Source organism: Microbacterium sp. GbtcB4, assembly GCF_019091465.1.
In the GTDB taxonomy this organism is placed as follows: domain Bacteria; phylum Actinomycetota; class Actinomycetes; order Actinomycetales; family Microbacteriaceae; genus Microbacterium; species Microbacterium paraoxydans.
Genome location: NZ_JAGXJJ010000008.1, coordinates 106,892 through 162,049 on the forward strand (window position 1 = coordinate 106,892; position 55,158 = coordinate 162,049).

Sequence of the window (55,158 nt, forward strand, 5' to 3'; positions counted from 1 at the left end):
AACTGTGCGGCGTACAGGTGCGTCCCCACCCGGTAGGCCTGCACGGGGCAGGCCGCTTTGGTGGCGAGCAGAACGGCCCCCGGCGGAGTCGTCGCGGCGCTCTCCTTATGCGCGGTGAAGACGGTGAGTGCCGGACCGGACGGGCCGAACACGGGATCGACGGCGCCCTCCGGTGTCGTCTCGATGACCGTCGCGCTCGCCGCCTCCGGCATGGTCGTCACGACCTCGCCGCCGAGGAGCCGGGTGAGCACCCCGATGCTGAAGCACGTGAAGAAGGCGGCGATCCGCTGTTCCCGTGCGGCGTGGGCGAGCGTCTCCAGATCGGCCTCCACCCGCCGCTGCACCGCAGTCTTCTCGACGTCGGTGACGTTGAAGGGAGAACCGCCGACGACGACGCCGCGGTAGCGGTCGAGGTGGGCTTCGGTCAGCGGCTCGTGCAGCAGATCGAGACGATCGACCACGTCGACTCCGAGCGCCCGCCGGAACGAGGCGTGCTCGGCATCCGCCGCCCCGGTCTCGGGTCGCACGCAGACGTAGAGAAGCGAGGCCATCAGGCGATTCTAACGAGGGGGAGGGTCCGGTCCTGACGGCTCAGCGGGACGAGTTCGCGGTGCGTCCTCGGACGATGCCGACGAACGTCTCGACGTCGGGCGTGGTCCGGTCGCGCGGCCAGGCGAGGGCCACGGTCGAGACCGGGCCGTCGGCGAGGACGCGGTAGTCGGCGTCCTTCCGGTGGTGCAGTCGGGCCAGTGACATCGGCACGAGGACGATGCCGACACCCGTCGCCGCCGTGGCGATCGCGTCGGCGGTCGGCAGGGGTCCGACGCGTGCGGGGATGGTGCCCGGCACCTGCACCGGCCCGAGCACGTCGTCGGACAGGGAGTGCAGCACCTCGCCGTCGAGGTCGGCGGTCGTCAGCTCGTCCGCCGCGAGCAGGTGCGAATCGGTCGAGGCCACGACGACCGGGACCTCGTCGTACAGCGGGATGACGTGCAGGGCGTCGTCGTCCAGCGGGAGGCGCACGAGGGCGGCGTCGAGATCGTCGAGCGCCTCTCGCTGCCCGGCTACCTCGATCGGGACGAGTTCGAGGGCCACGTGGGGCAGTCGCCGCTTCCACGTGTCGATCCACTTGCCCGGCGTCGCTCCGGGCACGGCACCGAGGCGGAACGTCCGCGGCTCCTCGGGTGCGGCGGTCGGAGCGTCGAACACGACCTTCTCGGCGCGGGGTGAGCGGCGCGGAGCCGGCTTCCCCTGCCGTGAGCCGCCGCCCGCGGCACGGCCCCGGTGGGCGGGTGAGCCCTTGCCGGAGCCCTTCGCGGGTCGTCGTCCCTGGTGCGCCATGGGATCCAGGCTACTCGGCGTGCTCCGGGTCCTCGGCGGGGGAGTACCGCTGGGTCCGCCGGACCAGTCCGGCGACACCGCCGACGAGGAACAAGGCCCCCGCCGTGAGGAGCACGATCGTGAGCAGGGTGGCGGGGGTCATCGTCCCCACGCCGTCGGCCAGCGCGGCGCGGCGCTCCGCATCCGTGAGGAACCACAGCGCCCCCGCGGCGATCGCGGCGAAGGTCGTGCCCCAGATGATGGATGCCCAGCGCACCCGGGGTGCGGTGATGGTCTCGGTGCTCATTCCTGGCCCTCCTCGGGCTCTTGCAGGGTCACGACGATGACGCCGCTCGCCTGGTCGATGGTCACGGGCTGGATCGTGGAGGGACTGCCCTCCTCGGCGGAGATGTTCGCGGCGAGGACGTTCTCGTCACCCCGCGGCGTGGCGGCGATGACGCCGGTGTCCATGACCATCGGGTCTTCCGGATCGACGCGGAGCCAGCTCACCTCCACCCCGTCGCCCACAGTGCCGCGGAGCTGCAGCTGCACGCCGGCATCGACGAAGATCTCGGTCCGCCCCGACCCCTTCTCGATCTCGATGGGGCGGGGGCCGCCGTCGTGCCGGTGGAGCTGCAGGTACAGGTCGCCGAACGGCTGTCGGACGTGCGCCTCCTGGTTGTTCGTGAGCGAGGCGTACCCGAGGGTGAGACCGGGCATCGTGGACAGGAAGCCCGTGAGGAGACCCGCGGCCAGCGTCAGCACGGTGAGGAAGGCCAGGGCGCCACTGCGGCGACGGAGGGCTCCTGCCGTGATCATCGCCAGGGCCAGGACCAGCGCGCCGGACAACAGCCCCAGCGCGCCGCCGAGGGCTTCACCGACGGCGAGTCCCACGCCGGCGCCGACGACGATCGCGAGTCCGAGGGCGGTCATGACGAAGGGGAAGCCGGCGCGCGGATTCGACGCGCGGCGGACGCGTCGGCGCTCCGCGGCTGCGGCGGCGAACACGGCCGCCTCGGCCTGACGCTCCCGGCGGAGCTGGTCGCGTGCGGCGCGCTCCGCATCCTGCTGCTGCCGGCGCCAGGCCTGATCCTGCTCCTTCCAGGCGGCGTGCTGGGCGCGCCAGGTCTCCAGCGCGGCGGGGTCCTGGGTGCCCGGAGGCAGGGGTGCCGGAGGTGCGGGGATGGCGAGGACGTCGGGCCCGATGGTGTCGGCGAGCGGTACCGAGACCGCAGCGTCCGTCGCCGTGGAGGGAATGGCGTCCGCCCCCGTGGCGGGACCCGAACCCGCGTCGGGGGCGGACGCAGCCGGGGCCGCCGGATCGGCGGAAGCCCCCGCCGGATCCGGCGCGGAAGCGCCCGGAGTGCGGCGCGCGGCACGCACGATGAGGAAGAGCAAGGCGGCGGCGAGCACGAGCCCGACCACCCAGGTGAGGGTCGACAGTGCCGACCAGCCGTCGTAGCCGAGGCCGAACAGGCGCCCGGCGACCGGTGCCGTCGGGAAGAGCCCGATTACGGCGAGGGCGAGGATGCCGAGTTGCACGGGGTCGTACCGGCGCTGCAGCAGATCACGCAGATGCACGCGGCCGTCGACGTCCGGCAGCACCGCCCAGGCGAGGGCGTACAGGAACAGGGCCGGAAGACCGAAGAGGGCCGCCACGACGAGGACCCCGCGCACGATCAGCGGATCGATGCGGAGGCGGATCGCGATGCCCGCCGCGACACCGCCGAGCCAGCCGTCGGTGCGCACCACGCCGAGGCCGGCGACCCACAGCAGGAACCGGTCGGCACCGCGCGGCCGGCGGGGGGCTTCCGGTGCCGATGCCTCGTGGTCGGCGGGCGGTGGCGGAGCGGTCGGAATCGTCATGAGTCGATCCTCGCGGTCCGCAGCGCCGCGGGGCCATGGGGGGATCCCCTGAGCGCACCCTGATTCCGCGCCGGGGAGGTCCCGGAGAGGGGAGGCGGATGATTGGATGACGGTATGCCCTCCGCCGTCTCCACGCTCCCCGGCTCCGCGCCGGCGACCGTGCGTCCGGCGCTGACCCGCGACCGCGACGCCCTCGTGACCGGGGTGAGCGCCGGACTCGCACGCCACCTCGGTGTGCGCGTCGGGCTGGTGCGGGCGCTGTTCGTCGCTCTGACGCTCTGCGGCGGTGCGGGCGTGCTCCTGTACGCCTGGTGCTGGACCTTCATGCCGTGGACGGACGGGACGACCGCGCCGACGCGTCGCCTCCCGGTCGCCTGGCTCCTGCTGGTCCCCGCGGCCGTCGGCGCCCTCGTCGTCGTGGTGTGGCGCGGGGGCAGCGACTGGCTGAACGGGTCGATCCCTCCGGGCACGGCGGCCGTGGTCGTCGGCGGCACCACGCTGTGCGCGACCGCCTCCGGGCTGTGGGCGACGCTCATCGATCGCACCGACACGGCCCGCGGCCCTCGGCACACCACCACCGTCCGCATCCTCGCGGTGCTCGTCCTCGGCCTCGTGGTCCTCCTGCTCCTCTCGTGGCCGATCGCGCGCTCGGGTGTCGTGCTCGTGCTGCTCCCGCTGGCCGGGCTGGTGACGGTGGTGGCCTCGGCCCTCATCCCGCGCTGGCGGGAGCTGGCGGGGGAGCGGGTGCGCCGCATCCGGGAGGAGCAGCGCAGCGTCATGGCCGCCCACCTGCACGACTCGGTGCTGCAGACGCTCGCCCTCATCCAGAACCGGGCCGGGGCATCGAGCGAGGCGGCACGGCTGGCCCGCGCGCAGGAGCGGGAGCTGCGTGCCTGGCTGTACGACGGCGATGCTCCGGCGGACAGCGACCTGCCGACCGACCTGCGCGACTACGCCGGAGCGCTCGAGATCGACCACCCGGTCCGGATCGAGGTGGTCTCCGCCGGGCTGTCGGCGGAGCGGGCGAGCGGGGAACTGGCAGCTGCGGCCCGGGAGGCGATGCTGAACGCCGCCCGGCACGCGGGCGGCGAGATCTCCGTCTACATCGAGGGTCGTGTCGACGGGGTCGACGTGTTCGTGCGCGACCGCGGTCCCGGATTCCGGCTCGACGAGGTGCCCGGCGATCGGCTCGGCGTGCGGGAGTCGATCATCGGGCGGTTGCGTCGCGCGGGCGGCACGGGGTCGGTGCGCAGTGACGACGCCGGTACCGAGGTGCATCTGCGCCTGCCCACCATCTCGTCCCCGGAGCGGGGACCGATCCGACAGGAGCCCCGTGGCTGATCCGCTTCGCGTCGTGATCGTCGACGACCACTCCATCTTCCGCTCGGGCCTGCGGGCCGATCTCGATGCGAGCGTGCAGGTCGTGGGCGAGGCGGCGGACGTGCCCTCGGCGATCGCCGTGATCGTGGAGACGGACCCGGACGTGGTGCTCCTCGATGTGCACCTCCCCGGCGGTGAGGGCGACGACGCGACGGGTGGGGAAGCCGTGATCCGAGGGACGCGGCCGACCACGACGCGGTTCCTCGCGCTGAGCGTCTCCGATGCGGCGGCCGACGTCGTCCGGGTCATCCGGGCCGGGGCGCGCGGCTACATCACGAAGGGGTCATCGGGCCGCGAGGTGAGCGAGGCTGTGCGCGCCGTCGCCGAGGGGGACGCGGTGTTCTCGCCGCGGCTCGCGGGATTCGTGCTCGACGCGTTCGGCGCCGTCGCCGGCGAGACCGCCACCGCGACGGACGAGCTCGACCGCCTCTCCTCGCGCGAGCAGGAGGTGATGCGACTGATCGCCCGCGGCTACGCCTACAAGGAAGTCGCCGCCGCGCTGTTCATCTCGATCAAGACCGTCGAGACGCACGTGTCGTCGGTGCTGCGCAAGCTGCAGCTCTCCTCCCGCCACGAGCTCACCGCCTGGGCGTCGGAGCGGCGCCTGCTCTGAGAGCGGTCAGGCCGCCAGCCAGAGACCCTTCTGATCGGTGGCGACGGTGAGCCCCGCCGCGACCGTCTCGTCGTCGCCGATGCGGGCGCCTCGCACGATGCGCGCGCCGGCGCCGATGTCGGTGCGGACTCCCACGTGCGCGTGATCTCCGACCGCCGCGCCCTGGCCGACGTGCGCGTGGGCGTCGATGTACGCGCCCTCGCCGATCACGGCGTCCTCGTCCACCCACGCACCGCGGGCGACGATGGCCCCCGCTCCGACGCGTGCTCCCGGTTCGATGTAGGCTCCCGCCTCGATGTGCGCCTTCGGATGCACCTTGGCGCCATGCGCGACGAGACCGCGACCGTTGGCGTGCTTGCGGTACCGCAGCGTCGCTCCGTGGTCGTTCTCGATGTCGACGTAGTTCTTGCCCACGATTCCTCCCGTGCTCCGGAGTTCTCCGGATATATCAACAACCACGGGAGGGGGAGATTCATTCCCGCGGATGGATACGGCTCAGCGCTGGCACCGGGGGCACCAGAACGTGATCCGCTCTCGGGTCGGATCGGCCCCCAGCTCCCCGCGACGGATGAGCGTTCCGCAGCGTCGGCAGGGGCGTCCGGCGCGTCCGTAGACCCACGTGGCCTGGCCCGGACGATCGATGCCGGTGAAGGTGCGGTTGCGGCGGTCGCGGTTCGCGCGGATGGTCCGCACACCCAGGTCGAGGAGGGCGGCGACGTCGACCTCCGGGGTCGGGGTGGTCGGCAGGATTCCGCGGAGGAACAGGAGTTCTGCCGCGTACTCGTTGCCGAACCCCGCGACGTTGCGCTGATCGAGCAGGGCGACGTGGATGGCCCGGGTGTCGGCGCCGAGCCGGCGCGCGGCCTCGATCGCGTCCCAGTCGGCGGCGAGCGGATCGGGGCCGAGGTAGCCGACGAGGTCGTCTTCATCGCGGGTGGGGACGACTTCGACTTCGGCGATGTCCACGCCCACCGCCTCGCGCTCCGCCGTGCCGACGATCGCCCGCACCTTGAACGCGGGATGCCGCCACTTCTCGCCGGGCCGGTACACGAACCAGGCGCCGTCCATGCGCAGATGCGAATGCAGCGTGCTCTCGCCGATCCGCAGCAAGAGGTGCTTGCCGCGGGGGATGGCGCCGTGCACCCGCTGTCCGGTCAGATCGAGGGTCGCGAAGCGCGGCACGCGGAGGTCGAAGCGCGTGACCTCCCCGCCCGCGAGGGCCTCGTCCAGGCGGCGGGCCGTGCGGAAGACGGTATCTCCCTCGGGCATCAGGCGATCCCCGGAGTGCGGTCGTGCCGTCCCGGGGCCGGTGCAGGGGTGGCGACGGCGAGCGGGGTGCGGGCCTGCATGTCGCGCGCCAGCATCGTGCTTCCCGCGACCGCGGCCGGCATCACGGCGACGGCGCCGCCCGGGATGAGGAAGCAGAGCTGGGTGGCGACGCCGAAGCCGAGCACGCGGGCGCGACTGCCCGAGAACAGCGCGGCGCGGGCGGCGGGGCTGAGATCGCGCGCATCGAAGGCGCGACCGGTCAGCTCCCGCGCGAGCAGGCGGCCCGTGAGGACCACGCCGGACACCGCGCCGAGGACGCCGCCGACACCGGGTACGAGGCCGATGAGGAGCACGAGGACGGCGATCAGGAGGCCGAGCACGACCAGTCGGAGACCTTCACCGACGGTGGTCCAGAAACTGCCGCCGTCGGCGGGAGGCGGGTCGCCCAGGTCCTTCTCCACGGCATGCCAGATGCGCTGATAGAACGGGTCGCCGATCGTGAGGGTGAGGGCGCTGAACACCGAACTGGCCAGCGCGAGCGCGGCGGCGACCACCACGAGGCTGACCGCGGTCCGCAGGAACCCGCGCCAGGGCTCGACCCAGCCGTCGGCGAAGGGGGTGAGCCACGCGGACAGCGACGGCATCGACAGGATCAGGGGCACGAGGACGGCCGCGAGGAGCACGAGCGCGATGACCGCGGGGACGAGCCCGAGCGCCATCAGGCCCGGACGGGTGCGCCACACGCCGAAGCCGCGGAACAGGGTGCGGACGCCGGCGGCGAACTCTCGGATCATGGCTCCAGGGTAGGGGGGTCAGTAGTGATAGCGGGCCTGCAGGATGGTCACGTGGCGATCGGTCGCCGTGTAGACGAGGCGATGAGCCTCATCGATGCGCCGAGACCAGGCGCCGGCGAGCGCGTGCTTGAGGGGCTCGGGCTTGCCGATCCCCTGGAAGGGGTCGTCGCGGAGGGTGTCGGCGATCAGGAGGTTGATTCGCTTGAGAGCACGACGGTCCTCCGTCTGCCAGTACACGTAGTCCTCCCACCCTTCGGGTGTCCAGACGAGGTGCCGGGTCGTCATGCCTCGTCGAGGTCGTGCTCCGAGACGTCGCCGTCGCGGGCAGCGGCCAGGGCGCTGAGGAGTCGCTGAGCGTTCGCGGGCGAGCGCAGCAGGTAGCTCGTCTCCACCAGGGAGTCGTACTCCGCCTTGGACATGAGGACGGCACTTCCTCGGCGCGAGGTGATCTCCACTTCGCTGTGATCGAGGTTCACGCGCTCGATCAGGCCGAACAGATCGCGCCGCGCTTCACTCGTCGTGATGGCCATGTCGTTCCCCTTCTGGTACGGAATATGGTACCACTCGTGAGGCCGAGTCAGACGGCCTTGCGAAGGGTGAAGCCGCGCGGCGTCTGGACGAAGCCCGCCTCCTGCAGGGCCCGCCCGAGGATCGTGCCGTACACGCCCTCTCCGTTCACCTTCTCGACCGTGAGGGTGTCGAGGCGGCGGTCCCTGGCCGTCGTCGCGAGGTCGGCGGCGGCGGCCTGCAGCACCTCCTCGTCGTCCGTGAAGCACAGCACGGTCCGTCCGCCGCGCTCGAGCGACAGGGCGAGGGCGCCGTCGACGAGCACCACGAGCCCGCCGGCCTTGCGCCCCGGGCGATGCGAGACGCCCTCGAGCTTCGGCCACCCGAGCGCCGCACCGTAGGGGTTCGCGGGGTCGGTGGCCGCCAGGGTGACGGCCTTCCGCGGCGGCGGATCGGCGAGGCCGGCGTACGTGCGGAGACGGTCGACCGTGGCGGAGGCGGCGAACTGCGCGGCGCCGAGCTTCTCGATCACGTAGCCGCGACGGCAGTGCCCCGCCTCCTCGAATCCGGCCAGCACGCGGTACGCCTGCGCGAAACCTCCGGGGACGCCCTCGGACTGCACGGCCCCGCGAGTGACCACCCCGTAGCGGTCGAGGAGCAGTCCGGCGGTGACGGTCGCGCGCCTCGCCGGATCGGTCTCGACCTCGGGGAGCAGCGACCAGCGACCGCCGATGGAGGTCGGGCGCGGAGCCGTGCGCGTGAGCGACATGCCGCGATAGGTGCGCGCACGCGGAGCGCGGCGCTTGACCTTGTGGGCCTGGGAGCCCCCCGTCAGCAGCGAGCGGATCGGCGCGAAGGTGTCGTTGGTCACGTGTCCGGACCAGGTCAGCGACCACAGGGCCTCCAGCACCGACTGCTCGTTCTCGGCGCCGGTCATCTCCTTGAGCTGCGCGGCGAAGTAGGCGCCGCCCGCCGCGAGGGCCGCGAGGAGGCGCGCCTCCAGCGACTCCGCGGCGATCTCCGCGTCCGGATCGGGCAGGGTGAACGGGGCGAGATCGGCCGGGTGCAGCGAGACCCACCCGTCGCGGCCGGGGAGCGTGCCGTGTCCCGACCAGATCACCTCGCCCGCGGCCGTGAGTTCGTCGAGCATCGCCGGGGTGTAGTCGCGCACCCGCGACGGCAGGACGAGCGACTCCCAGGCGCTGGCCGGGATGGGGACGCCGGCGAACTGCTCGATCACGGTGAGCACGCCGTCGATGCCCTCCAGGGGTCGACCGAGATGCTGCCAGTCCGGCAGGAACCGGGCGTAGGCCTCCGGGGAGACCGGCTCGACGGACCCGCGGATCGCCGCGAGCGACCGCATGCGCAGCCGCCGCAGCACCTCGGTGTCGCACCACTCGATGTCGTCGCCGCTGCCGGCCGCGGTGGGGAGGAAGTACCCGCTCGTGAGGCGGCCGTTCGTCTCCAGGCGTTGCAGGGTGTGCCGGGCGACCGCGGTGCCGAGACCGAAGCGCTCAGCGACGGACGCGGTGGTGAAGGGGCCGTGGGTGCGGGCGTGACGGGCCACGAGGTCGCCGAGGGGATCCGCCAGCGGCTCGAGGAAGGCCACGGGGATGCCGGTCGGCAGGGCTGCGCCGAGAGCGTCGCGCAGGCGTCCGGCGTCCTCGATCGCGGCGACCCTGGCCACCCCGGCGATCGTGACGGGGATGGCCCGCCGCGCGGTCACGAGGTCGTCGAGCAGCGTCGCCGCGGTCGCTCCGCCGGTGGACTCCGGATCGAGGCGTGCCGCCACCTCGTCGGCGTCGAGCGGGCCGAGCAGCCGGAGCAGGTCGGCGACGCCCTCCAGGCCGCGCGCCCGACGCTCCGGGTCGAGGCGCTGGGCCTCGCGCTCGAACTGCGCGATGACGTCGGGGTCGAGGAGCTCGCGCAGCTCGACCGTGCCCAGCAGCTCGCCCAGCAGTGCGGGATCGACGGACAGGGCGGCCGCTCGGCGCTCGGCCAGCGGCGAGTCGCCCTCGTACATGAACGCGCCGACGTAGCCGAAGAGGAGGTCGCGCGCGAACGGCGACGGCTGCCCCGGCTGGGTCTCGACGAGGCGGATGCGGCGGTCGGCGATGCTGGTCGCGAGCTTCCGGAGCGACGGCAGGTCGTAGACGTCCTGAAGCACCTCGCGCAGGGTCTCCAGGATCACGGGGAAGGTGGGATGCCGGCGGGCGACCTCGAGGAGCTGGGCCGAGCGCTGGCGCTGCTGCCAGAGCGGCGTGCGGCGGTTGGGGTTCGTGCGGGGCATGAGCAGCGCCCGCGCGGCGCACTCGCGGAACCGCGAGGCGAACAGCGCCGAGCCGCCGACCTCCTGCGTGACGAGCTGCTCCAGCTCGTCCGGATCGAACACGAAGAGCTCCGCACCGGGCGGCTCCGACTCGGCGTCGGGGATGCGCACGATGATGCCGTCGTCGCTCGCCACCGCGGAACCCTCGACGCCGAGACGCTCCCGCACGCGCGCATTGATCGCGAGCGCCCAGGGCGCATGCACCTTCATGCCGTACGGGGAATGCAGGATGACCCGCCAGTCGCCGACCTCGTCGTGTCCGCGCTCCACGGTGAGCGTACGGTCCGTCGGCAGGGTGCCCGTGGCCTCCCGCTGTTCGGAGAGATGTGCGAGGAGGTTGGCCCGCGCCTGCTCGTCGAGCCCGGCTGCGATGAGACGCTGCTCCGCCTTCTCCGGCTTCGCGGCGGACACCTCGCGGGAGAACGCCCCGAGCGCCTCGCCCAGCTCGAACGGGCGGCCGATGCCGTCGCCGTGCCAGAACGGCACCTTGCCTGGCTGGCCGTAGGCGGGGATGACGTTGACGCGGTCGTGGGTGATCTCGGCGATGCGCCAACTCGTGGTGCCCAGGGTGAACACGTCGCCGACGCGGGACTCGTAGACCATCTCCTCGTCGAGCTCGCCCACGCGGGCACCCGTGGACTCGCCCGCCACGAAGACGCCGAAGAGACCGCGGTCGGGGATGGTGCCGCCGCTCGTGACCGCGATCCGCTGTGCCCCCGGGCGGCCGGTGAGCGTGCCGGCATCGCGATCCCAGACGAGTCGCGGCCGCAGCTCGGCGAACTCGTCGGAGGGGAAGCGGCCGGCCAGCAGGTCGAGGGTGGCCTCGTACGCGGAGCGGGGGAGGGACTGGAACGGGGCGGACCGGCGGACGGTCTCGAACCACTCCTCGACGCTGATGGCGCCGAGGGCGCTGGCCGCGACGGTCTGCTGGGCGAGGATGTCGAGCGGGTTCCGCGGCACCTGGATGGCCTCGATCTTCCCCGCCAGCATCCGCTCCGTCACGATCGCGGTGTGCAGCACGTCGCCGCGGTGCTTCGGGAACAGGGCCGCGCGGCTGATCTCGCCGACCTGATGTCCGGCGCGACCCACGCGCTGGAGTCCGGAGGCGGCGGACGGCGGCGCCTCGACCTGGATCACGAGGTCGACGGCACCCATGTCGATGCCGAGCTCCAGGCTGCTCGTGGCGACGACGCACCGGAGCACCCCCGACTTCAGCTCCTCCTCGACCTGCGCGCGCTGTTCTTTCGACACCGAGCCGTGGTGGGCCTTGGCGAGCACGGGATCGGCGCCCGCGGTGGTTCCCGCCTGCGCCATCATCGCGGCGGGCACGGCCGGCTCCGGAAGCGCGACCCCGATCCGCTCCGCATAGATCTCGTTCAGCCGTCCGGTCAGCCGTTCGGCGAGGCGGCGGGAGTTCGCGAAGACGATGGTGGAGTTGTTCTGGAGGATGCGGTCGACGATCGCCTCCTCGACGTGCGGCCACACCGAGCCGGTGACCTCGGTGTACTCCGCATCGATCCCCGGGGCCTCCGGCGGCGCCCCGGGCGGGGGTGGCGGGTTGGTCATGTCGTCCATCGGCACGACGACGCCGAGCTCGAAGGTCTTCGATGCCGGGGGAGCGACGATCTCGACCGGGTCGGCGCCGCCGAGGAACCGCGCGACCTCGTCGATCGGGCGGACGGTGGCCGAGAGGCCGATGCGCTGCGCTGCGGTCTCCGCGCCGTGGGAGCGGCGGAGGGCGTCGAGGCGCTCCAGGCTCACCGCGAGGTGCGCGCCGCGCTTGGTGGCGGCGACCGCGTGCACCTCGTCGATGATGACCGTGTGCACGTCGCGCAGGGTGTCGCCGGCCCGGCTCGTGAGCATGAGGTACAGCGACTCGGGGGTCGTGATGAGGATGTCGGGCGGATCGGATACGAGTTTGCGGCGATCGCTCGACGTGGTGTCTCCCGAGCGGACGCCCACGGTGATGCCGGGGGCGGTGAGACCGAGTCGCCGCGCGGACTGCCCGATGCCGATGAGGGGCGAGCGCAGGTTGCGCTCCACGTCCACACCGAGGGCCTTGAGTGGGGAGATGTAGAGGATCCGCGTGCGGGACCCGTCCTTCTTCGGCTCCTCCGGGAGGTCGGCGCGCTCGCGGAACACGCTGTCGATGGCCCAGAGGAACGCCGACAGGGTCTTGCCGGAACCGGTCGGAGCGACGACGAGGGCGTGCTTGCCGGCGGAGATCGCCTCCCACGCGCCGGCCTGCGCCGGCGTGGGTGCGGTGAAGGCACCCCGGAACCAGTCCTGTGTGGCCGGGGTGAAGCGGTCGAGCACGTCGCTCATGCCTCCATCATTCCCGACCCCACCGACATCCGGCCCGGACCTTGACAGCCCCCTCTCCCGCCCGCACGACCCGGTCCCGCCCGCACGACCGAACCGTGGTTCCGGTCGTGCGGGCGGACAAGGGTCGTGCAGGCGGAATGGGTGACGAGGTCACACGACCTCCTGCAGCACGCCGTCCGCGTCGATCTCGAGCGTGAGGTCGAGGTCGAGTCGGGAGAGGAAGGCGTCGTCGTGACTCACCACGAGCACCGCCCCGCGGTAGGCCCGCAGCGCCTCGACGAGCTGGTCGACCGTGTCGAGATCGAGGTTGTTCGTCGGCTCGTCGAGGACGACGAGGTGCGGAGCCGGATCCGTGAGGAGCAGCCGGGCCAGAGCGACCCGGAACCTCTCCCCGCCGGACAGCGCGGACACCGGACGGTCGGCCGTCCCGCCCCGGATGAGGAACCGCGCGAGCCGGTTGCGGAGCTCCTTCTCCGGGACCTGCGGTGCCGCGACGGCCACGTTCGCGAAGACGGACAGGCTCTCGTCGAGACCGTCGACGCGCTGCGGGAGGTAGCCGATCCGGTCAGTGAGCGCCTCCGCCCGGAGCTCCGGCCGTTCACAACTCAGGAGATCGCGCCCGATCTCCGCCCCCGGCGTCGGATTCGGACGTTCCGGCGCCTCTTGTCCTGAGTTGTGCGCGGCCCCGTCGACCAGCCGCTCCAGCAGCGTCGTCTTGCCGGCGCCGTTGCGTCCGACGAGGGCCACGCGCTCCGGGCCCTGGATCACCCATGACCGCTCCGGTCCGCCGAGCTCGGCGATCCGGCGGCTCCGCGACACGTCGGGGTCCGGAAGCTCGATCTTCATCGAGGCGTCGGACCGCACCCGCCGTCCCGCCGCATCGTGTGCCGCGCGGGCCGCGTCCTCCTTCGCGCCCACCTCGGTGCGCAGCCTCCCCGCGGACACCTCGGCGGCCATCTTGCGACCGTGCGCGACGATCTTCGGAACGCGCTTCTCGACCTCGGCCTTCTTGGCGGTGCGGGCCCGGTGGGCGAGCTTGACCTCGGCCTCGATCCGCTGGCGCTTCTCCTTGCGGAGCACCTGGGCGGCGGCGACCTCGGCCTGCTTCGCCGCGTCCTGCTCCGCGTCCAGCCAGGCGCGCCACTCGGAGTAGGGACCGCCGAACACGGAGAGGTTCCGTCCGTACAGCTCGGCGGTGTCGTCCATGAGCTCGAGCAGAGCGAGGTCATGGCTCACGACGATGAGCGTGCCCTTCCACGACTGCACCATCGCGGCGAGGGCCGCCCTGGCGTCACGGTCGAGATTGTTCGTCGGCTCGTCGAGGAGGGTGAGGGGAGCCCGCCGCAGCCGGATGCCGGCGATCGCGACGAGCACGGCCTCCCCTCCGGACAGCTCGCCGACCGTGCGGTCGAGGAACGCGGGGGCGAGCCCGGCCTCCGCGAGGGAGGCCTCCGCCCGCGCCTCGATGTCCCAGTCGTCGCCGACCGCGTCGAAGTGCGCGGGGTCGACGTCACCGGCGGTGATGGCCCGCACAGCATCGAGGGCGGCCGTCACCCCGAGGAGGTCGGATACCCGGCGGTCCACGTCGAGCGTGAGCTGCTGGGGGAGGAAGGCGACCTCGCCCGAGGTGCTGAGGGTTCCGGAGGTGGGGGAGAGTTCCCCGGCGATCAGCCGGAGCAGCGTGGACTTGCCGGCGCCGTTGCGGCCGACCAGTCCCGTGCGCCCGGCGCCGAAGGCTCCGGACACGCCGTCGAGGGCGACCGTGCCGTCGGGCCAGGTGAGGGAGAGGCGGTCGAGGACGACGGCGGCGTGCGAGGAAGTGGGCTGTGACATGGGGTGTCTCCTGTCGAGTGCGAGGGTGCACTGACACCGAGCCCTTCGGACCGTGGAGTCACGGAAGCGGAGGAGGGCGTCTGCCGGGGAGTCGGCGATCGTCGGGTCAGCGCGCGAGAAGAGGGGCGCGGAGGCGACGATTCAGATCAAAGGACTTCCAGACACGGCGGACAGGACGCCACGACGATACCCGGGCGTGTCGCGCCGCGCAACTCCCGGGCGTGTCGCCGCTCCGTCGCGCGGGGGATGCGGGGCCGCGCGACGGCTCGTACCGTGGAGGCATGGCAGACGATCGGAACCCCAGTCCCGAGGAGATGCGCGCCAGGACCGGCCTCGGCATCGGTCTCGCGCTCGGCGTCGCCATCGGTGTCTCCATGGGCGTCGCGTTGCAGAACTGGGCGCTCGGCCTGGTCTTCGGCGTCTCGATCGGCATCGCGCTGTCCGTGGCCTTCCGTGGATCGGGAGGCAGCGCCGAGAAAGGGTCCGAGGACGACGACGACGCCGGATCGGACTCCGCCGACGGCGCTCAGGACGGCCGGGACCCCTCCGCCTGATCCGCGCCGATCCCCTCGACCCAGGTCGTGAGGAACCGGTGCACGTCGCCGAGCTCCTCCTCCGAGATGCTGTGGGTCAGTCCGCTGTAGACGCGACCGGACAGGGACGTGTGCGCGGGGAGCCATTGCGCCGTGTGGGCGATCAGCGGCGCGGGGATGACGTCGTCGTGGGAACCGCGTCCCCAGAACACCGGGGGGCTCACCTCCGCGAGGTGCGCATCGCCGGGAAGGGCGTCCGGGGCGGCGTAGCCGCTCAGCGCGACGACCGCGCCGAACCGTTCGGGGGCCAGCCGCAGGGCCTGCAGCGACACCGCGGCGCCCTGGGAGAACCCGAGCAGCGCCACCGACGGCGCGTCCGCCGCGGCATCGTCGAGCCAGCGCAGGAACGCCTCCGCCGCGAGGGTGACGGCGGCGGAGCTGCGTCCGTCGAGCCCCTCGATCGGGTACCAGGAGCGACCGGGGGCCGGCCACGGCGGAGTCAGCGGTGCGGCGACGGAGGCCACCGCGACGTCGGCGGGGAGATACGGGACGAGGCCGAAGAGGTCGTGCTCGTCGGCGCCGTACCCGTGCAGCAGCACGAGCAGCGGGAGCCCGGCGCGGTCGGTGCGCGACCAGCGCGTCGCCGCATCGTCGATCGTCAGGTTCTCGGTCACACCGTCATCCTGCCAGGGCTCGCGCCGGTGCTGCCATCGACGAGGACGGCTGGTAGAAAGGAGGCATGGCGGTGCGCACACCCGATCCGGAGCCGAAGCCCGAAGACGAGGGCCTCGGTTCGTTCCGCGATGCGAACCCGCCGGTGCCGGATGCGAACCCCGGCTGGCTGAGCGACGTCGAGCTGGAAGAGGCGCGGCGCCACCTTCCGATGCTCTACGTCGAGGCGATCCCCGTGCGCACGGACGGCTCCGGTCAGGTCACCGAGATCGGCGTGCTGCTGCGGTCCACGCCGCTCGGCGAGATCACACGCACCATCGTGTCGGGCCGCGTGCGCTTCGGCGAGACGATCCGCGACGCGCTGTTCCGCCACGTCGAGAACGACCTCGGGCCGATGGCCTTCCCGCTCCTGCCGCCGCAGCCGCTGCCGTTCACGGTGGCCGAGTACTTCCCCATCCCGGGGGTGAGCGCGTATCACGACGACCGTCAGCACGCCGTCTCCCTCGCCTTCGTGGTGCCCGTGACCGGGACGTGCGAGCCGCGCCAGGACGCCCTCGAGGTGACGTGGTTCTCGCCCGAGGCCGCCGCCTCCGACGCCGTCGCCGCCGAGATGGAGGGCGGCCGCGGCACCCTCATCCGCCACGCGCTCGCCAGCCTCGGCCTCCTTCGCTGAAGCCCGTTCTTCTCCCTCCTACTTCTCCCGAGACCCCGGGTTCGAGTCGAGACCCCGGCTACGGCGCGCGCATAGTGCGGGGTCTGGGCGAGAACCCGGGGTCTCGGCGCACGGTCAAGGCTTGTCTTCCGAGCCAGGGACCCTGTATTCATGACGAAGGTGATCTGCTCAGAACGCCCTGATCCTCGCGGTCGTCGACCGCGTCCGTCCCGAAGGATGCCCATGGCGTTCGCCGCTCCTCTCCGCACCCTCCGCGCACTGGCCGTCACGGTCGCCGTTGCGCTCCTCGCCTCCGGGCTCGTCTTCGTCGCGGCGCCCGCCACTGCGACGGCTGCGCCCGACCCCGCCTTCCCCGGGGTCGCTGAAGCGCTTCCCGCTGCGGTGGAAGCGGCCGCGGGGGTCGCTGCCGCCGATCCCGGTGAGTCGGATCCGGCGGGCACCGCCACCGTCACCGGACGGGTCACGTTCCCGGACGGCACCGATCTGAGTATGGGGCGGACTTTCGTCGCGGCCTATGCGCCGGGGGCGGACGTCGGTTCCCCGCTCGCGGCCGCCGCCGTGACCGACGGGTCTTACTCCCTGCGCGTCCCGCAGGGCGACGTCGTCCTCGGCGTGGTGTCGGAAGGGCGCGCCGTCTTCGATCAGGGTGGTCCGCAGAGCGGCGAGATCGTGTCCGTGGGACCCGACGGGGTCGTGCGTGACGTGGTGCTCGAGCGCTCCGCCCTCGTCTCCGGGCGCGTCACCGCGCCGACGGGCGTGGACATCACCGGGCAGCGGGTCGTCGTCGCCGTCTACCCGGTGGCCGGAGCCGGGGCCGCGGTCTCCGCTGCCAACGTCGTGACGGACGCCGGTACCTTCGCGGTCGGCGGGCTGCCGGCGGGCGAGTATCGCGTCTCCTTCGTTTCCTCGGTCGCGGGCGCGGTCTCGGAGTGGTGGCAGGACGCGCCTCGATTCGAGAAGGCTCGACCGGTCGTGCTGGCTGCAGGGGAGGCGCGGCCGGGGATCGATGCCGCACTCGAGGCGTTGCACCGCATGGAGACCTCGGTGCCCACGATCAGCGGTACGCCTGTCGTCGGGCAGACCCTTCGAGCGCTCCCGGGGGCCTGGACCGCGGGGGCCGCGCTCAGCTACCAGTGGTACGCGAACGGAAAGGCGATCGCCAAGGCGACAGCCTCCTCCCTCGCGCTGACGACAGCGCACGCGGGGACGCGCATCACCGTTCAGGTCACCGGGAAGAAGGCCACCTTCGCGTCGGCGACGGTCGCCTCAGCGGCGACGGCCGCCGTGCTCCGCCCGCTCGTCGCGCCGACGCCGTCGATCACCGGTACGCCGACCGTCGGGCAGACCCTCAAGGTCCGTACCGGAACCTGGACGGCGGGAACACGGCTGACGTATCAGTGGTACATCAACGGCGCCCCTGTCGCACGTGCCACCGCAGCCTCGTTCACGCTCCCGTCGTCGGCCGCCGTGAAGACGGTGACCGTCGTCGTCTCCGGGACCAAGGCCGGGTACGCCGCCGCATCGCGGCGCTCGAAGCCGACAGCCGCGGTGAAGGGGATCCTGTCCGCACCGACGCCTCGGATCACCGGATCAGCGATCGTTGGCTCTCGCCTCACCGCCGTGCCGTACACCTGGACCAGCGGCACCCGGCTGAGCTACCAGTGGTACCTCAATGGCCGGGCCATCTCCCGTGCGACCGGCTCGACGCTCGTCGTCACCCCGGCGATGGTGAAGGCGAGGATCACGGTTCGCGTCACCGGCACGAAGAGCGGCTACATCTCCGCCGCGCGCACATCGGCTCGGACGGCCGCCGTCGTCTATCCGGGGCGCACCAAGCCGATCTCGACCTGGAACTGCCCCGCGTGGGCTCCCATCAAGGGCAACGCGCAGTCGATGATCTATCACGTGCGGAGCGGGGCGTACTACGCGAAGACGAAGCCCGAGGCGTGCTTCTCCACCGAGAGCGCCGCCGTCAAGGCGGGCTACCGCAAGTCGAAGCGGTAGGCCTCTGTCAGCCGAGACCCCGGGTTCCCGCCCATACCCCGGCGTACACCCGCGAGCGCCCCGGGGTCTCGGCGCGCACCCGGGGTCTCGGCGCGTCAGGGGCGGGTGAGGCGGGCGAGCGCGTCGACGAAGGCGTCGACGTCGGACTCCTCGGTGTCGAAGCCGCACATCCAGCGCACCTCGCGGCGGGCGGCGTCCCAGTCGTAGAAGCGGAACACGTCGCGGAGCTGATCGGCGACGCCCTCGGGCAGGGTCGCGAACACGCCGTTCGCCTGCGTCGGCTGCGTGAACTCCACCCCGACGATCGATCCGTCGGCGAGACCGTCCTCGATCCGCGCGCGGAGCCGGGCCGCCATGGCGTTGGCGTGCCGGGCGTTGCGCAGCCAGAGGTCGCCGTCGAGCAGTGCGATGAGCTGCGCCGAGACGAAGCGCATCTTCGACGAGAGCTGCATGTTGAACTTGCGTGCGTAGTTGAGGCCCACGGCGGCGTCCGGGTTCAGCACGACGATGGCCTCGCCGAGCATGGCGCCGTTCTTCGTGCCGCCGAAGGTGAGTACGTCCACCCCGGCGTCGGTCGTGAATGCCCGCAGCGGCAGATCGAGGGCGGCGGCCGCGTTCGACAGGCGCGCGCCGTCGACGTGCAGCTTCATGCCGCGCGCGTGGACGTGATCCGCGATCGTGCGGATCTCCTCCGCCGTGTACAGCGTGCCGAGCTCGGTCGACTGCGTGATCGAGACCACGAGCGGCTGCGCGCGGTGCTCGTCGCCCCAGCCCCAGGCCTCGCGGTCGATGAGCTCGGGGGTGAGCTTGCCGTCGTCGGTGGGGACGGTGAGGAGCTTGAAGCCCCCGATCTTCTCCGGTGCTCCGCCCTCGTCGACGTTGATGTGCGCGGTCGAGGCCGCGATCACGGCACCCCAGCGCGGCAGCATCGACTGCAGGCCGGTGACGTTCGCCCCGGTGCCGTTGAACACGGGGTACGCGGCGGCGGTGTCGCCGAAGTGTGCCTGGAACACCTCCTGCAGGCGCGCGGTGTAGGCATCCTCGCCGTAGGCCACCTGATGGCCCCCGTTCGCGGCCGCGAGGGCCGCCAGGACCTCGGGGTGGATGCCGGAGTAGTTGTCACTGGCGAAGCCCCGGATGGCGGGGTCGTGCGGGATGCTCACCGGACAAGCCTAATCGCCTTCCCCTACCGGATGTCCGAGGCCCGCTCTACCCTCGAACCCATGGAACGCAGCGCGGCGAAGACCGCTTTCGCGAACGTCCTCGTCAACACGTTGATCGCCAACGTCACGACGAGCTTCCTGTGGTTCGCCCTCACCTTCTGGGTCTACATCGAGACCCGGTCGGTGCTGGCCACGGGCATCATCGGCGGTGCCTACATGCTGTTCGTGGCGTTCTTCGCGATGGTGTTCGGCACCATCGTCGACCGTCATCGCAAGCACCGCGTCATGCTCCTGTCGAGCGTCATCTCGGCGGCGGCGTTCCTCGTCGCGGGCGTCCTCTACCTGTGGCAGCCCGAGGCGTCCCTGCTCGACCTCGGCGGACCGTGGTTCTGGCTGTTCTCCGGCGTCATCCTGTTCGGCGGGGTGATCGAGCAGCTCCGCAACATCGCGCTGTCCACCACGGTGACGCTGCTGGTGCCGGAGGAGAAGCGCGCCAACGCCAACGGTCTCGTCGGCACGGTGCAGGGGCTCGCCTTCCTCGTCACGAGCGTCTTCTCCGGCCTCTCCATCGGCTTCCTCGGCATGGGGTGGACCCTGGGGATCGCGATCGTGGCGATGGCCCTCACCTTCGCGCACCTGCTGTTCCTCCGGATCCCGGAGTCCGAGCCCGAGGTCGACCCGGAGGCGAAGAGCGCCGTCGACTTCCGCGGCAGCGTCCAGGCCATCCGCCAGGCGCCCGGACTGTTCGCGCTCATCGTCTTCTCGACCTTCAACAACCTCATCGGCGGCGTCTACATGGCGCTCATGGATCCGTACGGGCTCACGCTCTTCGACGCGCAGATGTGGGGGTTCGCCCTGGCCTTCGCGTCGACCGGATTCCTGATCGGCGGGGGACTGGTGGCCAAGTTCGGCCTCGGCAGGAAGCCCGTGCGCACGATGCTGCTCATCGTGATCGCGATGGGACTCCTCGGGGCGATCTTCATGCTGCGCGAATGGTGGCCGCTGTACGTCCTCGGCATGTGGGTGTACATGGCGCTCGTGCCGCCCGTCGAGGCCGCGGAGCAGACCGTGATCCAGAAGGTCGTCCCGTTCGCGCGCCAGGGACGGGTGTTCGGCACCGCGGCCGCGATGGAGGCGGCGGCGGCCCCGATCACCGCGTTCCTCATCGCCCCGATCGCCGAGTTCCTCGTGATCCCGTACATGGACAGCGCGCAGGGGCAGCGGCAGTGGGAGTGGCTCCTCGGCGACGGTGAGGCGCGCGGTATCGCGCTGATCTGCCTCTTCGCGGGTCTCATCATGGTGGTCGCCGCGACGCTGGCCTTCTTCACCCGGTCGTATCGCACCCTCACCGAGCTCTATGCGACCGCCCCGGATTCGGCTCCGGAAGAGGCTCCCGAACCGGCAGTCGACGCCGTGGATGAAGCGGGCGACGGCCCGCACGCGATCCGTGACGCCCCACCGATCGTCCCCGGCATACCGCCCGAGCCCCGGTGACCGCCCGAGGAGCGGGATTCAGCCCAGGTCGAGCACCCGGTCGTTGAGGTCGGCGGCGTCGGTGTCCCAGAGTCCGACGAGACGCGCGGCGAGAGCATCGGGATCGAGCGCCTTGGCGCGGAACACGACGGCAGCGGCGCGCAGCGGTTCGTCGGCCTCGCGCGCCGCCTTGGCGTACCCCTGGGCGACGGCACGGGTCCAGGCCTCGCTCGCTGCCTTGACCGCCGCGTAGTTCGCTCCGCCGGCGAGGGGGCGTGCGACGGAGGTCGACGACACGATCGCGAATCGTCCGGCGGCGGAGGCGCGGAGGGGGCCATCGAACGCGCGGCTCGTCGCGCGCACCGCCTCCAGCGCCGGCAGCAGCGCCGCGAAGTCGTCGTCGGTCTGCCCGGCGAGTCCGCCGCCGCCCCGCCAGCCGCCCACGAGGGGCACGACCGCATCGACCGTCTCGAGCCGCCCGGCGAGCGCCGTCATGTCGGCGAGGGAGGTCGCGTCGGCGACCGCCGTCTCGGCGCCCGCCTCGGCCAGGGCGCGTAGTCGCTCGGACGTGCGTCCGGTGGCGATCACCCGGGCTCCGGCATCGCGCAAGGCCCGCGTCGCCGCGAGGCCCGCTGCACTCGTCGCGCCCGCCAGCACGACCACCCGGCCCTGCGCTTCCCGGCTCGTCGGCGTCGTCATGCGGTGTCCTCTCGGTCGGAGATGCCTCTGCGGCCGGACCCGGGATCCGGGTCTCCGGCCGCAGAGGGGGTGCGCCCCAGCGTCACAACGGAGCGATGCGGATCAGTCGTCCGTACCGCGGATGCCGACCGTCGACTCGATGACCGGCTTCATCTTCTTGTCGAGCGTCTCGAAGAACATCGACAGCGGGAACTCGTCGTCCAGGACCGCATCGGTGTAGCCCTTCGGTGCTCCGGCGAGGATCTCGTCCGACAGCCCGCGCGCCCACTGCGATGCGGGGTGCGGGGTCAGCGTGCCGCGGACCAGCTCGTACGCGGCGAGCCAGTGCGCGACCTTGGGGCGATCGATCGAGTGCCAGTACAGGTCGTCGATCGCGTCACCGAGGGCCACGACGGCGTCCGGCACGTTCTCCCAGTCGAACGCGAGCGCCGTGTCGGTCCAGTGCAGCACGCCGCGCTGGTGCAGCCACGCGAACAGGAGCTGGCCACCCACCGCGTCGTAGTTGCGCACGCGCGTGCCGGTGATGGCGAAGCGGAAGATGCGGTCGAAGATCACGGCGTACTGCACGAGGTGCGCGTACTCGTGCATCTCCCGCTCGGTCTCCGTGAGCTCCTCACCCGCGGCGACCCGGGCATCCAGCGCCCGCTCGATCTTCACCGACTCGCGGAACGCCGTCATGTCGCAGCGCATCTCCTCCAGCGAGTACAGGAAGAACGGCATCCGCTGCTTGATCATGAACGGGTCGAAGGGCAGGTCTCCGCGCATGTGGGTGCGGTCGTGGATGATGTCCCACATCACGAAGGTCTTCTCGGCGACCTCCTGATCCTCCAGCATCGCCGCCGCGCGCTCGGGAAGGTCGAGGTTGGTGATCTCCGAGGCTGCACGGACCACGCGGCGGTAACGGGCGGCCTCACGGTCCTGGAAGATCGCGCCCCACGTGAAGGTCGGGATCTCGCGCATGGCGACGGTCTCCGGGAAGAGCACCGCGGAGTTCGTGTCGTAGCCGGGCGTGAAGTCGACGAGTCGCAGCGAGACGAAGAGCTTGTTGCCGTAGTCGCCGGCCTCGAGCGCGGCGATGAACTCCGGCCAGATGGTCTCGACGATGAGCGCCTCGACCAGGCGGTCGCTGGAGCCGTTCTGCGTGTACATCGGGAAGACCACGAGGTGGCGGATCCCGTCGATGCGGTGCTGCTGCGGCTGGAACGCCACGAGCGAGTCGAGGAAGTCGGGCACGCCGAAGCCCTCGGACGCCCAGCGCTCGAAGTCGGCGACGGAGGCCGCGAGGTAGTCCGCGTCGTGCGGGAAGGCGGGGGCGAGTGCCCGGATCGCGGCGGTGATCTGCCCGACGAGCGCGGTCGCCTGGTCCTGGGTCACTGAACTCGTCGAAGCGCCAGGGATCGAGCCGTCCTTGATCTGGAGCTCACGGAGGGCGATCGCGGCCTGCTTGAGCTGCGCCCAGGCGGCGGAGTTCTCCGCGATCGACGCATCCTCGACGACCTCGGGTTCGCCGACGACGGCCTGAACAGCGGAACTGTTGGCGGAAACGAGGGACATCGGAACCTCCGATCGCAGTGAAAAACGGAAAGATTCCGGTGATAACGGAATCCTGACGATAATCTTACAGCCATGGATGATTCTGTCGACCGTGCGATCCTGGCGACCATCTCCCGCGACGGGCGGGCGACGCTGTCACAGCTCTCCGACGCCGTCGGGCTCTCGGTGTCGGCGGTGCAGTCCCGGCTGCGGCGGCTCGAGACCCGCGGCGTCATCACCGGCTACCGGGCGATCCTGGACCCGGAGCAGGCGGGCACTCCGTTGTCCGCCTTCATCGAGATCACCCCGCTCGATCCGGCCCAGCCGGACAACGCCCCCGAGCTCCTGGAGCACCTCGATGCGATCGAGGCCTGCCACTCCATCGCCGGCGACGCGAGCTACATGCTCTTCGTCCGCGTGCCGACGCCGCGCGACCTGGAGCAGCTCGTCCGCGACGTCCGGCTCGCGGCGAACGTGAGCACGCGCACGACCGTGGTCCTGCAGACCTATTACGAGCACCGGCCGATCATCCCGGTCTCGACCGCCGAGTAGGGCGGCGTCAGAGCAGCGCGCCGACGAGCGCCTCGCCCAAGGGCGTGCGCACGTGCTGCATGCGGGAGCCGTCCCGTTCGCTCACCACGAGCCCGGCGTCCCGCAGCACGGTGAGATGGTGTGATGCGGTCGACAACGCGAGCCCCGCATCAGCGGCCACCTCCGATGTCGTGCGCGGTGTCCCGGCGGTGAGGAGGATGCCGGCGCGCGCCGGTCCGAGCAGGGCGCCCAGGGCGGCCACGGTCTCGGTGGTGTCCCGTGCCCACCCCGCGGTCACGCCACGGGCGGGATAGAACAGCGTCGGCTGCGCGGGCGGCTCGGTGAGCACCAGGCAGCCCCAGGACGAGAGGACGGAGGGCACCAGCACGAGGCCGCTGCCACGACAATCCACCTCCTCGCTGTGCCGGCGGAGCGAGACCCGCACCGCGCCCGCACCCCACGAGACCTGGGGATGGAGGGCGCCGGCCATCCCGGCGATGCCGGTCGTCGCGATCACTCGGGCACGAACGGCGATGTCGGCCCGGAGGAGGCGCTCCAGCTGAGGCCAGGTCGGTGCCAACGCGGCCTCCCAGACCTCCTCCCAGGCATCCGCGATCATCGCACGGGCGCGCTGCGGCCGGGCGGACAGATCGCGCAGGGCCTGACGCTGTGCAGCCGTCGAGCGCTGGATCCGCTTGCCGAGGTCGACGCGCAGCGGGTCGAGCGCCGCCTCCCGCAGGGCGGCGAGTTCGTCCTCGGGGGTCAGATCGCCGCGCGGGGTGCTGGTGAGGAAGTCCGGGAGGTAGCCGTCGTCGCCGATCACCGTCGCCAGGAGCGCGAAGGCGTCGCGCGGCAGCCCCTCCCTCGCGGTGCGGAGCCACCCCCACTGCAGGGGGTGCGCCGCCGGGCGGAGGAGCACGCGCACCGCATGCGCCAGTTCGTGCCCGGGGGAGATGCCGAACCGCACCGCCTGGATGTCGCCGGGACTCAGGTGGAACTCGACCCGGTGATCCGGGTGGTCGACGCCCTCGACCGGCGCAGAGTTTCGATCCACATCGAAACTCTAGGAGGTGCGACGTGTGCTGTCGACACTGGGGTCATGACCGAGATCCACCTTCCCACCCTCGTCCCCAGTGGTGCGATCCGCATCGGCACAGGGAGCAGCCGCCGATTCGTCGGCGCCGACCACGGAGCCGCCGTCTCCTACTTCTTCGTCGAGAACAAGCCAGGAGAGGGGCCGGGGCTGCACTGGCACCCCTACCCTGAGACCTGGATCGTGCTCGAGGGCATGGTGCGGATCCGGATCGGCGACGACGTCCTCGTCGCGAGAGCCGGAGACACCGCCACCGCGCCCGCCTTCACGCCACACGGCTTCACCAACGCGGGGACCGGGCTCCTCCGGATCCTCTGCATCCACGCGTCCGACACGATCATCCAGACGTTCCTCGACGAGGACTGAGAGCGGAGACCACCATGTCCTTCCAGGCATACCTCGACAAGGTCGAGACCCAGACCGGCCTCACGCCACGGCAGTTCATCGCCCTCGCGCACGAGCAGGGGTTCGACGAGAGCACGAAGTCCACCGTCGTCCTGAACTGGCTCAAGCAGGAGTACGGCCTCGGCCACGGCCACGCGCAGGCGATGGTCCACGTCATCCTCAAGGGGCCGAAGATCAGCGACAAGCACGTCGGCACGACCGGGACGCACGCCGACAAGACCGACGAGCTCTGGCTCGACGGCAAGGACAGCAACCCGCACCGCTGAGTTCGCCGCCTCGCCGCGACGACTAGGATTCCGTGGGTGGCAGCATCCTCCCAGCGCAAGAAGAAATCCGGTCGGCGCACCCCGCCGCGCACCAGCGGCAACCCGGCCAAGCGGCCGGTCGTCGAGGCGGGTCCCGTGACGATCGGCGACTGGATCGGTGCGGCGCGTCTGCGCACGCTGCCCCTCGCGATCGCCCCCGTCATCATCGGTACGGGAGCCGCGCGCAGCACCGGGCCGGAGTTCCACTGGGTGATCGCGCTCGCGTGCCTCGCCGTCGCGGTCCTGCTGCAGATCGGCGTGAACTTCACCAACGACTACAGCGACGGGATCCGCGGCACCGACGCCCATCGGGTCGGCCCGGCGCGGCTCACGGCCTCCGGGCGGGTGAAGCCACGCACGGTGCTCGTCATCGGCCTGGTCTTCTTCGCGCTCGCCGCGGTGGTCGGTATCGCGATCGTCGTGCGGACCGGGCAGTGGTGGATGCTCGCCGTGGGTGCGGCCTGCATCGTCGCCGCGTGGTTCTACACCGGCGGGAAGCGGCCCTACGGGTACTACGGCCTCGGTGAGGTCTTCGTCTTCGTGTTCTTCGGGCTCGTCGCGACTCTCGGCACCACCTGGGTGCAGGTCTTCATGCTCCCGCAGCAGGCCTGGCTGGGGGCGATCGCCGCCGGACTGTTCGCGTGCGCGGTGCTGCTGGCCAACAACCTCCGCGACATCGATCAGGACCGCGAGGTCGGCAAGCGCACGCTGACGGTCCTCATCGGCCGCCGCGCCACGCAGGTCCTCTTCACGCTCTTCGTGCTCGTGCCGTTCGGCATCGCCGTGTTCCTCGCGTTGCTGTTCCCGATCGCCTGGATCTCGCTGCTCGCGCTCCTGGCCGGTCTTCCCGCGATCGCGATCGTCTGGACCTACCGGCAGCCGCGGGAGCTGGTCATCGCCCTCGCCCTGACGTCGCTGACCTCGCTGCTCTACGCGGGCGCCCTGTTCTGGGCCTTCGTCGGCTGAGCTGCTCCCCGTCTCCTGCGCCTCTCCGGGCACAGCTTCGGAGCTCGCGACCGACACGCCGTCATCTCGGACCTGTCCTCGGTGCGTCGTGCGGTCGCTCCGAAGTCGTGCCCGGCGACCCGGGCACAGGGACCGAGATGCCGGTCGAACCTATGGGTCAGCCGAGAGTTTTGAGACGCGGTCCAACAATCGGACCTGCCCCAGAGGTCCGAAGCTGTGTACGGCGGACCTGCGTCAGGGGCGGTCGTCGGGGGCGCCGTCGACGAGTTCGTCCTCGGCCGCGGCGTCGGCCTGCTGCCCGGAGACTCTTCCCTGCCGGCGCTCGTGCAGGCGCGCGGAGGCGTCGGAGAGCGGGGTGCGCAGGAACAGCATCGAGATGCTCGCGCCGATGAGGGCCGCGAAGATCGCCGCCAGCCACCAGAACTCGCGGAAGATCGGGAAGAAGAACCACAGGATGGCCAGCGGGACGAGGAACGCCAGCAGGCGCAGCACGGTGTAGACGAGGAGGGGGGCGGGCTTCTTCACCCGTTCAGTCTACGTTCGCCCCCCCGTGCTCCCGCTGTGACGCCGGAGTCCGAGGCTCGCGAACGGGATGCCCCGCACCACGCGCCGCCACGGATGTTCCCCCAGGGTCCACAGCAGCTCGTCATCCGGGTCCAGGGCCAGATCCTCGCAGCCGACCGGCAGGGCCACCGGGTGGCGGGTGAGGGCCTGGCGAGGGCCCGACCACAGCACCCCGGGGCGCAGGTGGTCGGACTGTGACACGAAGTAGCGGTCGCCCCACCGCACGGCTCCCTGCATGTGCCGGATGCCGGGGGTGAACCGCTCGTGTTCGACGAAGGCGTCGTCGGTGCCGTCGGGGATCGTGAACTCGCCGATCGCCCCGGTCTCCTGACCCCGGTACTCGCCGATGAGCACGCGGGGGAGTGGCGTCCCGTCCGCGTCGAACACGCGACCGAGGAAGGAACACCGCAGCGCCACCGGGTGGCGACGGGTCCGCACCGCGACGACCGTGGTCCGCCGGTCCCGGCGGCCGGTGCCTCCGCGGATCCGCTGCGCCTCCGTGCCGTGCACCCGTCGAAGCGCGCCCAGGTCGAACTCCCAGATGCCCTGACCTGTCGCCGCCGCGAACAGGCGATCGCCGAACCAGGCGAGACCGCCCGCATGGATGGGCGCGGGCTGCAGGACGCCGTCGTCGTCGGCGACCGCCAGCACGATGTCGAGGCGGCGGGCGCGCGCTCGATCCACGAGGACGACCCGCGAGGCGAGGTGGCGACCGGCGCGATCCTGGCGGAACCAGCTCACCGCGAGGGCGCGCCGTCCGCGGCGCTCGCCGACGTCGATGCCCTGGGGGTACCAGCGCTGCGTCCACGAGCGGGCGGTGAGCCAGCGCAGCTCGATGCCGCCCCGCCGGCGGCGCCGACGCACCGGGCGCCACATCGTGTTCCACGGCCACCGCATCCGTCCATCGTCGCCGATCCCGACACCGCATGCGAATATTCACGGATTGACCTAGGTCGATTCGCGCGATCGAACAGACGGTTGTATCGTGTTACGTGTTGAGTGCTGATCTTCATGGAGTCGCTCTCGACGACGCCTCGCGGTTCGCTGGTGGGGGCCAGTACCGCCGCGGGGTGGCCGTCGCCTCACGGTGGCGGTTCACCGGGTGTTCGCATCCGGCAGTGCAACGCACTGGGGGTGTGGCTCGTTCGGGTGCGGGCCACACCTCAGCGCGCATCTCGCGCCGACACCGGGCGTTCACCATGCGGTCGCCCTCCGGACACCGTCGCCTGTCAGGATGACGAGCCCATCGTCCATCCCGGGAGCTCCGTGCGCACGCCCCTCGTCACCGTCATCCTGCCTGCCAAGGACGCCGGGCCGTACATCGGCACCACGCTGGAGACGCTCACCCGGCAGTTCGATGATCCGGCCGCCCTCAAGCTCGTGGCGATAGACGACGGCTCGCGAGATGACACCGGCGCGCTTCTGGAGCACTACGCGGATCGGTTCGCGCGCGCTGAGGTGCTCCGCAATCCGGAACCGCGCGGGCTCGCCTCGGCACGCAACCAAGGGCTCGCGCATGTGGAAGGAGAGGCGTTCTGCTTCGTCGACGGCGACGACTGGATGCAGCCGCAGCGCCTCGCGGTCCTCGCCGCGCGCCTGCGAGAGCTCCGATGCGACTTCCTCCGGACGGATCATGTGACCGTCTCCGGGATGCGACGCGCGCTCGTCCGTGCTCCGTATCCGTGGCGGGAACGGGTCGTGCCGCCCCGGGAGGCGATCCTCCCCGTCGATGAGCCGAGCATGGTGGACTACCCGTTCGCCTGGGCGGGACTGCTGCACCGCCGCGTGCTCGACCGCGGGCTGGCCGCGTTCCCCTCCGGCCTCTTCACGGCCGAGGATCGTCCGTGGGTCTGGCGCCTGCACCTTGAGGCCGCCTCATTCGCCGTGGTGGACGCCCCGGCGCTGCTCTACCGTCGTGGCGTCGAGAGCTCGCTCACCCAGGTGCACGACCGCCGCCAGCTCGACTTCGCCCCGGCGCTGACCCAGGTGCTCGACCTCGTCCGGGCGGACCGCGAGGCCGACCGCTTCCTTCCGAAGGCCGTCTGGACCGCGCTCGCCCTCAGCGCGCATCACCTGGTGCGCTCACGGCGCATGACGCCGCCCGTGCGGAGGGAGATGCGCCGGCGGATCCGGCTGCTGTTGCAGGACCTCCCCGCCGCGGAGGTCGCCGGGGTGCTCGCCCGGCTCGATGGACCACGTCGGCGGGTGCTGGCGCGCAGCCTGCGCCGCGGAGGTCACGCCTGATGAGTCGCCTCTTCGCCCTGCACAGCGCCTACGGACTCGCCACCGCGGCCGCCGCGATCGACGCCGGGCTGCTCGACGAGGGCACCGACGGCGGCGGTCGGATGGCGGAGCGGGTGCTCGTGCCGTTCACCTCGTCGCGCGTCCCGGAGACGGTCGTGGGCATCGCCGAGGATCCTGCGCTGCGCTCCCTCCGCGGCCGTTTCCATCGGGTGGAGGCGCTGGCCGACGTGCTCGGTCCCCTGCATCCGAGTGCGTGGGAGCCGACGGATGCCGACCTCCCCGTCCTGGGTCGGCTTCTCGCGCGAGCGTGGCGGCTCGACCCGCGGGAGATCGAGCTCTTCGTGCAGAGCCCCCAGGTCGCACCCGCTCGCACGCTCCTCTCCCTGTTCCCGGAGGCCCGGGTGACCATCGTCGGCGACGGCCTCATGACCTACGCGCCGATGCGGGTCCGGCTGCCGCATGCGGTTGCGGCACGCATCGAGCGCGTCGTGTACGCCGACGTGGTGCCCGGCGTCCGTCCGCTGGTGGGGTCTCCGCACGCGGTGCCTGTCCCGGTGCCTCCCGAGTCCTTCGCCGCTGCTCTGCGCGAGACGGGCGAATCCTCAGAGGGGCCCCCTGCTGCAGGGCCGGCGACCGTGCTCGTACTGGGACAGTACGTCGCGGCCCTCGGCCTGATGACTACGGCCGAGGAGGTCGCGCTCCAACGGCGCCTGGTCGACCGGGCGGCGGAAGAGCGCCCGGAGCGGATCGTCTTCAAGCCCCATCCCGCGGCACCGCCGCAGCTCGCCCACGCCGTGCGCGCGCATGCGGAGAGTCGCGGTCTCACGTTCGTGGAGGAACGCGGTCGCCTTCCTGCCGAACTCCTGGCGGAGCGCCTCGACGCACGCGCCGTCGTGGCGACCTTCTCGACGGCTCTGCCCACGGTCCGTACCCTGTTCGGGCGGACGATCGGTGCCGCAGGGACGACGGAACTGCTCCGCACCCTCGCCCCGGTGGAGAACAGCAACCGCATCCCGCTGACGATCGTCGATGCGCTCACCCGGACGCCCTCGCCCTACGCCGACTCGGATCGGCTGCAGCTCCTCGTCGACGCGGTGGGCTACATGATGCAGCCGGAGATCGCAGGACACCTCCGCGTCCGGGCCGAGCAGTTGCTCGACGGCCTCGACGAGGAGGAACGCCGCCGCTACTTCGCCCCCGACCGGTTGGCTGCGCTCGCCCTTCCCGGGGGCTCGGCACCGCGCGGCGCGCGCGGCCTGCTGCGTCCACGCGGAGGCGTGGGTCGGGTCGAGGAATGGCGGCTCACGGCTGTCGGCGCCCGCCGCCGTGCGGGCCGAGCCTGGCGGGAGATCCGGGGACGATGAGGAGACACGACATGGACGAACGCGTGCGGCCGGCGGTGGCGATCATCCCCGCGCGGGGCGGGTCGAAGCAGATCCCGAGGAAGAACCTCGAGCGTGTGGGAGGGGTTCCGCTGGTGGCCAGAGCCGTGCACGCCGCGCGGGCGGCGGCGTGCTTCGATCTCGTGGTCGTCTCGACCGACGACGACGAGATCGCCGCGGTGGCCGAGGAGGCGGGCGCACGGGTGGTCCGGCGTCCGGCCGAGCTCTCCGGAGACACCGCGGCCTCGGAGGCGGCGATCCTGCATGCGCTCGATGAGCTGGAGCGCGACGGCGAGCGCTTCGAGATCGTCGCCTTCCTGCAGGCCACCTCGCCCTTCCTCCCGAGCGCGGCGCTGGCCGGTGCCGTCGGCGACGTGCGGCGGGGAGAGTCGGACAGCGCCTTCTCCGCCGTCGAGACCTACGGCTTCCTCTGGCACCGGGGGACCGACGGCACGGCGGAGGCGATCAACCACGAGGCCGGCCACCGCCCTCGCCGCCAGGACCGAGAGCCGCACTACCTGGAGACCGGAGCCTTCTACGTCTTCCGGGCCGACGGGTTCCGCGCCCATCGGCACCGTTTCTTCGGTCGTATCGGCATCGCCCCCGTGCCTGAGGAGACCGCAATCGAGATCGACGACGACGCACAGCTCCAGGCCGCTCGGGCCCTCGCCGTTCTGCACGAACGGCCCGGGCGCGTCCCCGCCCGCGCCGTGGTCACGGATTTCGACGGCGTGCATACGGACGACACCGCGATCATCGACGCCTCGGGCGGGGAGCGGGTGCGGGTCAGCCGGGAGGACGGGATGGGCGTCGCGCTCCTGCGGCGGGCGGGGGTGCCGATGCTGATCCTCTCCACCGAGGTGAACCCGGTGGTGCGCGCTCGCGCCGACAAGCTCCGTGTCCCCGTCCTGCACGGGATCGACGACAAGGAGGCTGCGCTCCGACAGTGGGCCCGGGAGCAGGATGTGGCGCTCGCCGACGTCGCCTACCTCGGCAATGACGTCAACGATCTCCCCGCGATGCGGATCGTGGGCTGGCCGGTCGCCGTCGCGGACGCGCACCCGCTCGTGCGGGCGGAGGCACGCGTCGTGCTGCGGCGGCGCGGCGGCGATGGAGCCGTGCGCGAGCTCGTCGAGCGGGTGTTGTCGAGCTGACGGCCCCCGGTAACCGTCCCGTCGGCCGGTGTTCACCCGTGGCCCGTACTCAGGAATGACGGGGTGAAAACCGCTCGACGACCGGAGGAATCATGACTGTCAGCATCGGATCGCACGTGATCGGCGGCGGCCGTCCCGCCTACGTCATCGCGGAGATCGGCCTCAACCACAACGGCGACGTCGACATCGCGAAGCGCCTCATCGACGTCGCGGCCCGAGCCGGCGCGGACGCGGTGAAGTTCCAGAAGCGCACGCCCGAGATCTCCACGCCGGAGCACATGCGCGACGTGCCGCGGGAGACGCCGTGGGGAACGATGACGTACCTCGACTATCGCCGTCGGGTGGAGTTCGGCCGTGACGAGTACGTCGAGATCGGCGACCACGCCACGATGCAGGGCCTGGACTGGTTCGCCTCGCCGTGGGACGTGCCGAGCGTCGCGTTCCTGGAAGACCTCCACGTCGTGGCGCACAAGGTCGCGTCGGCGAGCCTGACCGACACGGAACTGCTCGTCGCGCTGCGGGAGACCGGGAAGCCGGTCATCCTCTCGACGGGCATGTCCACGATGGAGCAGATCGATCGTGCGCTGGACACGCTCGGCACCGACCGCGTCGTCCTCATGCACGCGACCTCGACCTACCCCCTCGAGCCCGAGGAGGCGAACCTGCGGGTGATCGCGACCCTGCGAGACCGCTACCCCGGGATCCCCGTCGGGTACTCGGGACACGAGCGGGGCCTGCAGATCTCGCTCGCCGCGGTCGCGATGGGGGCGGTCGCCGTGGAGCGCCACATCACGCTGGACCGGACGATGTGGGGCTCCGACCATGCCGCATCCCTGGAGCCGGGAGGGCTGGAGCACCTGATCCGCGACATCCGGGTCATCGAGAGCGCGGTGGGCGACGGCGTCAAGCGCGTGTTCGACAGCGAGCGCGCGCCGATGGCGAAGCTCCGCCGCGTGCCCGCATGACCGCCGATGCCGGGATGCGTGTGGTCGCCATCGCGGACGCCGACTCGTTCGTGAAGTGGGCGGCATCGCTGCTGGGGGCCGTGCCTGGTCTGCGGTCGCAGCTCCTGCTGGTGCGCACGCCGCTGACGGTGAGTGGCGCGCAGCAGGATGCGGCACTGGCGGGCACCGGCTTCGGCGCCGCTGACGTCACTCGGCTCGACCTCGATCGCGTGGTCGGATGGCTCGAGGCCGAGCGCCCTGACGTCGTGCTGCTCGCCGGGCGTGGACCGTTCGTCCGGCTTCTCGGCGGAATCGTCGATGCGCTGCCGCATCGCCCCGTGACCGTCTCCGGGCTTCCCGGCATGGCGATCCCCGCACAGCGTGGGGCGCTCGACTATCGACGACACACCGACCTGCTGATCGTGCACTCGCACCGCGAGCGCCGGGCGTTCGCCGAGCTCGGCGAGCGCATCGGGGTGCAGATGCCGCTCGCGCTGGCGACCCTCCCCTTCGCGCGGGGACGCGAGCGGTGGGGCGGCAGCCGTCTCCGGGAATCCAGGGCGGCCGGATCCCTCTCCGCGGGTACGGGCGGAGTCGCTCTCGCGGAGCGTCGTGTCGCCGCGACGCCATCGGCGCTCCGCCGGCCCGGGGCGACGGACGTCGTCTTCGCCGGGCAGGCCCTCGTCCCTGCCCGCCCCGAGCAGCGAGCGGCGATCGCCGCCCTGCTCGTGCGCGCCGCGGAGGCCGAACCGTCGCGCCGAGTGGTCGTGAAGCTGCGGTCCCGTCCGGGGGAGGCTGAGACCCACCGCGATCGTGATCCGTACACACGGCTCTTCATCAATGGCCGCCCGGCGAACCTCGTCTTCTCGCACGCGCCGATGGCGACCGCTCTCGAGTCCGCCGCCGGCCTGGTCACGGTGAGCTCGACGGCGGCGGTCGAGGCGCTGGCCCACGGGGTTCCCGTGATCGCGCTCGACCGCTTCGGGGTGCACAAGAGCCTGCTCAACACGGTCTTCATCGGAAGCGGTCTGCTGGGCGGCGCCGGCGAGGTCGTCGCCGGCCGATTCCGCCACCCGCACCCGTCCTGGCTCCGCGACAACTACTTCCACCCGGAGGCGGAGTCGGACTGGTGGGACCGGGTACAGGAGCTCGTCGCGCTGCGGCGGGCCGGCGCCCTGCCGCATCGCCGGGTGCCCCCGGCCCGGGGTGGGGCCTGGCATGAAGCCTGGCGTCGCGCGAGCGTGCTCGGCCGCACGGACCGCTCCCTCACCGGACGCCTCGCGCTCGCCGCCGGCGTGCCCGCGACGCATGCGCTCTCGGTGCTGCGTTCGGGCCGCCGTCGGACCGGTCAGGACACCTGGGCCGACCCGACCACGGACTACACGCTCGAACCGAACCCGTTCCAGGACTCGATCCGCCGCTGAGTCACGGCCGGTCCGCGCTCAGACCGTGCGCCAGTCGTGGCTCTCGATCGCCGCGCCCGCCTGGGGTCCCATCTGCAGCATCCCGCCGTCGATCACGACGGAGGCGCCGGAGATGTAGGCGGCCTCGGGCGAGGCGAGGAACGCGATAAGGGCGGCGACCTCGCGGGCGTCGCCGGGGCGTCCGAGCGGGATGCCGGGGCGGTCCTCGGTGTGCGGGTCGGTGTCGGTCTGCCCGGTCATCGGGGTCGCGATCTCACCCGGAGCGACGCTCACGGCGCTGATCCCATACCGGCCGAGCTCCAGTGCGAGGTTCTTCATGAGTCCGCCGAGGCCATTCTTGGCGGTGTCATACGCGCTCGCCCCCACCATCGGCTGGTGCTCGTGCACGCTGGTCACGGAGATCAGCCGCCCACCGCGCCCCGCGGCGACCATCGACCGGGCCGCCCGCTGCAGGCAGACGAAGGCGCCGGTGAGATCGGTGTCGAGCACCCGGTTCCACTCGTCGAGCGTGACGTCGAGGAACGGGGTCTGGAGTCCGGCCCCCGCGTTGTTGACGAACACGTCGACGCCGCCGAGCTCTGCGATCAGCCCGTCGACCACGTCGCCGCAGGCGGGGATGTCGGAGACGTCGAGCTGCGTCACCACCGCGCGGGCGCCGTGGCTGCGCACCTCGTCCGCGGTCTCCTGGGCGCCGGCCTCGTCGCTGTGCCAGGTGATGCCGACGTCGATACCCGCTGCGGCGAGGGCGACGGCGGTGGCACGTCCGATCCCGGAGTCGGCACCGGTCACGATCGCGCGGCGGGCCTCGGCCTCCAGCCGCGCCTGCGGCTCTCCGGCCTCCGCCATCGGCGTCGGGGTCTTGTCGTTGTGCTGAGATTCGGACATGTCGGCCTCCTGCTCGGGCGTCATCGGTGCGAGCGACGGTACGGCGGCGGCGCGGCGCGGTCGAACCGGTTGACGGCGAGCGACGGCGACGCTAGCCGTCTCCGTCATCCGGCGACTCATGGTGTTATCCCAGGCAACGGTTCTGGCGGGGATGATCACGGCCGGGTAACGTCATCCCCATCGCGGCGATCCGGGCGGTCCCGGGCCCCGGCTCATATCCGGAGGCGTTGCGGGTTCGACTCCCGCCGTCGCGTCCACTCCGTCCTCTGCTCGTCCGTTCATCCCGGATGATGGAGGCATGCCTTCCGCCCCTCGCCCCGGACTCCGGGTGTCCGCGGGTCTGACGATCCCGGAGGCCGAACTGTCGTGGCGGTTCTCGCGATCGTCGGGGCCCGGCGGTCAGGGCGTGAACACCACGGACTCCCGGGTGGAGCTGGTCTGGGATGCGGCGAACTCCGCGGCCCTGTCGCCGACGCAGCGCGACCGGATCCTGGAGAGGCTCGGCGGACGGCTGGTCGACGGCGTGCTGACGATCGCCGCGTCCGAGCACCGCGCGCAGCTGCGCAATCGGGAAGCTGCGCGGGATCGGCTTTCCGCCCTCGTCGCGGAGGCGGTGCGTCCGCCGGCGCCCGCCCGACGGGCGACGAAGCCGAGTCGGGGGTCGAAGGAGCGGCGGCTGACGGCCAAGCACCGCCGCACCGACGTCAAGAGCCTGCGGCGGCGCCCCCGCGAGGACTGACGTCCGGACCCGTCTGTGCGCTCCGCGAGCCGGTGAGCCGCTCCTCGATCGGGGCCCAGCCGTTTTCGAGGAGAGCGGAGCCGGCGTCGAGCACCGCCTGCTGGTCGTCGCTCTCGGTGACGAGGATCTGCATCTGCAGGACGAACCGCGCGTACACCCGGACCTCGGGGGTGGGGGTCGGGATGCCGAGCTCCTCGGCGATGGCCGCGGCGAGCGCATCCTCATGGCGCAGCCACATCTTCGACGCGTAGTCGCGGAGCGCCGGCGTGTCGTTGAGGAAGCGCAGGAAGACGCGGGCCACGTCGTCACCGTGCTCGTCGAGGTTGGCGCCGACCTCGGCCGCATAGAAGTCGTGGATGGCCCGGTTGATCGTCACGCCGGTCGGCCGGTCGCGCACCGCCGAGACGAGGCGATCGCGCTGCTCGTCGTCCTCGTCGAAGACGAGCGCCTCCTTCTGCGGGAAGTGGGCGAACACGGTGGTGGGGGAGACATCGGCGGCGTCGGCGACCTCGCGGATGCTCACGTTGTCGAATCCGCGCTCCAGGAACATCCGGGTGGCCACGTCGGAGATGTTCTTGCGGGTCGCGGCCTTCTTGCGCTCGCGGCGGCCCGGGGGTGGGGGCGTCGTCATGCGGCCACCTTATCGCGCATCCGAACCAAAACTGTATTGACACCAAAACTGGTATCGCTACACTTTCGGTATGACTTCACCTCATCACCCCGTTCGCGGCGCCGGCCGCGCCTGGGTCATGCTCGTCGTCCTGACGATGCTCACGGTCATCGGCATGACCGTCGTCCTTCCTGTCCTGCCGTTCGTCGTGCTGCAGTACGTCGCGCACGAAGACGACCTCGCCCTCTGGGTCGGGGTGCTGGAAGCGGTCAACGGGCTGTGCGCCTTCCTCGCCGCACCGCTCCTCGGGCGGCTCTCTGACCGGTTCGGACGACGACCCGTCATCATCGTCGCGGCGTTCGGCGCGGCCTTCTCGATGGCCCTGTTCGGCCTGGGTGGGGCGATCTGGGTGCTCGTGCTCGCCCGTGTCATCCAGGGGCTGACGGCGGGAGACCTTCCCGCCCTGTTCGCCTACCTGGCCGACATCACGCCACCCGAGAAGCGCGCGCAGCGCTTCGGGCTCCTCGGCGCGCTGACCGGGATCGGCACCATGATCGGCCCCGCCATCGGCGGTCTGCTCGCCGCGATCGACCTGCGCCTGCCCGTGTTCCTCACCGCGGCGGTCGGTCTCACGATCGCGGTCCTCAGCATCTTCCTGCTGCCGGAGAGCCTGCGGCCGGAGAACCGCATCGCCCGGATCGCTCTCCGCGACGTCCAGCCGTTCGGCGTGTTCCGTACCGCGTTCGGTCGGCCCGAGCTCCGGGGGCTGATGATCGCGTTCGCACTGCTCGCGCTGCCGTTCGGATTCTTCGTGAACAACTTCAGCGTGCTGGCCCTCGACGCCATCCAGTGGGGGCCGACGCAGATCGGCCTGCTCACAGCAGGCGTGGGCATCATCGACATCCTCATCCAGGGCGTGCTGCTCGGCATCCTGCTGCCGCGGATGGGGGAGCGCGGCGTGATCGTCAGCGCCATCACCGCGCAGGCGGTCGGTCTCGCCGGTCTCGCGGTCGTGGCTTCCCTGCTCGCCCAGCCGTGGCTCTTCATCGTCGGGGCGCTCCTGCTCGCCGCCGGTCAGGGCGCGTCGCAGGCTGCGATGGACGGGGCGATGTCCAACGCCGTCGGCGACGACGAGCAGGGCTGGCTCGGAGGCGCCACGCAGTCCCTCAACGCCGCGATGGGCACGATCGCCCCGTTGATCGCGGCCGCCCTCTACACCGCGGTCAGCCATGCCGCGCCGTACTGGCTGGGCGTCGGGATCATGGTCGTCGCCGCATTCGTCGTCGCGCGAGCGCATATCGCGAACACCGCGAAGCGTCCCGTCTCGGAGACGCAGGACGCCGTCGGCGTCGCCGAAGCGCGGGTCTGAGCAGAAGGACCCGGCGCGGCGTCCAGGGTCCGCGGGGGTCAGCGCTCCCCGCGGACGAGCTCCACCCCCGCCCCGGCGAACTGCCGCAGCGTGGCATCGGGGAGGAAGGCCCGGGTGAGGGCGCCGCCGATGCGGGTGAGGTCGCTCTCGTCGCGGAAGAGCAGGTACATGGTCTCGTAGCGGGGGTGGAACTTCTCCTTGAACCGGTGCAGCGAGCGGAAGCCGTAGACGGGCTCGAGCGCGTCGGCGAGGCGCTCGCTCAACGCGGCGATCACCCCCGCGTCCGGCGGGTAGTCGTGTGCGAGCGGAGCGCCGGAGAGGGACATGATCTCGGCGCCCTCCTCCGAGAACTGCTGGGCGGAGGCGCCGATCAGGTACTCCATCACCGGTCCGAAGCCGCCCTCGCGGCGTCGCATGAGGTCGAGGGTCCAGCCGCGCACCACCCCGCCCTCCCCGTACACGGGCAGCCAGGACAGGAAGCCGTCGACGTCGCCGTTCGGAGCGATAGCGAGCGCGAGGCGGACCTCGGGGTCCTCCGCCTCCTCCAGGGTCCCGAGCGTGAACCGCATCTCCGGTAGGTCCTTGTCGCCGACCCATGCCTCGGAGATCGCGCGGAGCTGCTGCCGCAGTCCCCAGGTCTCCGCGGCGAGGTGGGTGAGCCGGAAGGTCATCTGCTCCCGCCCCGCCCGGTTGAGGGAGGAGCGCACCGGTTGCCAGCGCTTGCCGGTGAAGGTGAGGCCGGGGAGGTCGACGATCGTGTCGTCCGCCACCACGAGGCTGCGCCAGGTCTCCGGGACGGCCTCCCTCGTCGCCTCGTCCGCGCTGAAGAAGCACGGCACGAGGCCGGCGTCCTCGGCCGTGCGGATGAAGTCGCGCACTGCCGTCGGACGGGACTCCGCCGGTCCGATCGGGTCGGCGAGCGCCAGCGCGACGCCGTTGCGACGCTGATACGCGACGATCCCGCCGTCCACGCGGGCATAGCCGTTGCCCTCCCACGTCGTCATCCAGGAGAGCGTGCCGCCGCCATGTGCCCGCAGTTCGCGGCGGAGCTCGTCCGGCGTCGGGGCGGGCTGCCGGCCGACTCCGGTCGAGCGGCGAGCGCGGAACGCCCGCCGCACCGCGACGAGGTAGACCAGCACCAGTGCCCAGAGCACGCCCGTGGCGAGCGTGAGCTCGGTCTCCGCGTCGATCACCGTCTCGAGCTGCGCCTCGCTCGTGAGGATGATGAGGACCAGGACGAGGGTGGCGGCCAGCACGTTGAGAGGTCCGAGGATGATGGCGACGACCCACGCCCAGCGGCGACCGCGCCGCAGGCCGTTCGCGATGAAGAGGATCACAGCGACGTCGATCGCCGTGTCGATGAACCCGCCGGAGGCCGGGTCCGTGGGGCCGAACGGGCCATCGGTCGGCACGAGGACCGTGATGATCTCGATGGCCACGAGCGTGAGCACGGCCATCACGGCGATCAGCCGCTGCTCCCGGACGGTCGTGCGCCGCACGCGCAGGCTCCGGTCGACGAAGAGGATGAGCAGCACCGCGAACAGATGCTCGAGGTCGGCGAGCTTTCCCCAGAACATCATCGCGACGAAGACGAATCCGAGGAGCACCAGCCACGCGCGCACCCGCCACGGCGGACGGAACAGGCCGACGGCGGCGGCGATGCAGGCCATGGTCCCGCCGGACGCCCCGACGTCGAGGGCCTGCGCTTGGGTCTGCGCCCACGCCCACGGCAGCTGCGACACGAGCAGCAGGAACAGGGCGGTGGCGAAGACGGCGAAGAGCTGTCCGACCGCGAAGTAGGCGACGGCGACCCGCGTGCCGCGACGGTGCTCCAGGAAGCCCATGCCCCAGAACCCGGCGATGGTGAAGAGGTAGACCCAGGGTTCATTGACGAAGAACGTCCCCGTGACCGGCGTCCACCACTTGCCCTCGGCCAGGCTCGGCAGCCCGTAGGCGACGGCGGGGAAGAGGGCCGAGTCCTCGAACGGCCGCCACAGCCCCTGCCAGATCACGCCGGTGAGCAGCACGAGACCGATCATCGTCAGCGTCGCCGGCGTGGTCCGCAGGGCCCCGAACAGGAGGCGGGCCGACGAGGGGCGCTCCGAGGTCATGCGCTCAGCGTAGAGGTGGGGCCGCCGCACGGCGACCCCACCTACCGGATCACTCGGCGACGGCCTTCGCGATCGCCTCCTCCAGGTCGTTCCACTCGACGAGCTCGACCTTCTCGCCGTCGACGAAGAAGGTCGGCGTGCTGCTCACGCCCAGCCGCTCGCCGTCGCGCTTGTCCTGCTGCACACGGGCGAGGGTCGCCGGATCGGCGACCGCGGCATCGTACGCGGCCAGGTCGAGGCCGAGTTCCTCGGCGAACGCGCGGAACACCTCGGGTGTCTCCGCCGACTGCTCGCCCCACTGCGCCTGCGTCTCGAACAACATGTGGAACATCTCCTCGTAACGGCCCTGCTGCGCGGCGGCCTCGGCGGCGAGAGCGGCCTGCGTCGAGTTCACGTGCCCGGGCAGGGGGAAGTACCGGGTGACGTACCGGATGTCGCCGTCGTAGGTGGCGCGCAGCTCCTCCACGATCGGGTAGAAGGCGCCGCAGGCCTCGCACTCGAAGTCGAGGAACTCGACGACCGTGACGGCGTCGGGGCCGCCCTCGTCGAGCACGTGGGAGTCGGTGCGGACGGTGGGCAGCTTCTCGCCGGCCTCGGGGTCGGGCTGCGCGGGCTGCTGGCTGAGGGCATAGACGATGCCGACGACGAGCAGCACGACGGCGACGGCGACGGCGATCAGGGTCGCCTTGACGGGGGTCTTCATGGGGTCTCCAAACACGGGTGATACGACGAGAGGTGCCGCGGAGGCGGCTGGAACCGGCGTCGGATCAGGTGCGGGAGATGGAGAGCTGGATGAGCGAGACCGCGGGCACGAACGGGCGGGGGCCGGCGCGGAACCGTGTGGTCGCCCGGGGGAGGAGATCGCGGAACCGCAGGCCGCTTCTGGTGCGCAGGTGCCGGAAGAGAAGGACGAGGGCGACGCAGCAGAGAGCTGCCGCCGCGCACGCCGCCGCGGCGGCCGGATCCGCCGGTGCGACCTCGGTGACCGGTCCCGCAGCCGAGGTGTCGACCGGCTGCGAGACGCCCGGGGCGAGGCACAGGGTCGCGTGCGCATCCGCCGTCCCGTGCGAGGCCGACCACGCGCCGACGACGAGCAGGAGCGCAAGGCCGACGGCGATGACGATCCGGCTCTGCAGGATCCGCTCGGCGCGCGCTCGCGGCGTCGGGACGGGGGCGAGGGGCGGCATGTCCCGCGCAGTCTAGCAACGGACGCTTTGCCCGCCCCGGGCCCGTCCGACCCCGACATGCCTACACTGGAGGGGTGGCGAGACTACTGATCGTCGGCGGCTTCCTCGCCGCCGTGTTCTGGGTGTACAGCATCGTCGACTGTGCCGTGCAGCCGGCGACGCGGCACCGGGGCGTGCCCAAGGCCGCCTGGGTCGCCATCGTCGTCCTCATCCCCGTCATCGGCGGGATCCTCTGGTTCGTCATCGGCCGTCGCCGGGCCAACGACCAGGGCGTGCCGCGCACCGTCGCCCCCGACGACGACCCCGCGTTCCTCCGCAGCATCAGCAAGGCGGAGCAGGACGCCCGCATCCGTCGTCTCGAGGAGGAGCTCGCGCGGCTCGACGAGGAGACCGACGAGCCGCCCGCCGCGGATCCGCGCCCGTGACGTCGTCGCCGGCGATGGAGGCCGCGGCCTCCCTGTTCGCCGACCTCGTGTCCCACGGCGTCCGTGATGTCGTGCTGTCTCCCGGCTCGCGGTCGCAGGCTCTCGCGCTCGCCGCGGCGGCCTTCGCCGACGAGGACGCGCTGCGCGTGCACGTGCGGATCGACGAGCGGGTCGCCGGATTCACCGCCCTCGGCATCGCACGGGAGACCCGGGTCCCCGTCGCGCTCGTATGCACCAGCGGCACGGCTGTCGCGAACCTCCTCCCGGCCACGATGGAGGCCTTCCACTCCGGGGTGCCGCTGCTGCTGCTCACCGCGGATCGGCCTCCCGAGCTGCGGGGGGTCGGTGCGAATCAGGCGACCGTCCAGGAGGGGCTGTTCCACCCCTGGGTCCGTGCGCAGCTCGACGCGCCCGTCCCCGGAGACGGCACGTGGGACGGCCTCGCCGCGCGCGTGGTCGGCCTCGCGCTCGGAGCGGCGGAGCCCGAGTCCGGCCTTCCCGGCGTCGCCGGTCCGGTGCACCTGAACCTTCCGTCCCGGGAACCGCTGTCGGGCGCGATGCCGGCACGGACGCTGACGCCGGGGGAGGCGCCGCGCCTGCCGGAGCCGGAGGCGTTCGCGCTGGAGCGCGGGCCGCGCACCGTGGTCCTCGCGGGCGCCGATGCGGGTGCCGCGGCGGAGGAGATCGCCCATGCCGGCGGGTGGCCGCTCATCGCGGAGATCGTCAGCGGCGCGCGCTTCGGACGCCAGGTGGTGCACGGGTATCGCCGGCTGCTGTCCCGGGACGACCTCGGCGGACGCGTCGAACGGGTGGTCGTGCTCGGACACCCGACGCTCAGCCGCGAGGCCGCACGGCTGCTCTCCCGCGCGGACGTGGACGTGATCGCGGTCCGCAAGGGCGGCGAGGAGCTGAATCTGAATCACCGCACGCGCGCCGTCGCGGCCGTCACGGTCGCCCAGGGGGAGACCGACCGGGAGTGGCTCGGCGCGTGGATGCGGGCCGCCGCCGACGAGGCCGTGGATCTCAGCGAGAACGCCCCGGACACCGAGGGGCTCTCCTCCACCGACTTCGCCGCCCGTCGTGACGCCGTGCGCGCGGAACTCGACGCCGTGCGGCGCCCGCTCGACCGGGAGCGCCTCGTGGATGCGGTGTGGCGGGCCACCTGGCCGCATGACCGTCTGGTCTTCGCATCGTCGCGCCTCGTCCGCGTCGCCGACGAGGTGCTCGGCGGCAAGAAGGTCCCCGTGCACGCCAACCGCGGACTCGCCGGGATCGACGGCACGATCGCCACCGCCACGGGTATCGCCGTCGCCAGTCAGGCCGCCGGGGCCCCCGGCGTGACCCGCGTGTTGCTCGGCGACCTCGCGTTCCTCCACGACGTCGGTGCGCTGCTGTTCCCGAGCGACGAGACGGAGCCGCGCCTCCAGGTCATCGTCGGCAACGACGGCGGTGGGACGATCTTCGACGGCCTGGAGGTGGCGGGCACCGCGCCGGCCGCACATCTCGATCGCGTGTTCTACACCCCGCACGGGGTGCGCCTGGAGCACCTCGCGCTCGCCTACGGCTGGGAGTATCAGCGGGTCACCACGCGCACCGCTCTCGACCAGGCGCTGACGACGCCGCGCGGCGGTCGCCAGATCATCGAGGTGCCGCTGCCGCGGTGACTGGCATCATGTGCGTATGAACGCGCACACCTGGACGCAGAACCTGCGGGTGCGGCCCGGCTTCCGCCTCGCCGACGTCGACCCCGACAGCAAGCCCGGCTATGACCACGGCAAGTCCCGCGGCACGGCCGACCTCGACGCGGGTCTCGAGCGCCTGAACGACCTGCAGGAACGGCTGTTCGCCGAGAGCCGCGTGGGCACGGCGCAGGACGCGGTGCTGCTCGTCCTACAGGCGATGGACTCCGCAGGCAAGGGCGGCATCGTCCGGCACGTGGTCGGGGGCGTCGATCCGCAGGGCGTCGCGCTCGCCGCGTTCAAGGCGCCGACGGCGGAGGAGCGGCAGCACGACTTCCTGTGGCGCGTCGAGAAGAGACTGCCGGAGCCCGGGTTCATCGGGGTGTTCGACCGCTCGCACTACGAGGACGTGCTCATCGGACGAGTACGGCAGCTCGCCGACGCCGCCGAGATCGAGCGGCGCTACGACGCGATCAACGCGTTCGAGGAGCGCGTCGCGGCCTCCGGCGTCCGCATCGTCAAGGTCATGCTGCACATCTCCCCGGAGGAGCAGAAGGCGCGGCTGATGGAGCGCCTGGAGCGCCCGGACAAGCACTGGAAGTACAACCCGGGCGACGTCGACGAGCGGATGCTGTGGCCGCAGTACATGGAGGCGTACCAGACCGTCTTCGATCGCACGTCCACCGAGGCTGCGCCCTGGTACGTCGTGCCGGCGAACGCGAAGTGGTACGCGCGGCTGGCCGTGCAGGAGCTGCTGCTCGCAGCCCTCGAGGACATCGATCCGCAGTGGCCGGTCGCCGACTTCGATGTCGAGGCCGAGAAGAAGCGCCTCGCCGCGAGCTGACCGCGGCGGACGTCAGGCCAGCGCGTCGACGAGGGGACGGAACTTCACCCGCGTCTCGAGGAGTTCGCTCTCCGGATCCGATCCGGCGACGATCCCGGCCCCGGCGTAGGCCGTGACCGCGATCGCGTCGTCCGTCGTCGTGAACTGCGCGCACCGCAGGGCGATGGCCCACTCGCCGTTGCCGTCCGCGTCGACCCAGCCGACCGGTCCGGCGTAGCGCCCGCGGTCGAACGGCTCGAGCTCCCGGATGGCGGCGATGGCCGTCGGTGTCGGGGTGCCGGCGACGGCTGCGGTCGGATGGAGTGCGCGCACGAGGTCGAGGGCGGAACGACCGTCCTCCAGCTCGCCCTCCACATCGGTCGCGAGGTGGAAGAGGTTGGGAAGCTTGAGCAGGAAGGGCTGCTCGCTCGCCGCGAGGGCCCTGGTGTACGGGCGGAGGGATGCGAGCACGCTCTGCACGGCGTACTGGTGCTCGTCGAGGTCCTTGGTGCTGGAGGCGAGGTGCGCGGACGCGGCGGTGTCGGCGTCGGCGTCGGCCCCGCGTCCGATCGTCCCGGCGAGCACACGAGCGGTCACCGTCCGGTCCTGCACCGTGACGAGGGTCTCCGGGCTCGCGCCGATGAGTCCGTCGACCGCGAAGACCCAGGTGTCCGGGTACCCGGTGGCGAGCGCGCGGACGAGCCGCCGCAGGTCGGAGCCCGCGGGGATGGTGCCCTGGAGGTCGCGGGCGAGGACGACCTTGCTGAGCTCGCCGTCCGCGATGCGGTCCAGCGCGCCCCGCACGGCGTCCTGGTAGCCCTGGGGGCTCTGCGCTCCGGGGCCCACGGTCCCCGCCCAGTGCGGTCCGTACTCCGCGGGCTCGACGGCACCCGGCGCACGCTCGTCGTCGGACCGGCGGATGCGGGTCTCCCAGAAGCGGTCGCCATGGCGGCCGAGGATCCGCGACGGGATGACGAGCACGCTGTCGGCGCGCGAGTCCTCGTCGAAGGTGAAGGCCCCGAACGCGACGAGTCCGGTTCCGGGGAGTCGCAGCGGGTCGGAGACCGCGGCCGCCGCCGCGAGACCCTGCCAGAGCGTCGCGAGGGTCTCGGCGCGGGTGCGCCCCTCCTCGGCCGACGGGCGGAGCTCGGCGAACGGCTCACCCACGGCCACGATCCCGTCGCCGCGGCGGAACCAGGCGAGCGGGCGGGCGGGGTCCGCGAAGGAGAGGAGGTCTTCGACCGGATCGATCTCTCGGGTCTCCACGACCAGGGGGGTGTGCTGCACGACTCCAGCCTATTCCGCGGACGTAGGGTGGGCGGATGAGCGATGCGCGTCCCGCAGCCGGTGCCGAGATGATCTTCCAGTGGCGCAAGTGGGACGGGTCGCCGCACTGGCGCCACGAGTGCGTGTACCTCGGTGCCGACCGGTGGGGAGACTGGGTGGGGCAGCCCACCGGCTGGCACAGCGCCCGCCCGGGAGCCGAGTTCCACGCCGCCACGCCGAACGTCACCCTCGTCCCGCCGAGCGCCGACTTCGCGCTCACCGTCAATCGCCACCACCCCCGGGGGATGCGCATCTACATCGACCTCGGATGGGACGTCCGGTGGTCGGACGACCCGCTGCTCGCGACCGGGATCGACATGGACCTCGACGTCGTCCGCGTGGAGGGGGAGCGCGGCACCTGGGTGGACGACCGCGACGAATGGGCGGAGCACAGCGCCCGCTACGGCTACCCGGCCCCCGTCATGCGGCATCTGGAGGAGCTGGCGCTCGACCTCGAGACGCGGGTCAGGGAACGCACGGCGCCGTTCGACGACGCCACGGCCGATCCCTGGCTGGACCGACTCGAAGCGCTGGAGCTCCCGCCTAGACTGGACGCGTGACCGCGAACGACAAGAACCGCGCCGATCTCGGCAAGGACCCCGCCCGCGTCAGCGGCATGTTCGACCAGGTCGCCGCCGGGTACGACCGCACGAACACCGCGATGACGTTCGGCAACGACGCGCTCTGGCGGGCCGCGACCACCCGCGCCGTCGCCCCGAAGCCGGGCGAGCGCATCCTCGACCTCGGCGCGGGAACGGCGTCCTCCTCCGCCTCCCTCGCCCGCAGCGGCGCGCAGGTCGTCGCAGCGGACTTCTCGCCCGGCATGCTCGCCGAGGGCCAGCGCCGCCACGGAGCGATGCGCAACCTCTCCTTCGTGCAGGCGGATGCCACCGCCCTGCCGTTCGCGGACGACGAGTTCGACGCGGTGACGATGTCGTACGCCCTGCGCAACGTGAACGACCCGAAGAAGGCGCTGCGCGAGCTCTACCGGGTGACCAAGCCGGGCGGCCGCCTCGTCATCAACGAGTTCTCCACCCCTCCGGGCAAGCTCTTCCGCGGGGCCTACCGGTTCTACAACGCGCAGGTGCTCCCGCGCGTGGCCCGGGTCGCCGGAACGAATGGCGACGCCTACGACTATCTGAACGAGTCGATCCGCGACTGGCCCGACCAGAAGCGGCTGTCCGCATGGATCAGGGAGGCCGGCTGGCAGGACGTCGCCTACCGCAACCTCACCTTCGGCATCGTGGCCCTGCACCGGGCGCACAAGCCCGCGTGAGCACGGCGCGAACGGCGGCACCCGACGCAGGTAGGCTGGGAGCGTGACTTCGAGCCCCAGCGCCCCGGGTTCGCGACTCGCGAGCCGTCTCGGCTTCAGCGATCGCGTCTTCGTCGGTCCCGCCGCGCGTCGCATCGCCCGCACCATCGAGGACGGACTGGAGCTGGTCGAGACCGGGCTCGCGGACGACGTGCGTGTCGCCGACCCCCTCGCCGACGCCGCCAGCCGCTATCTGTACGAGGCCGGGGGTAAGCGCATCCGCCCCGTACTGACGCTGCTCGCGGCGCAGCTCGGCGACGGCAACACCCGAGAGGTGATCGACGTCGCGAAGGCGCTGGAGATCACGCACCTCGGCTCGCTCTACCACGACGACGTCATGGACGGCGCCGACCGCCGCCGCGGTGTCCCCGCCGCGCAGACGGTGTGGGGCAACAACATCGCCATCCTCACCGGCGACATCCTCTTCTCGCGCGCCAGCCAGCTCATGTCGCGGCTCGGCGAGCGGGCCATCCGGCTCCAGGCCGACACGTTCGAACGCCTGGTCCTCGGGCAGATGCACGAGACCCTCGGTCCGCAGCCGGACGACGACCCGATCGCGTTCTACATCCAGGTGCTCGCGGACAAGACCGGTTCGCTGATCGCCGCGGCCACCCAGGGCGGCGTGATCTTCTCGAACGCCCCCGCGGAGTACGAGGAGCCGCTGCGCGTCTACGGCGAGAAGATCGGCGTCGCCTTCCAGCTCCTCGACGACGTGATCGACCTGTCGGCCAAGCCCGAGGAGACGGGCAAGGTCCCGGGCACCGACCTGCGCGCGGGTGTCCCGACCATGCCGTACCTCCTGCTCAAGGCGGAGGACGACGACGCCGCGGCCGACCTCGCCGCCCGCATCGACGACGGCGTGGCCCTCATCGCCGACGGCGCCGACCCGGCGATCCTCGACGGACCGCTGGACGAACTCCGCGACCACGCCGTCACCCAGAAGACCCTCGAGCTCGCCCACGCGTGGACGCAGGAGGCGATCGACGCCCTCACCGCACTTCCGCGCGGCACCGTGCGCGAAGCGCTCACCCGATTCGCCGAGACCCTCGCCGAGCGCTCCAGCTGACACCGTGCACGGGCCCCGGGCCCGGGTGTCTGCCGCGACGGCACACGAAAGGACCTCCATGACCAAGCTGAGACTGGCCATCGTCGGCGCAGGCCCCGCGGGCATCTACGCCGCGGACATCCTGCTGAAGGCCGAGCGCAAGTTCGACGTGTCCATCGACCTGTTCGAGCAGCTTCCGGCCCCGTACGGGCTCGTCCGGTACGGCGTCGCCCCCGACCACCCCCGCATCAAGGGCATCATCACCGCCCTGCGCGACGTGCTCGACCGTGGCGACATCCGCCTCTTCGGCAACGTCCGCTTCGGCGAGGACATCACGCTCGACGACCTCAAGAAGCACTACAACGCGGTCATCTTCGCCACCGGGGCGATCCGTGACACGTCGCTGGACATCCCCGGCATCGACGCGGTGGGCTCCTACGGCGCCGCCGACTACGTGAGCTGGTTCGACGGACACCCCGACGTGCCGCGCGAGTGGCCGCTGGACGCCGCCTCGGTGGCGGTCCTCGGCAACGGCAACGTCGCCCTCGACGTCTCCCGCATGCTCGCGAAGCATGCGGAGGACCTTCTCGTCACCGAGGTCCCCGAGAACGTGTACGAGGGACTCAAGGCGAGCGCCGTCACGGACGTGCACGTATTCGGCCGCCGCGGCCCGGCCCAGGTGAAGTTCACGCCGCTGGAGCTCCGCGAGCTGGGGGAGCTGCGCGACGTCGACATGGTCGTCTACGACGAGGACTTCGACTACGACGAGGCCTCGAAGGACGCGGTCGCGAGCAACAAGCAGGTCATGGTCATCGACCGCATCCTGCAGTCGTGGCGCAAGCGCGACTCCGTCAACAACGCCGGCGGCACCGCCTCGCGCCGCCTGCACCTGCACTTCTGGGCGCGCCCGGTCGAGGTGCGCACCGACGAGAACGGCCGTGTCGCCGCTCTCGTGTACGAGCGCACCCAGCCGGACGGCCAGGGTGGCGCGGTCGGCACCGGAGAGCTGCGCGAGGTGCCCGTGCAGGCGCTGTATCGCGCGATCGGCTACTTCGGCTCGCCGCTGCCCGGCGTCCCCTTCGACAAGAAGCACGGCGTCATCCCGAACCACGAGGGCCAGGTGCTCGCGAAGGACTCCAACGACCGCGTCCCCGGCGTGTACGCCACGGGGTGGATCAAGCGCGGCCCGGTCGGCCTCATCGGCCACACGAAGTCCGACGCCATGGAGACCGTCCGTCACCTCATCAACGACCAGGGCTCGTGGTGGCACCCGGAGGACCCGTCCGAGGAGGCCATCCCGGCACTGCTCGCCGAGCGTGGCGTCGCCTGGACCGACCTGGACGGCTGGCACCGCCTCGACGAGCACGAGATCAGCCTCGGCGCGCCCCAGGAGCGTGCACGTGTGAAGGTCGTCCCTCGCGACGAGATGGTGCGCGTCTCCCGCGGCGAGTGAGTCGTCTCGGCGCCGGGGCGTGCTCCCGGCGCCGGGTCCCCGCAGCCCTAGGCTGAGGCCATGCGACCTCGTGCACTCCTGGCCCTCGGCGCCGTGGCCGTGCTCCTGCTGCCCGGCTGTGCGCCCGAACCCGAGGTGAAGCCCACCGGCACGCCGACGGCCGCCGCCACGGTCGCGCCCACTCCCGCGTCGGCGGAAGCGCCCACTCCGGCCTTCGATGTGGACTGCGCCGATGTCGCCGAAGCGATGTCGGGCTCCGCCGGCGAGGTCGAGGGTGAGGTGGCGGAGGCGCTGGGTGTGTGGTCGTCACCGAGCTGGTACCCCGGTCCCGCGCAGCACATGTTCCAGCGGGCGGGCGGCATCGCCTGCTCGGCGGGGACGGCGGAGCGCAACTGGGAGGTCACGATCCTCCCCGGGGCCGAGGAGGCGATCACGGGCGCGGAGTCCCGCGGCGGGTACTACGGTGAGGAGTCCCGCTGCGAGAGCGGCGGATACTGCTTCTTCCAGCTGGTCGACGGCGACGTCCTGGTCTCGGCGACCGTCGTGGATCCGGAGAAGGGGCCTGACGATACCGCGACGCTCGAGGAGGCCCTGCGCGGACTCGGCGCCGCAGCCGTGGCGTCGCTGCGTGAGGTGGATGTGCTGGAGAGTGCGGTCGAGGGTGTGGACTGCACGCGGTTCCTCACCGCGACGGAGCTCGCAGAGCAGGTCGACGCCGAGGTGCACGTGATCGACGCGTTCGGCGGATGGTCCATCCCGGCCGAGGTCTACCAGGAGCGCAACGGTGCGCGGATCTGCTACTACGCCTCCGGGGACGACGAGTACGCGGCCCAGGGGTACATCATGCTCACCACGCTGCCCGGTGGCGCGTGGGCGTTCGACGAGCTCGAGGACGGGGAGGAGATCGCGATCGAGGGCGTGGATGCCGCCCGCACCGGCGTCGACGAACTCCGCCGTCCGGTGCTCGATCTTCGCGTGGGTGCGGACTGGCTGCGTCTCACGACGTTCGACGGGTCGGGGATCGACGACCTCGCGCCGATCGCGGCCGCCATCGCGGACGACTTCGCCGTCGCCCGTCCGGGCGGCGAGTGACGCCGTGGGCTAGCCTGGGCGCGAGGGGGAGGACGCATGGCCGAGTGGGTTCCGGATGTTCTCGGCGATGAGTTCGCCCAGCTCACCCTCGACCTCGGCAGCGACGAGCAGGGTCCGGTGGTCGCCACCCTCGTGCGGGCTCTGCCGGCTCCGGTTCCGTGGTGGGAGCGCGCCCGGCGCCGTCGCCCGTTGCTCGAGGGCGTGGACGTGCTCTACATCCACGGGTGGTCGGACTACTTCTTCCAGAAGCGGTTGGCCCGATTCTGGACGGCTCGCGGTGCCCGCTTCTTCGCCCTCGACCTGCGCAAGTACGGGCGCAGCCTGCGCGAGGGCCAGACCCCGGGCTACATCACCGACCTGTCCACCTACGACGAGGACATCGCCGCGGCCCTGGACGCGATGGGGCACGGCGAGGACGGCGAGGAGAGCGGGCGACGCCTGATCCTGTTCGGACACTCGACCGGCGGCCTGACGCTGAGCCTGTGGGCGTCGCGGCATCCCGGTGCGGCCGACGCCCTCATCCTGAACAGTCCCTGGCTCGAGTTCCAGTTCGCTCCCGTGCGGGCCGCGATCGCCCCGATGGTCGAGTTCCAGGCACGGATCCGGCCGCTCGACGTCGCGCCGCAGGTCGACCTCGGCTACTACACCCGGGCGCAGCAGGAGGTGGCCGACCCCGACGACCCGATGGAGGTCAACACCGCCTGGCGTCCCGTGCAGACGATGGCCGTGTACGCCGGGTGGCTCAACGCGATCCTCACCGGGCACAAGGCCGTCGCCGCGGGTCTCGACATCGCGGCGCCGGTCTGCGTCCTGCTGTCGAAGCGGTTCGTGCCGCCGACCCGGTGGTCGGAGGAGCTGACCTCCGCCGACTCCGTGCTCGTCGTCGACGACATCGCCCGCGCGGCCCTGCGGCTGGGTTCCACGGTGACCGTCGAACGGATCGACGGCGCCCTGCACGACGTGTTCCTGTCCCGACATGAAGCCCGGGAGGACGCGTACCGCCGCCTGCACCGCTGGGTCGTCGGCTGGCGCGCCGTTCAGACGTAGTACATCGCGCGTGCGAGGCGCTCCGCCTCATCGCCGTCGCCGGCGCGCACCGCGTCGGCGAACTCCGCATAGACCTGTCGCATCCGCTCGCGATCGCCGGGACGCACCACCCACCCGCGCAGGTTCCGGGTCACGGCGACGGCGACATCGTCGATGAGCATCCGGTGCTGGCGGTTTCCGCTGTGGTCGGCGAGGTAGGCGAAGACGGCCCACCGCGCCCGCGCCGTCGACGCCCCGTCGGTGAGCGAGTCCTGCATCCGTGCGATGAGATCCTGCACGCGCTCCCGTTGGATGGCGCTCAGTCTCGGCACCGCCATCCGCGCCGTGATGCCGCCCTGGTAGCCGGCGAACTCCAGCGATTCGGCCACCACCTGCGGCGTGACCATCGTCACCTCCGTGTACCGGCTCGGGTACATCGTCACCAGTCCCAGTCGCTCCAAGCGCTGGAGCGCTTCGCGAACCGGCGTCCGCGAGACGTGGAGCTCGTCCGCCACGTCGACGTCCCGGATCCGGTCGCCTTCGGCGAACTCTCCCTCCGTGATGAGCCGCCCGATGTGGTGGAACACCTCATCCGCCAGCAGCTGCTTGTTCTCTCCGATGCTCTTCGACTCGATCTGCCCCATGGCCCAGCCCCCGGTCGTTCTTGGTCTGCGACCGACGTCCACTCCCGGGCGGTGAGGGAGCGACGGTCGCAGGATTGCCGTCATGCCTCCACGGGGGGCCGATCCGCGTGGGGACGCGCAGCGGGCGGGGAGGCTTGTCATGAACCCGGGACCGGTCGGCGTGCGACGTCGGCAGACCCCAGGCCGACGCGAGCTTCGGGGGCCCGCGCCGCTCCCTCCCCTGAGCCGGCGTGGCATCCTCGAAGCGCATCCACCGCGTCGATCGGGTGTCGGACGGGGATGGCGTCGGAGTCGTGACGAATCACGACCGCTTCCAGTCTCGACGAAGAACACCGATATCTCGGTATGCGTTGACCGGGGAAAAGAAAGGGCCCGGGATGACTCCCGAGCCCTCGCCTCCGACGCGAATGGCGTCAGCGGTAGTTGATGAACTGCAGATCGATGTCGAGGTCGCTGCCCTTGAGGAGCGCGATCACGGCCTGGAGGTCGTCGCGGCTCTTGGACTGCACGCGCAGCTCGTCGCCCTGGATCTGGCTCTTCACGCCCTTGGGGCCCTCATCGCGGATGATCTTGCCGATCTTCTTCGCGTTCTCCGAGGAGATGCCGTCCTTCAGGCTCGACAGGATGCGGAACTCCTTGCCGCTGGCGAAGGGCTCTCCCGAGTCGAGGCTCTTCAGGGAGATGCCGCGCTTGATGAGCTTGGACTGGAACACGTCGAGGACGGCGTTCGCGCGCTCCTCGGTGTTCGCGGTGATGAGGATCTGCTCGCCGCTCCAGGCGATCGAAGCGCCGGTCCCCTTGAAGTCGTAGCGCTGCTCCACCTCTTTGCGCGCCTGGTTCAGGGCGTTCTCGGCCTCCTGGCGATCCACTTTCGAGACGATGTCAAAGGAACTGTCAGCCATGACTCAACTGTATCCGCGGGGGTGCGGAAAGTCCCGTGGGCGGGCTCACGGGGCGCGCGCCGCCCCGGCGCCTAGACTTCGTCGATGCCGATGTCGCCCTACGTCCAGGCGATCCGTGCGCGGATCGGACACGACTTCCTCCTGCTGCCCGGTGTCACCGCCGTCATCCGCGACGGCGAACGGTTCCTGCTGGCCCGGCACGCGCACTCCGGCGTGTGGAGTCTGCTCGGGGGCGGCATCGAGCCCGGTGAAGAGCCCACGGACGCGGTCGCCCGGGAAGTCCTCGAAGAGACGGGAGCGCGTCTGCGGATCACAGGACTCATCGGTGCGTACGGTGGCGACCCGATGGCGGTGACCTATCCGAACGGCGACCAGGTCGGCTACGTCACGGTCGCCTACGAGTGCGAGCTGCTCAGCGACCCGGCACCGGACATGGACGAGATCGTCGAACTGGGCTGGTTCCCGCGAGAGGCCATCGCCGCCTTGCCGCGGCGCGACTGGATCAACCGCGTCATCCGCGATGCGCCGCATCGTGCTCGCGGTGACGCCGCGCGCTGATGCCCTCACCATCGGCTGATATGGAAGCGTTTTCATATCAGGAGAGTCTCGTCGTGCCGATCACGGGTTGATATCAACGCGCTCGCGGATTGTGATCGCCTTTCGAAACGATGCATACTGTAAGCGCTTGCAGTCTTGCAGGCGCTCAGCACTGAGAGAGGCACACACCAATGAAGGTGAACAAGAGGGGCATGGTCGCCGCGGGCGCCATCGCCATCGTTTCGGCTCTGACGCTCGCCGGCTGCTCGACCGGCTCCGGCGGCGACGACTCTTCCTCCGGTGGAGACGGCGGCGGCACGCTGACCGTCTGGGTCGACGCCGAGCGGGTCGACGCGCTGCAGGGCGCGGCGGACGCGTACCAGGAGAAGACCGGTGTCACGGTCAAGCTGGTGGGGAAGTCCGTCGACGACATGAAGGACGACTTCATCCAGCAGGTCCCGACCGGCAAGGGCCCCGACGTGGTCATGGGCGCTCACGACTGGCTCGGCGAGCTCTCGACCAACGGCGTCGTCGCTCCGATCGAGCTCGGCGACAGCTCTGAGGACTACCTCCCCGTCGCGCTCCAGGCGGCGACCTACGAGGGCACCGTCTACATGCTCCCGTACGCGGTCGAGAACATCGCGGTCCTGCGCAACGCCGACCTCGTCCCCGAGCCCGCGACGAGCTTCGACGACATGGTCTCGAAGGGCACCTTCGTGGTGGAGCAGGGCGCCGAGGGCAACCCGTACCACCTGTACCCGTTCCAGACCGCGTTCGGCGCTCCGGTCTTCGGCACCGACGACAGCGGCAGCTACGACCCGACCGACCTGCAGCTCGGCAGCGAGGGCGGCTTCGCCTTCGCCGACTGGCTGGGAGCGCAGGGCGCGGCCGGCACGCTGAACACCGATATCGACGGCGAGATCGCCAAGCAGCAGTTCCTCGACGGCACCGCCGCCTTCTGGCTGACCGGCCCGTGGAACGTGGGCGCCGCCACCGAGGCGGGCATCAACGTCGAGATCGACCCGATCCCGAGCCCGACGGGGGAGACGGCCTCGCCGTTCGCCGGCGTCAAGGGCTTCTTCGTGAGCGCCGAGTCGAAGAACAAGGTCGCGGCCAACGACTTCCTCGTCAACTACCTCGGCACGGAGGACGTGCAGCTGGAGCTGTTCAAGGCCGGCAACGTGCTCCCGGCCCTCACGGCTGCCGCCGACACCGCGGCGTCCGACCCGATCATCGCCGGCTTCCAGGCCGTCGGCGCCGACGCGGTCCCCATGCCGGCGATCCCCGCCATGGGCGCTGTCTGGCAGTTCTGGGGCGTGGCCGAGGCCGCCATCATCAACGGCGAGGACCCGCAGGCGACGTGGCAGAAGCTCGTCGACGACGTGACCGCCGCGATCGAGTAACGGCCGACAAGATGACGACCCTGCCGGGGCGGGCCGACCAGCCCGCCCCGGCAGGACCATGACGAGGACGACATGACAGACACCGAAGAGCGCACCGCGCCCCCCACTCCTCGGCAGCGCCAGGCGGCGAAGATCGCCGAGGCAGCCTCCCGACCGATCGGGTGGATGCTGCTCAAGATCCTGTTGCTGGCGATCGTGGACGCGATCGCCGTCTACGCCGTGTTCGTGTTGCTCGTGCAGCACGAGTGGCTGGTCCTCGGCCTCGTCGTCGCGGTGACGGTCCTCGTCAACTACATCTACTTCTCCCGCAAGCGCATCGCGGCGAAGTACCTCACTCCCGGCATCATCTTCCTGGTCCTGTTCCAGGTCTTCACGCTCCTCTACACGGGCTACATCGGCTTCACGAACTACGGCACCGGTCACAACGGGAGCAAGGAGCAGGCGATCTCGTCGCTGCTCGCCTCCGCGCAGGAGCGCGTCGAGGACTCTCCGACGTACCCCGTCACGGTGGTCGAGCAGTTCGGCACCTACGGCCTCCTCGTCACGGATCCGGAGGACGGCGATGCGCTCCTCGGCACGGCGGAGCAGC

General features: G+C 71.5%; 55 protein-coding genes and 1 tRNA gene (2 of these 56 only partly in view). 30 read left to right on the top strand and 26 right to left on the bottom strand.

Annotation, left to right across the window (positions count from 1 at the left end; translation table 11 throughout):
* The 4 genes in view from KVS71_RS13595 to KVS71_RS13610 are tightly spaced (at most 40 nt apart) and all read right to left on the bottom strand, a layout consistent with a single transcriptional unit that may run on beyond the window.
* A protein-coding gene (locus KVS71_RS13595) for a GMP synthase (RefSeq protein WP_217584807.1) crosses the window boundary here: on the bottom strand, window positions 1-551 show its 5' portion. It extends 166 nt beyond the left edge of the window; 551 of the gene's 717 nt are visible here — the first part of the coding sequence; its start codon is at window positions 549-551; the stop codon falls past the left edge of the window.
* Between the two features lie 40 nt (window positions 552-591).
* Complete coding sequence (locus KVS71_RS13600; protein ID WP_025102476.1) at window positions 592-1,341, bottom strand: LysR substrate-binding domain-containing protein; 750 nt, start codon at window positions 1,339-1,341, stop codon at window positions 592-594.
* 10 nt (window positions 1,342-1,351) lie between these two features.
* Entirely contained in the window at window positions 1,352-1,627 is a 276-nt protein-coding gene (locus KVS71_RS13605) for a hypothetical protein (RefSeq protein ID WP_217584808.1), read from the bottom strand.
* Window positions 1,624-3,186, bottom strand: a complete 1,563-nt coding sequence (locus tag KVS71_RS13610) for a PspC domain-containing protein (protein WP_217584809.1) — start codon at window positions 3,184-3,186, stop codon at window positions 1,624-1,626. The genes KVS71_RS13605 and KVS71_RS13610 overlap by 4 nt, the downstream gene beginning before the upstream one ends.
* A 114-nt stretch (window positions 3,187-3,300) precedes the next feature.
* Here KVS71_RS13610 and KVS71_RS13615 point away from each other — a divergent pair, with 114 nt between their 5' ends.
* Together KVS71_RS13615 and KVS71_RS13620 are read left to right on the top strand one after the other, a co-directional pair.
* Window positions 3,301-4,527: an ATP-binding protein gene (locus KVS71_RS13615; RefSeq protein WP_060922615.1), complete on the top strand. Its 1,227-nt coding sequence runs from the start codon at window positions 3,301-3,303 to the stop codon at window positions 4,525-4,527.
* Window positions 4,520-5,179 carry a response regulator transcription factor gene (locus KVS71_RS13620; protein ID WP_025102472.1) on the top strand — a complete coding sequence of 220 codons (660 nt, stop codon included), beginning with the start codon at window positions 4,520-4,522 and terminating at the stop codon, window positions 5,177-5,179. The genes KVS71_RS13615 and KVS71_RS13620 overlap by 8 nt, the downstream gene beginning before the upstream one ends.
* Window positions 5,180-5,185: 6 nt before the next feature.
* Here KVS71_RS13620 and KVS71_RS13625 read toward each other — a convergent pair whose 3' ends face one another.
* The 7 genes from KVS71_RS13625 to KVS71_RS13655 form a co-directional block, all read right to left on the bottom strand.
* Complete coding sequence (locus KVS71_RS13625) at window positions 5,186-5,593, bottom strand: DapH/DapD/GlmU-related protein (protein WP_025102471.1); 408 nt, start codon at window positions 5,591-5,593, stop codon at window positions 5,186-5,188.
* A gap of 81 nt (window positions 5,594-5,674) precedes the next feature.
* Window positions 5,675-6,448: a DNA-formamidopyrimidine glycosylase family protein gene (locus KVS71_RS13630; RefSeq protein WP_060922617.1), complete on the bottom strand. Its 774-nt coding sequence runs from the start codon at window positions 6,446-6,448 to the stop codon at window positions 5,675-5,677.
* On the bottom strand, window positions 6,448-7,242 hold the full coding sequence (locus tag KVS71_RS13635) for an EI24 domain-containing protein (protein ID WP_217584810.1): 795 nt from the start codon (window positions 7,240-7,242) through the stop codon (window positions 6,448-6,450). Before KVS71_RS13635 ends, KVS71_RS13630 begins: the two co-directional genes overlap by 1 nt.
* Window positions 7,243-7,260: 18 nt before the next feature.
* Complete coding sequence (locus KVS71_RS13640) at window positions 7,261-7,527, bottom strand: Txe/YoeB family addiction module toxin (RefSeq protein WP_217584811.1); 267 nt, start codon at window positions 7,525-7,527, stop codon at window positions 7,261-7,263.
* Complete coding sequence (locus tag KVS71_RS13645; RefSeq protein ID WP_025102467.1) at window positions 7,524-7,772, bottom strand: type II toxin-antitoxin system Phd/YefM family antitoxin; 249 nt, start codon at window positions 7,770-7,772, stop codon at window positions 7,524-7,526. Before KVS71_RS13645 ends, KVS71_RS13640 begins: the two co-directional genes overlap by 4 nt.
* Before the next feature lie 47 nt (window positions 7,773-7,819).
* Window positions 7,820-12,403: an ATP-dependent helicase gene (locus KVS71_RS13650; protein WP_217584812.1), complete on the bottom strand. Its 4,584-nt coding sequence runs from the start codon at window positions 12,401-12,403 to the stop codon at window positions 7,820-7,822.
* A 150-nt stretch (window positions 12,404-12,553) separates the two neighbouring features.
* Entirely contained in the window at window positions 12,554-14,236 is a 1,683-nt protein-coding gene (locus tag KVS71_RS13655) for an ATP-binding cassette domain-containing protein (protein ID WP_217584813.1), read from the bottom strand.
* Window positions 14,237-14,517: 281 nt separating this feature from the next.
* Between KVS71_RS13655 and KVS71_RS13660 the strand changes: the two genes are divergently transcribed.
* Window positions 14,518-14,790 (top strand): hypothetical protein, encoded by a 273-nt coding sequence (locus KVS71_RS13660; RefSeq protein WP_217584814.1) that lies wholly within the window; start codon window positions 14,518-14,520, stop codon window positions 14,788-14,790.
* On the opposite strand, the gene KVS71_RS13665 is transcribed toward KVS71_RS13660, so the two are convergent.
* Window positions 14,763-15,443, bottom strand: coding sequence for an alpha/beta hydrolase (locus KVS71_RS13665; protein ID WP_217584815.1), 681 nt, complete (start codon window positions 15,441-15,443; stop codon window positions 14,763-14,765). The genes KVS71_RS13660 and KVS71_RS13665 overlap by 28 nt on opposite strands.
* Before the next feature lie 65 nt (window positions 15,444-15,508).
* Here KVS71_RS13665 and KVS71_RS13670 point away from each other — a divergent pair, with 65 nt between their 5' ends.
* Window positions 15,509-16,114, top strand: a complete 606-nt coding sequence (locus KVS71_RS13670; RefSeq protein WP_217584816.1) for a DUF4916 domain-containing protein — start codon at window positions 15,509-15,511, stop codon at window positions 16,112-16,114.
* Between the two features lie 222 nt (window positions 16,115-16,336).
* Window positions 16,337-18,118: a hypothetical protein gene (locus KVS71_RS13675; RefSeq protein WP_217584817.1), complete on the top strand. Its 1,782-nt coding sequence runs from the start codon at window positions 16,337-16,339 to the stop codon at window positions 18,116-18,118.
* Window positions 18,119-18,213: 95 nt separating this feature from the next.
* On the opposite strand, the gene KVS71_RS13680 is transcribed toward KVS71_RS13675, so the two are convergent.
* Window positions 18,214-19,281, bottom strand: coding sequence for a low specificity L-threonine aldolase (locus KVS71_RS13680; RefSeq protein WP_025102460.1), 1,068 nt, complete (start codon window positions 19,279-19,281; stop codon window positions 18,214-18,216).
* A gap of 60 nt (window positions 19,282-19,341) precedes the next feature.
* On the opposite strand from KVS71_RS13680, the gene KVS71_RS13685 reads away from it, so the two are divergent.
* The gene (locus KVS71_RS13685) at window positions 19,342-20,775 is read left to right on the top strand and encodes an MFS transporter (protein ID WP_217584818.1); all 1,434 of its coding nucleotides are present in this window, start codon (window positions 19,342-19,344) and stop codon (window positions 20,773-20,775) included.
* An 18-nt stretch (window positions 20,776-20,793) separates the two neighbouring features.
* Here the strand turns inward: KVS71_RS13685 and KVS71_RS13690 are convergent, their stop codons facing one another.
* On the bottom strand, window positions 20,794-21,453 hold the full coding sequence (locus KVS71_RS13690; RefSeq protein ID WP_083370914.1) for an SDR family oxidoreductase: 660 nt from the start codon (window positions 21,451-21,453) through the stop codon (window positions 20,794-20,796).
* 102 nt (window positions 21,454-21,555) lie between these two features.
* Window positions 21,556-23,007: a DUF6421 family protein gene (locus KVS71_RS13695; RefSeq protein WP_025102457.1), complete on the bottom strand. Its 1,452-nt coding sequence runs from the start codon at window positions 23,005-23,007 to the stop codon at window positions 21,556-21,558.
* Between the two features lie 72 nt (window positions 23,008-23,079).
* On the opposite strand from KVS71_RS13695, the gene KVS71_RS13700 reads away from it, so the two are divergent.
* Window positions 23,080-23,538 carry an Lrp/AsnC family transcriptional regulator gene (locus KVS71_RS13700; RefSeq protein WP_060922394.1) on the top strand — a complete coding sequence of 153 codons (459 nt, stop codon included), beginning with the start codon at window positions 23,080-23,082 and terminating at the stop codon, window positions 23,536-23,538.
* Between the two features lie 7 nt (window positions 23,539-23,545).
* On the opposite strand, the gene KVS71_RS13705 is transcribed toward KVS71_RS13700, so the two are convergent.
* The gene (locus KVS71_RS13705; protein WP_025102455.1) at window positions 23,546-24,571 is read right to left on the bottom strand and encodes a DUF5937 family protein; all 1,026 of its coding nucleotides are present in this window, start codon (window positions 24,569-24,571) and stop codon (window positions 23,546-23,548) included.
* Between the two features lie 45 nt (window positions 24,572-24,616).
* Here KVS71_RS13705 and KVS71_RS13710 point away from each other — a divergent pair, with 45 nt between their 5' ends.
* The 3 genes from KVS71_RS13710 to KVS71_RS13720 are packed head-to-tail and all read left to right on the top strand — an operon-like array spanning window position 24,617 to window position 26,286.
* The gene (locus KVS71_RS13710) at window positions 24,617-24,976 is read left to right on the top strand and encodes a cupin domain-containing protein (RefSeq protein WP_217584819.1); all 360 of its coding nucleotides are present in this window, start codon (window positions 24,617-24,619) and stop codon (window positions 24,974-24,976) included.
* 14 nt (window positions 24,977-24,990) lie between these two features.
* Window positions 24,991-25,281 carry a DUF4287 domain-containing protein gene (locus tag KVS71_RS13715; protein ID WP_105950345.1) on the top strand — a complete coding sequence of 97 codons (291 nt, stop codon included), beginning with the start codon at window positions 24,991-24,993 and terminating at the stop codon, window positions 25,279-25,281.
* A gap of 36 nt (window positions 25,282-25,317) precedes the next feature.
* Window positions 25,318-26,286 carry a 1,4-dihydroxy-2-naphthoate polyprenyltransferase gene (locus KVS71_RS13720; protein ID WP_060922390.1) on the top strand — a complete coding sequence of 323 codons (969 nt, stop codon included), beginning with the start codon at window positions 25,318-25,320 and terminating at the stop codon, window positions 26,284-26,286.
* A 234-nt stretch (window positions 26,287-26,520) separates the two neighbouring features.
* Here the strand turns inward: KVS71_RS13720 and KVS71_RS13725 are convergent, their stop codons facing one another.
* Together KVS71_RS13725 and KVS71_RS13730 are read right to left on the bottom strand one after the other, a co-directional pair.
* Window positions 26,521-26,811 carry a DUF4229 domain-containing protein gene (locus KVS71_RS13725; protein ID WP_060922389.1) on the bottom strand — a complete coding sequence of 97 codons (291 nt, stop codon included), beginning with the start codon at window positions 26,809-26,811 and terminating at the stop codon, window positions 26,521-26,523.
* Window positions 26,812-26,820: 9 nt separating this feature from the next.
* Window positions 26,821-27,747 carry a hypothetical protein gene (locus KVS71_RS13730; RefSeq protein WP_217584820.1) on the bottom strand — a complete coding sequence of 309 codons (927 nt, stop codon included), beginning with the start codon at window positions 27,745-27,747 and terminating at the stop codon, window positions 26,821-26,823.
* Window positions 27,748-28,116: 369 nt separating this feature from the next.
* Here KVS71_RS13730 and KVS71_RS13735 point away from each other — a divergent pair, with 369 nt between their 5' ends.
* The 5 genes from KVS71_RS13735 to KVS71_RS13755 all read left to right on the top strand — a co-directional run bounded on the left by KVS71_RS13735 (window position 28,117) and on the right by KVS71_RS13755 (window position 33,998).
* Window positions 28,117-29,094: a glycosyltransferase family 2 protein gene (locus KVS71_RS13735; RefSeq protein WP_217584821.1), complete on the top strand. Its 978-nt coding sequence runs from the start codon at window positions 28,117-28,119 to the stop codon at window positions 29,092-29,094.
* Complete coding sequence (locus KVS71_RS13740; protein WP_217584822.1) at window positions 29,094-30,458, top strand: alpha-2,8-polysialyltransferase family protein; 1,365 nt, start codon at window positions 29,094-29,096, stop codon at window positions 30,456-30,458. The genes KVS71_RS13735 and KVS71_RS13740 overlap by 1 nt, the downstream gene beginning before the upstream one ends.
* 11 nt (window positions 30,459-30,469) lie before the next feature.
* Entirely contained in the window at window positions 30,470-31,630 is a 1,161-nt protein-coding gene (locus tag KVS71_RS13745; RefSeq protein ID WP_060922385.1) for an acylneuraminate cytidylyltransferase, read from the top strand.
* A 92-nt stretch (window positions 31,631-31,722) separates the two neighbouring features.
* On the top strand, window positions 31,723-32,595 hold the full coding sequence (locus KVS71_RS13750; RefSeq protein WP_060922384.1) for an N-acetylneuraminate synthase family protein: 873 nt from the start codon (window positions 31,723-31,725) through the stop codon (window positions 32,593-32,595).
* Entirely contained in the window at window positions 32,592-33,998 is a 1,407-nt protein-coding gene (locus KVS71_RS13755; protein WP_217584823.1) for a DUF6716 putative glycosyltransferase, read from the top strand. Before KVS71_RS13750 ends, KVS71_RS13755 begins: the two co-directional genes overlap by 4 nt.
* A gap of 18 nt (window positions 33,999-34,016) precedes the next feature.
* Here KVS71_RS13755 and KVS71_RS13760 read toward each other — a convergent pair whose 3' ends face one another.
* Window positions 34,017-34,844, bottom strand: a complete 828-nt coding sequence (locus tag KVS71_RS13760; protein ID WP_217584849.1) for an SDR family oxidoreductase — start codon at window positions 34,842-34,844, stop codon at window positions 34,017-34,019.
* 220 nt (window positions 34,845-35,064) lie between these two features.
* Here KVS71_RS13760 and KVS71_RS13765 point away from each other — a divergent pair.
* Window positions 35,065-35,140: transfer RNA gene (locus tag KVS71_RS13765), tRNA-Met, on the top strand.
* 41 nt (window positions 35,141-35,181) lie between these two features.
* Window positions 35,182-35,622 carry an alternative ribosome rescue aminoacyl-tRNA hydrolase ArfB gene (gene arfB, locus KVS71_RS13770; RefSeq protein ID WP_105950339.1) on the top strand — a complete coding sequence of 147 codons (441 nt, stop codon included), beginning with the start codon at window positions 35,182-35,184 and terminating at the stop codon, window positions 35,620-35,622.
* Here arfB and KVS71_RS13775 read toward each other — a convergent pair.
* Entirely contained in the window at window positions 35,588-36,253 is a 666-nt protein-coding gene (locus KVS71_RS13775) for a TetR/AcrR family transcriptional regulator (RefSeq protein WP_025102437.1), read from the bottom strand. The two genes, arfB and KVS71_RS13775, sit on opposite strands and share 35 nt — an antisense overlap.
* A gap of 70 nt (window positions 36,254-36,323) precedes the next feature.
* On the opposite strand from KVS71_RS13775, the gene KVS71_RS13780 reads away from it, so the two are divergent.
* A complete protein-coding gene (locus tag KVS71_RS13780; RefSeq protein WP_254635763.1) occupies window positions 36,324-37,601 on the top strand; it encodes an MFS transporter in 1,278 nt (425 codons plus the stop codon).
* Window positions 37,602-37,639: 38 nt separating this feature from the next.
* Here KVS71_RS13780 and KVS71_RS13785 read toward each other — a convergent pair whose 3' ends face one another.
* From KVS71_RS13785 to KVS71_RS13795, 3 genes are all read right to left on the bottom strand, one after another.
* Window positions 37,640-39,712 (bottom strand): DUF2156 domain-containing protein, encoded by a 2,073-nt coding sequence (locus KVS71_RS13785; protein ID WP_217584824.1) that lies wholly within the window; start codon window positions 39,710-39,712, stop codon window positions 37,640-37,642.
* Between the two features lie 49 nt (window positions 39,713-39,761).
* A complete protein-coding gene (locus tag KVS71_RS13790) occupies window positions 39,762-40,415 on the bottom strand; it encodes a thioredoxin domain-containing protein (protein ID WP_217584825.1) in 654 nt (217 codons plus the stop codon).
* 64 nt (window positions 40,416-40,479) lie between these two features.
* The gene (locus KVS71_RS13795) at window positions 40,480-40,899 is read right to left on the bottom strand and encodes a hypothetical protein (protein ID WP_025102433.1); all 420 of its coding nucleotides are present in this window, start codon (window positions 40,897-40,899) and stop codon (window positions 40,480-40,482) included.
* Between the two features lie 74 nt (window positions 40,900-40,973).
* On the opposite strand from KVS71_RS13795, the gene KVS71_RS13800 reads away from it, so the two are divergent.
* The 3 genes from KVS71_RS13800 to KVS71_RS13810 are packed head-to-tail and all read left to right on the top strand — an operon-like array spanning window position 40,974 to window position 43,847.
* Window positions 40,974-41,324: a PLD nuclease N-terminal domain-containing protein gene (locus KVS71_RS13800; RefSeq protein WP_025102432.1), complete on the top strand. Its 351-nt coding sequence runs from the start codon at window positions 40,974-40,976 to the stop codon at window positions 41,322-41,324.
* A gap of 14 nt (window positions 41,325-41,338) precedes the next feature.
* Window positions 41,339-42,988: a 2-succinyl-5-enolpyruvyl-6-hydroxy-3-cyclohexene-1-carboxylic-acid synthase gene (gene menD / locus KVS71_RS13805; protein ID WP_217584850.1), complete on the top strand. Its 1,650-nt coding sequence runs from the start codon at window positions 41,339-41,341 to the stop codon at window positions 42,986-42,988.
* 16 nt (window positions 42,989-43,004) lie between these two features.
* Entirely contained in the window at window positions 43,005-43,847 is an 843-nt protein-coding gene (locus tag KVS71_RS13810; protein ID WP_060921231.1) for a polyphosphate kinase 2 family protein, read from the top strand.
* 12 nt (window positions 43,848-43,859) lie between these two features.
* Here the strand turns inward: KVS71_RS13810 and KVS71_RS13815 are convergent, their stop codons facing one another.
* Window positions 43,860-45,113: a chorismate-binding protein gene (locus KVS71_RS13815; protein WP_217584826.1), complete on the bottom strand. Its 1,254-nt coding sequence runs from the start codon at window positions 45,111-45,113 to the stop codon at window positions 43,860-43,862.
* A 35-nt stretch (window positions 45,114-45,148) separates the two neighbouring features.
* Between KVS71_RS13815 and KVS71_RS13820 the strand changes: the two genes are divergently transcribed.
* The 6 genes from KVS71_RS13820 to KVS71_RS13845 are packed head-to-tail and all read left to right on the top strand — an operon-like array spanning window position 45,149 to window position 51,104.
* Window positions 45,149-45,712 (top strand): hypothetical protein, encoded by a 564-nt coding sequence (locus KVS71_RS13820; protein WP_217584827.1) that lies wholly within the window; start codon window positions 45,149-45,151, stop codon window positions 45,710-45,712.
* Window positions 45,709-46,428 carry a class I SAM-dependent methyltransferase gene (locus tag KVS71_RS13825; protein ID WP_217584828.1) on the top strand — a complete coding sequence of 240 codons (720 nt, stop codon included), beginning with the start codon at window positions 45,709-45,711 and terminating at the stop codon, window positions 46,426-46,428. The genes KVS71_RS13820 and KVS71_RS13825 overlap by 4 nt, the downstream gene beginning before the upstream one ends.
* 43 nt (window positions 46,429-46,471) lie before the next feature.
* A complete protein-coding gene (locus KVS71_RS13830; RefSeq protein WP_060921235.1) occupies window positions 46,472-47,533 on the top strand; it encodes a polyprenyl synthetase family protein in 1,062 nt (353 codons plus the stop codon).
* A gap of 58 nt (window positions 47,534-47,591) precedes the next feature.
* Entirely contained in the window at window positions 47,592-48,965 is a 1,374-nt protein-coding gene (locus KVS71_RS13835; protein WP_025102425.1) for an FAD-dependent oxidoreductase, read from the top strand.
* A 60-nt stretch (window positions 48,966-49,025) separates the two neighbouring features.
* A complete protein-coding gene (locus KVS71_RS13840; protein WP_217584829.1) occupies window positions 49,026-50,057 on the top strand; it encodes a hypothetical protein in 1,032 nt (343 codons plus the stop codon).
* A 36-nt stretch (window positions 50,058-50,093) separates the two neighbouring features.
* On the top strand, window positions 50,094-51,104 hold the full coding sequence (locus tag KVS71_RS13845) for an alpha/beta hydrolase (protein ID WP_144882338.1): 1,011 nt from the start codon (window positions 50,094-50,096) through the stop codon (window positions 51,102-51,104).
* On the opposite strand, the gene KVS71_RS13850 is transcribed toward KVS71_RS13845, so the two are convergent.
* Window positions 51,095-51,727 (bottom strand): GntR family transcriptional regulator, encoded by a 633-nt coding sequence (locus KVS71_RS13850; protein WP_217584830.1) that lies wholly within the window; start codon window positions 51,725-51,727, stop codon window positions 51,095-51,097. The genes KVS71_RS13845 and KVS71_RS13850 overlap by 10 nt on opposite strands.
* 413 nt (window positions 51,728-52,140) lie before the next feature.
* Entirely contained in the window at window positions 52,141-52,629 is a 489-nt protein-coding gene (locus KVS71_RS13855; protein ID WP_025102421.1) for a YajQ family cyclic di-GMP-binding protein, read from the bottom strand.
* Window positions 52,630-52,713: 84 nt separating this feature from the next.
* Here KVS71_RS13855 and KVS71_RS13860 point away from each other — a divergent pair, with 84 nt between their 5' ends.
* From KVS71_RS13860 to malF, 3 genes are all read left to right on the top strand, one after another.
* Entirely contained in the window at window positions 52,714-53,187 is a 474-nt protein-coding gene (locus KVS71_RS13860; protein WP_254635764.1) for an NUDIX domain-containing protein, read from the top strand.
* A gap of 170 nt (window positions 53,188-53,357) precedes the next feature.
* The gene (locus tag KVS71_RS13865; RefSeq protein WP_060921240.1) at window positions 53,358-54,569 is read left to right on the top strand and encodes a maltose ABC transporter substrate-binding protein; all 1,212 of its coding nucleotides are present in this window, start codon (window positions 53,358-53,360) and stop codon (window positions 54,567-54,569) included.
* 72 nt (window positions 54,570-54,641) lie between these two features.
* Window positions 54,642-55,158: the 5' end (the start) of a maltose ABC transporter permease MalF gene (gene malF, locus KVS71_RS13870; RefSeq protein WP_105950330.1), read on the top strand. It continues 1,088 nt past the right edge of the window; the window shows 517 of its 1,605 coding nt (coding positions 1-517); it begins with the start codon at window positions 54,642-54,644; the stop codon falls past the right edge of the window.

Excerpts from the sequence above, each read along its gene's own strand:
- KVS71_RS13780 (WP_254635763.1), top strand. The coding sequence starts at position 36,324 with ATGACTTCACCTCATCACCCCGTTCGCGGCGCCGGCCGCGCCTGGGTC.
- KVS71_RS13695 (WP_025102457.1), bottom strand. The coding sequence starts at position 23,007 with ATGTCCCTCGTTTCCGCCAACAGTTCCGCTGTTCAGGCCGTCGTCGGC.
- KVS71_RS13660 (WP_217584814.1), top strand. The coding sequence starts at position 14,518 with ATGGCAGACGATCGGAACCCCAGTCCCGAGGAGATGCGCGCCAGGACC.
- KVS71_RS13615 (WP_060922615.1), top strand. The coding sequence starts at position 3,301 with ATGCCCTCCGCCGTCTCCACGCTCCCCGGCTCCGCGCCGGCGACCGTG.
- KVS71_RS13685 (WP_217584818.1), top strand. The coding sequence starts at position 19,342 with ATGGAACGCAGCGCGGCGAAGACCGCTTTCGCGAACGTCCTCGTCAAC.
- KVS71_RS13655 (WP_217584813.1), bottom strand. The coding sequence starts at position 14,236 with ATGTCACAGCCCACTTCCTCGCACGCCGCCGTCGTCCTCGACCGCCTC.
- KVS71_RS13605 (WP_217584808.1), bottom strand. The coding sequence starts at position 1,627 with ATGAGCACCGAGACCATCACCGCACCCCGGGTGCGCTGGGCATCCATC.
- KVS71_RS13840 (WP_217584829.1), top strand. The coding sequence starts at position 49,026 with ATGCGACCTCGTGCACTCCTGGCCCTCGGCGCCGTGGCCGTGCTCCTG.
- arfB (WP_105950339.1), top strand. The coding sequence starts at position 35,182 with ATGCCTTCCGCCCCTCGCCCCGGACTCCGGGTGTCCGCGGGTCTGACG.
- KVS71_RS13760 (WP_217584849.1), bottom strand. The coding sequence starts at position 34,844 with ATGGCGGAGGCCGGAGAGCCGCAGGCGCGGCTGGAGGCCGAGGCCCGC.
- KVS71_RS13650 (WP_217584812.1), bottom strand. The coding sequence starts at position 12,403 with ATGAGCGACGTGCTCGACCGCTTCACCCCGGCCACACAGGACTGGTTC.
- KVS71_RS13670 (WP_217584816.1), top strand. The coding sequence starts at position 15,509 with ATGGCGGTGCGCACACCCGATCCGGAGCCGAAGCCCGAAGACGAGGGC.
- KVS71_RS13700 (WP_060922394.1), top strand. The coding sequence starts at position 23,080 with ATGGATGATTCTGTCGACCGTGCGATCCTGGCGACCATCTCCCGCGAC.
- KVS71_RS13635 (WP_217584810.1), bottom strand. The coding sequence starts at position 7,242 with ATGATCCGAGAGTTCGCCGCCGGCGTCCGCACCCTGTTCCGCGGCTTC.
- KVS71_RS13710 (WP_217584819.1), top strand. The coding sequence starts at position 24,617 with ATGACCGAGATCCACCTTCCCACCCTCGTCCCCAGTGGTGCGATCCGC.
- KVS71_RS13740 (WP_217584822.1), top strand. The coding sequence starts at position 29,094 with ATGAGTCGCCTCTTCGCCCTGCACAGCGCCTACGGACTCGCCACCGCG.
- menD (WP_217584850.1), top strand. The coding sequence starts at position 41,339 with ATGGAGGCCGCGGCCTCCCTGTTCGCCGACCTCGTGTCCCACGGCGTC.
- KVS71_RS13820 (WP_217584827.1), top strand. The coding sequence starts at position 45,149 with ATGAGCGATGCGCGTCCCGCAGCCGGTGCCGAGATGATCTTCCAGTGG.
- KVS71_RS13835 (WP_025102425.1), top strand. The coding sequence starts at position 47,592 with ATGACCAAGCTGAGACTGGCCATCGTCGGCGCAGGCCCCGCGGGCATC.
- KVS71_RS13645 (WP_025102467.1), bottom strand. The coding sequence starts at position 7,772 with ATGGCCATCACGACGAGTGAAGCGCGGCGCGATCTGTTCGGCCTGATC.
- KVS71_RS13690 (WP_083370914.1), bottom strand. The coding sequence starts at position 21,453 with ATGACGACGCCGACGAGCCGGGAAGCGCAGGGCCGGGTGGTCGTGCTG.
- KVS71_RS13600 (WP_025102476.1), bottom strand. The coding sequence starts at position 1,341 with ATGGCGCACCAGGGACGACGACCCGCGAAGGGCTCCGGCAAGGGCTCA.
- KVS71_RS13675 (WP_217584817.1), top strand. The coding sequence starts at position 16,337 with ATGGCGTTCGCCGCTCCTCTCCGCACCCTCCGCGCACTGGCCGTCACG.
- KVS71_RS13810 (WP_060921231.1), top strand. The coding sequence starts at position 43,005 with ATGAACGCGCACACCTGGACGCAGAACCTGCGGGTGCGGCCCGGCTTC.
- KVS71_RS13630 (WP_060922617.1), bottom strand. The coding sequence starts at position 6,448 with ATGCCCGAGGGAGATACCGTCTTCCGCACGGCCCGCCGCCTGGACGAG.
- KVS71_RS13730 (WP_217584820.1), bottom strand. The coding sequence starts at position 27,747 with ATGCGGTGGCCGTGGAACACGATGTGGCGCCCGGTGCGTCGGCGCCGC.
- KVS71_RS13855 (WP_025102421.1), bottom strand. The coding sequence starts at position 52,629 with ATGGCTGACAGTTCCTTTGACATCGTCTCGAAAGTGGATCGCCAGGAG.
- KVS71_RS13610 (WP_217584809.1), bottom strand. The coding sequence starts at position 3,186 with ATGACGATTCCGACCGCTCCGCCACCGCCCGCCGACCACGAGGCATCG.
- KVS71_RS13845 (WP_144882338.1), top strand. The coding sequence starts at position 50,094 with ATGGCCGAGTGGGTTCCGGATGTTCTCGGCGATGAGTTCGCCCAGCTC.
- KVS71_RS13755 (WP_217584823.1), top strand. The coding sequence starts at position 32,592 with ATGACCGCCGATGCCGGGATGCGTGTGGTCGCCATCGCGGACGCCGAC.
- KVS71_RS13860 (WP_254635764.1), top strand. The coding sequence starts at position 52,714 with ATGCCGATGTCGCCCTACGTCCAGGCGATCCGTGCGCGGATCGGACAC.
- KVS71_RS13715 (WP_105950345.1), top strand. The coding sequence starts at position 24,991 with ATGTCCTTCCAGGCATACCTCGACAAGGTCGAGACCCAGACCGGCCTC.
- KVS71_RS13775 (WP_025102437.1), bottom strand. The coding sequence starts at position 36,253 with ATGACGACGCCCCCACCCCCGGGCCGCCGCGAGCGCAAGAAGGCCGCG.
- KVS71_RS13785 (WP_217584824.1), bottom strand. The coding sequence starts at position 39,712 with ATGACCTCGGAGCGCCCCTCGTCGGCCCGCCTCCTGTTCGGGGCCCTG.
- KVS71_RS13865 (WP_060921240.1), top strand. The coding sequence starts at position 53,358 with ATGAAGGTGAACAAGAGGGGCATGGTCGCCGCGGGCGCCATCGCCATC.
- KVS71_RS13745 (WP_060922385.1), top strand. The coding sequence starts at position 30,470 with ATGGACGAACGCGTGCGGCCGGCGGTGGCGATCATCCCCGCGCGGGGC.
- KVS71_RS13750 (WP_060922384.1), top strand. The coding sequence starts at position 31,723 with ATGACTGTCAGCATCGGATCGCACGTGATCGGCGGCGGCCGTCCCGCC.
- KVS71_RS13790 (WP_217584825.1), bottom strand. The coding sequence starts at position 40,415 with ATGAAGACCCCCGTCAAGGCGACCCTGATCGCCGTCGCCGTCGCCGTC.
- KVS71_RS13640 (WP_217584811.1), bottom strand. The coding sequence starts at position 7,527 with ATGACGACCCGGCACCTCGTCTGGACACCCGAAGGGTGGGAGGACTAC.
- KVS71_RS13795 (WP_025102433.1), bottom strand. The coding sequence starts at position 40,899 with ATGCCGCCCCTCGCCCCCGTCCCGACGCCGCGAGCGCGCGCCGAGCGG.
- KVS71_RS13850 (WP_217584830.1), bottom strand. The coding sequence starts at position 51,727 with ATGGGGCAGATCGAGTCGAAGAGCATCGGAGAGAACAAGCAGCTGCTG.